Genomic DNA, 48,366 nt, shown 5'->3' with positions numbered 1-48,366 from the left:
TAGTACGGTCTGGGGGGCTCGGAGATGGGTATAAGAGACAACGGTCAACCGGTGCCGGGTGGCGCCGATCGGGGCGCAGATGCCGGCGTCGTACTCGCCGCTCGCCGCACCCGCCGCGGCGGCGCCGTTGGAGAGCACGTCGACCACTGTGGCGTCGGGCAGGTGGTCGCGGAGCCAACCCCGGCACTGGGTGGACGCCTGCGGGTGGGCCGCGACGCTGCGCACCTCGGCCAGCGCGACACCGGTGCGGGCCGCGAGCACGAACTCGACCGGCAGGATCACCTCGCGGGTGATCACCAGCGGTTCCCCCTCGGCCAGCTCGTCCAGGGTCACCCCGACGGCGCCGCCGATGGAGTTCTCGAGCGGCACCAGCGCCGCGTCCGCCTCCCCGGCCCGTACGGCGTCGAGCGCCTCGCCCACGCTGCGCGCCGGCGTCCGGTCACCCCGCTCGGCGGCGGGGACGGTGCGCAGCGCCTGCTCGGCGAAGGTGCCCTCGGGACCCAGGTAGACGAAGCGGGTCGGCGGTGTTCCCGGCATGTCGACCAGACTACGCACCGGGGGCGCCGTCGCAGGCCAGGGTCCGGATGCCGGACGGGCCGGCGGCGCGTACCTCCACCCCGCACACGTCCGTGCCGGCGGTGACCAGCTCCAGCGCGGTGGGCCGGCCACGGGTGACCACCTGGAGCTCCTCGTGCCCGCTCACCGCCAGCACGGTGTACTGCCAGCCCTCCGCGCAGAGCGGCCCGGTCCGCACCGTGACCCGGACGTCCCGGGGCAGCACCCGGGCCGGGCCGCGCAGCAGGGCGACCACCCGGTCGCCGGACGGGCCGGACCGGCAGGGTGTGGCGGTCGGGTCCGGGCTGGGCATCGTGCCGGCCGGCACGGGCGGGGTCGCCGGCGCGGTGGGCGTCGCGCTCGGGGTGGGGGTGGCGGAGGCGGTCGGCACGGTGGTCGCGGACGCGGCCGGGTCGCGCAGTTCGGGCGGCGCGCCGCAGCCGGCGAGGGCGAGCAGGGCAGCCAGCGCCAGCGGGAGGCGTCGGCGGGCGGGGCGGAGCGGGGTGCAGGGCACGGTGCGATCCTCGGCATCGAGGGACGTCGTCACGGCCGGTCGGCCGAGCCCATCGTAGGAGGATCACCCGGTCGGGTGAAGGTCACCTGAGGACCCGGTGCCCGGCCCGCTCCAGCGCGCTCGTCGCCTCGGCCAGCCGCACGGCGGGCACCAGCACGTGGTCGGTGTCGTACGTCGAGAAGGCCACCACGTCGACCCGGGCCCGGGCGAGCGGGTCGACCAGTGCGGCGAGGGTGCCGGTGACCGCCGCGTCCAGCGGGCCGACCAGCCGCAGGCAGCGCCACTCGGTCTCCACGTCCGCCCCGGCGGGCACCCGCTCGGCGGGGCAGATCACCGAGATGCCGTCGGCGGTCCAGCTCACCGTCACCACGTCGCGGCCGGCCAGCGCACCCCAGACCTGCGGGGGCAGCACGGTGCCGGCCGGCAGGCGGCACATGGCGTACCCGCCCGGCAACAGAGCGACATCGAGCATGAGGGCACCCTACGGCCTCGACGTGGCGGTGCCCCAGCACCGCCCGGTGCGGCAATCGCCACACGTCGTCGCAGGTCAGACCGCGGAGAAGAAGGTGAGCGAGCCGGCCACCCCGCCGTCGGTGAGCACCGGCGTGGAGATGGCGTCGACAGTCGTGCCGGCGTCGGCGCCGGGCCCCTGGACCCGGAGCAGCCCCCGGGCCAGCCGGCCGGAGTGCAGCGCCAGCAGCGGCGGGATCTTGTCGGTCTCCTGCTCGGTCAGCTCGCTGGGGCTGGCGGTGAAGTCGACCAGGCGCAGGCCGCCCTCCAGCAGCGGCCGGCCGATCACGTCCTCCGGCGCGCCGAGGCACAGCAGGTCGCAGCCGGACGAGGAGATCGCCACCACGGTGGTGTCGGCGTCGATCAGCAGGCACGGCTCGGCGGCCCGGGAGACCGTGCCGGACCACTGCCCGAAGTTGTCGGACTCCTGCTCGGTCGGTGTCCCCGCGCCGGGCACGAACACTTCCGAGAGCGAGAGTTCGACGTGGGCCACCGCGCCTCCTATGTACACCGACGGACTGTCCACGCTAGCCGGTCGTCGCGGCGACCGCCCGACCGCGCTGCGTCTCCGGTCGCCGGAGCCGCTCGGGGTTCCGGGGCTCGGCGGGGACCGGGGACAGGTGTCGGTGCGACGGGTGCCCGGTGGCGGGCGGCCGGCGACGGCGCGGGCCGACGGAACCGCCGGGGCGGAGCCGTGGACCGCGTGGCGTCGCCGGTGACGTTACCGGCGGGCGGCCCGCTTGTCAGCGGCCGTTCGGCCCTCGTCGTACCACCGGTAGTCGGCCGCTGGACGGTACGTGCCGTTGAGCCACGTCGACGGGGCCTGGGCGATCCGGGAGAGCTTCTCGGCGGTGGCCGGGCTGATCCGGTTGCCGCCCGCCACGAGCAGGCGGTCCAGCTCCCGGTGGGTGGCCATGAGGCAGTCCTTGGGCAGGCCGTAGACGCTGATGACCCCGGAGCCGACGAAGGTCAGCACCGGGGTGACCGGGATGGGCAGGCCGACGGCGTCGGAGAGCGCCTTGCTGGCCCGCTTGGCGTCGCGGCGCGCCTCGGCCACATAGGGCGGACGCTTGCCGTTGATCTGCACGACGTCGCCGGCGACGAGCACCCGGGCCCGGCCGTGGTCGGCGATGGTGACCGCGAAGAGCCCGCTCGGCCCGATGGCGAGGAACCCGGCCCGCTCGTCCTGCGTGCGGTCGAGCAGGACGTCCGCGGCGTCGGTGCGGGGCCACTCGATGACGTGCCAGGCGGGGCCGAGGTGGTCGAGCTGGCCGAGGGCGCGGGCCCCGGCCGCCTCCAACCGGCGGGCCCCCCGCTCGGCCCGCCGGCGGCGGGCCCACTCCAGCGGAGTCGGTCGGGCCGGCTCGAGCACCGAGGTGGCCTCAACCCGGGGGTGCGGCACCGAGACGGGCGGCAGTGCCCGGCTCGGTACGGCTCGGCGAGCGGGAAAGACAGTCATCGCGACCTCCGGCAAAAGGTCTCTCGAAGTTATGTCTCCACTACCCTACGTTGAACACCCCGGGGCTCGGCAAGTTGGAGCGCCGGAATGAGTGCGGATGAATGCCATATTCATTCACACTTCTTTTCCCGGATGGTGCGGAAGCCTGCCCTACGCTGCGAAGGTGACCCACTACGTGGACAGCGAGGTCGGTCGGCTCGGCACGGTGCTGCTGCACCGCCCGGGGCCGGAACTCGCTCGCCTCACCCCACGCAACAACGACTCCTTGCTCTTCGACGCTATCCCATGGGTGGGCCGGGCGCAGGAGGAGCATGACGGCTTCGCGGCGGCCCTGCGGTCCCGCGGCGTGGAGGTGCTCTACCTGGCCAACCTGCTGGCCGAGACGCTCGCCGTGCCGGACGCGCGGGCCGAGCTGACCGAGCTGGTGCTGCGCTCGCCCCGGCTGGGCGACACCCTGCGCCGCCGGGTCGCCGACCACCTCGCGTACCTCGACCCGGCCGCCCTGGCCGACGTCTTCATCGCCGGGCTCGCCCACGAGGAGGTGCGCATCGGCCCGGACCGCCCCGGCGGTCTGGTCTGGACGCTGATGGACCGGCACGACTTCGTCATCGACCCGCTGCCCAACCTGCTCTTCACCCGCGACTCGTCGGTCTGGATCGGGGACCGGGTCGGTGTGACCAGCCTGGCCATGCCCGCCCGCCGCCGGGAGACCACGCTGACCGACGCCATCTACCGCTACCACCCGCGCTTCGTCGGCACCGAGTTCGTCTACCACCCGGAGCTGGAGCACCTGGAGGGCGGCGACGTGCTGCTGCTCGCGCCGGGTGTACTCGCCGTCGGCGTGGGCGAGCGGACCACCCCGGCCGGGGCGGAGCGGCTGGGCCGCCAGGTCTTCGCCGCCGGGCTCGCGCACACCATCCTGGTGGTGCCGATCGCCCAGGAGCGGGCCACCATGCACCTGGACACGGTCTGCACGATGGTCGACGTCGACGCCGTGCTGATGTACCCGAACATCGCCAGCGAGCTGTCCGCGTACACGGTCATCGCCGGCGCGGACGGCGAGGACCCGCGGGTCGACGGCCCGGCGCCGTTCCTGCGGGCCGCCGCCGACGCCATGGACCTCGACCAGCTCCGGGTGATCGACACCGGCCTGGACCCGGTCACCGCCGAACGGGAGCAGTGGGACGACGGCAACAACACCCTCGCCCTCGCCCCCCGGCTCTGCGTCGGCTACGAGCGGAACGTGGAGACCAACGCGCAACTGGAACGGGCCGGCATCGAGGTGATCGCCATCGCCGGGTCGGAGCTGGGCTCCGGCCGGGGCGGCCCCCGCTGCATGTCCTGCCCGCTGGTCCGCGAACCGCTGCGCTACTGAACGACGACGGGCCCCGGTCGGCGACCGGGGCCCGCGGCGAGGATCGGCTCAGCGCAGGGTGAGCTGGCGGCCGAGCAGGCCCTGGCGGGCGCGGCGCCCGGCGGCGTCCAGCGGCTCCCGCTCCTCCAGCGCCTCGGCGTACCGCTTGGCGAACTCGGTCACCGGCTCCTCCCAGTCGGCGGCCGGGACGTCCTCGGGCAGGTCCCAGACCGGCACCAGGCGGCCGTGCGCCCGGAACATGCCGGCGAACCGGGTGTCGTCGCCCAGGGTCAGCGTGCCGGCCGCGCCCAGCCGGGACAGCGCGTCCAGCGCCACGTCCTCGTCCTCCGGAAGCACCCAGCGCACGTGCGCCTTCTCCGGCACCTGGCACCAGTACGCGGCCCGCGCCGCGGCCAGCTTCACCGTCGGGTAGATCGCCGCGTTGGCCCGCTCCAGGGACGCCTGCACGCCCGGGTCGTCGGCGGCGCCCGGGTCGAGCCAGAACTCGAACCCGTCGTGCATGCTGATCTCCAGCGGGCCGTCCACCAGGACGTCCTGGAGGCGGGGACCCGGCCCGGGCAGCGGCGGCACGCTCACCTGGCCGCCCGGCTCGGCCCGCAGCGCGCAGAGCAGCGCGTCGGCCAGGTCCCGGGAGACGTCGCCGGACTGCTGGTGCCGCTGGAGGCCGATGAAGACCCGCCCGTCCGGCTTGGTCATCGCCGGGGCGGCCATCGGCAGCACGGTGGCCAGGGTGACCGGCCGGTCGCCGTGCTCCTCGACCAGCTCGGGGGCGAGCCGCAGCGGCGCGGAGGCGGCCGGCACCAGCTCGCGCAGGGCGATCCACTCCGGCTCGTCGACCAGCCCCTCGAACGGTCGGGGCACGAAGATGTCGCGCACCTTCTCCCGCTTCGGGGTGGCTTCGGCGGCCCGCTGGCTCTTTCGACGCTTGCTCACGGCGAGACAGCCTAGATGCCGGACCCGACGGGCGTGGGCGCAACCCGCCTCCCCGGTCGGCTCAACCGGCCGCGACCAGGTCCGACCGGATCGACCCGGTCGGGTCGAACTCCGCCCAGACGCTCTGGCCCAGGCCGTCCCGCTCGACCCCCCAGCGGCTCGCCAGCCCGGAGACGATGTGCAGGCCGCGGCCGTCCACGGCGTCGGGGGCGGCGACCCGCATCAGCGGGCCGGAGGCGGAGCCGCCGTCGGTCACCCGGAGCTGGACGGTCTGCCCGCCGGCGGCCGCGCGCAGCCGCCAGGCCACCCGCACGACGCCACCGGGCAGCGGATCGGCGTGCCGCACGGCGTTCCCGACCAGCTCGGCGAGGACCGCGACCAGGTCGGCCAGCAGGGCCGGGGGTACGACGTCGGCCAGCTCGTCGGCGAGCCGGTGCCGGGCCAGGCGCGCACCGGTGGCGTGGTGGGGCACCACCACGCACCATGATCGTTCGGCCGAACCCGTCGACACCGCCGTTCCTTCCCCACCCCCGTGCGGGCCGGGTTCATCCCCGTGGCAGCCGCACCTCTGCGACCGTACCCCCACCGGCTCTCGGTCGGAGGGATACCCATCCATTCTGCTGTTCAACGATCTGCCGGACGAGATAGAGGCCCAGGCCGGCCCCCGGATAGCGACGCCGGTCGCCCGACTCCCCCTGCCAGAACCGGTCGAACGCCCGTTCCACGTGCTCCGGCCGGATGCCGATGCCCCGGTCGGCGACCCGGAAGGAGACCGTCCGCCCGTTCGCCTCGGCGGAGATCTCGATGGGGGTGTCCGGCAGCGAGTACTTGCCGGCGTTGGTGCCCAGCTCGGTGAGCACGGTGGCCAGGCTGTGCCGGTCGCCGAGCGCCTTGGGCAGGTCGGCCGGCAGGTCGAGGACCACCCGGTGCCGGACGTCCGCCGGCAGGTCGGGCACCGCCGCCCGCAGCGCGTCGGCCAGGTCGAACGGCGCGGCCGGCTCGCCGCCGGGGCGGTTCTCGGTGGCGGCCGTGAGCAGCCGGTCGACCAGCCGGGCCAGCTCGTTGGCGCGCTGCCCGATGATCCGGGCGGCCTGCCGCCGGTCGTCGTCGCTGAGCGACTCCCAGTGGTCGGTGAGGGTGTCCGCGTACCCCTTGATCACGGTGACCGGGGTGCGCAGCTCGTGGCTGGTCACCGCGACGAAGAGGTCCCGGTCGTGGTCGCGCCGCTGCTGGTCGGTGATGTCGCGGAAGGTGACCACCCGCAGCGTGCCCGGCCCGGGCAGCTCGCCGGAGGTGATCCGCAGCCAGCGGCCGTCCGGGAGCCGGTGGTCGAGCACCTGCCCGGACGGGGGGAGCGGGAACGGCAGCGGTCGGTTCAGCGCCTCGTCGGCCGGCCGGCCGGTCACCTGGGCGGCGGCCGGGTTCCAGAGCCGGACGTGATGGTCGCGGTCCACCACGGCCAGGCCGTCGGCGAGCGCCGCCACCACCGGGCCGTCGCCGTGCACCGGCAGGCCGGTCTGGTCGCCGTACATGTGGGCGATGCAGGCGGCCACGTAGCCGACCACGGCGCGCTGGGAGGCGTCCAGCGGCTCGTCATCCGGATAGAAGGCGTGCAGGCTGCCCACCGTCAGGCCGCCGATCTCAGCGCGGGCCACGATCATCCGGCGCAGCCCGCGCGCGGCCAGCTCGTCGGCGGCCGCGCCGGGGATCGCGTCGACCCGGACCTCCCACACCGGCGGGCCGGAGAGCAGACAGACCGTGGCCGGGTCGGTGGCCGGCAGCGGGTGGCCGGTGGCGAACTCGGCGCTGCCGGTCGCCGCGATCACCCGGCCGCCGGCGGGGGCGAACTCCACGAACACGAGGCCGGCCGCGCCGATGGCCGGCTCGACCGCGCGAAGCAGCCGGGTGAGCACGGGCAGGCCCGACTCGCCCGAGTTGATCATTTTGATCACGCCGGTGTGGCCGGCGATGAGGGCGGTGTAGTCGGTTCGCTCCGGCATGTCCCGAGTGTGCCGCGCCGCCCGTCCCGAAGACACCCCCGGCCGGGCGACCGCCCACCGGTCGGACCGGCCGGCCTCACCGGCCCAACCGGGCCAGCGTCCGCGCGGGCCGGTCGGTGATCACCCCGTCCACCCCGGCGGCCAGCACCAGCTCCAGGTCGGCCGGCTCGTTCACCGTCCAGACGTAGACCTGGTTGCCGGCGGCCCGCAGCGCCGGGACGAGCTGCGGGCGGGCCCGGACCAGGCCGATCCCCGGCCCGGCGATCCGGGTGCCGAACGGCAGCCGGCCCAGCCGGAGCCAGCGCGGCAGCACCTCCAGCAGCAGCACCGTCGGCAGCGCCGGGGCCAGGTCGCGGATCCGGCGTACGGCCAGCGGGGAGAAGGACATCACGGTGACCCGGACCGGGTCGTCCGGACCGGGCTCCACCAGCCCGTACCGGCGCAGCAGGGTGACCAGGCGGCGCTCGACGTCCCCGCCGTAGCGGGAGGGGTGCTTGGTCTCGATCAGCAGCCGGACCGGCCGGCCGGCGGCCAGCACCACGTCGAGCAGGCGTTCCAGCGTGAGCAGCCGGGTGTGCGACTCGTCGAGCGGTTCGTCCCCGTCGGCCGCCGCCCCGCCGGGGTGCCACGACCCGAAGTCGAGCGCCTCCAGCTCGTCGAGGGTGCGCGCGCTGACCAGCCCGTGACCGTTGCTGGTCCGGTCCAGCCGGCGGTCGTGGACGCAGACCAGGTGCCCGTCCCGGGTCAGCCGGACGTCGCACTCCAGCCCGTCCGCGCCCTCGTCGAGGGCGCGCAGGTAGGCGGCGAGCGTGTGCTCCGGCAGGTCGTACGAGGCGCCGCGGTGCGCGAAGACCAGGGGGGTGGTCATGGCCCCGCCGCGCCTCAGGCGACCCGGCCCGGCTGCCCGTCGTCGGTGACCACCGGGCGGCCGGCGGCGGCCCAGTCGCCCATCCCGCCCTCGACGTTGCGCACCCGGTCCCAGCCGTTGCGCATCAGGTACGCGACCACCTGCGCGGACCGTCCGCCCGACCGGCAGATCACGGCCACCTCGCGATCGTCCGGTACCTCCGCGATCCGGGCGGGCAGCTCGGTCATCGGCAGGTGGTGGGCGGCCGGCGCGTGGCCGGCGGCCCACTCGTCGTCCTCCCGGACGTCGAGCAGGTAGCTGTCGTCGGGCACGGCCGACGCGGGCACGCTGGGAACCTGGGGTCCGAACACGGCTACCAAGCCTAGCGGGCCGGTGCGGTCAGAGCCGGTTGACCCAGCGGGGGTTGGCCCCGGCCCACTCCGGCACCCGGGTGCCCCGCAGCGCGTCGAAGAGCCCGCTGCCGCCGTTGTCCAGCACCACGTAGGAGATCTGGTCGATGGTCTGCGGGTAGGAGGGCACCTGGACGCCGTGCAGGGCGTCCGCGGGCAGCCCGCGGAGCGCGAAGAGCAGGTCCTCCAGGGGTACGCCGTTGGTGTCCACGGTCAGCGCGCCGCCGGCCGCCCGGAGCACCCGGTCCAGCCGCACCGGGTCGCTGCGCAGATGGGTTTGGCTCGCCCGGTCGAGCACCGCCCGGAGCATCTGCTGCTGGTGCCGCTGCCGGTCGTAGTCGCCGCCGGGCAGGTCGTAGCGCTGCCGCACGTAGTCCAGCGTCCGGGCGCCGTCCATCTGCTGACAGCCGGGGTCGAACCGGGTCTTCGTGTGGATCGACCGGACCGGGGTGTCGACGCACATCCGGATGCCGCCGAGCAGGTCGATGACCTGCTTGAAGCCGGAGAAGTCGACAAGCGCGGCGCCGTCGAAGCGGACCCCGGTGAGCCGGGCCAGGGTGGTGCTGAGCAGGCGGGCCCCGGCCTCGCCCCCGCCGCCGTGCTCGTACGCCGCGTTGACCTTGTCCTGGCCGCCGCCGAAGCCGGGCGCCGCCGGGATGGCGACCAGCAGGTCCCGCGGGACGGAGATCAGGTACGCCTGCCGCAGCCCGGCCGGCACGTGCACGATCAGGATGCTGTCGGCGCGCTGGTCCTCGGGGTTCGCGCCGGACCGGTGGTCGGAGCCGATCAGCAGGTAGTTGAGGGGCCCGGAGAGGTCGGTACGCGACTGCCGCGCCGCCGGGTCGAGCAGCTGTTCCTTGCTGACCGTGCGGTCGTAGCGGTTGGTGAGCCAGTGCAGCCCGGCCACGGAGAGCGTGGCGAGCAGGAGCAGGGCGAGACCGGCACCCAGCAGGAACCGGGACCAGCGGGCGGATCGGGTCCGCCCGCGTGCGTTCCGTGCTGGCCTGGACGTGACGTTCCCCCCGTAGCCGCGACATGAGACCCGCTCACGTCAGGCTACGGGGGGAACCGCCGGGCGGTGCCGCTTTCGCGTCGGCTACCGGCCGGTCACCAGGTCATTTGCGGGTGGACAGGACGGTCGGGTTCGCCACCACGAAGTCGGCGAGCTTGTCCTTCTTCACCGCCTGGAACATCTCCATGGTCGTCTCGTTGAACTTCTCCCGGCCGTTGCCGGCGGTGCTGTACGTGCCGCCGTTGGTCCGGAGGGTGATCAGGTCGTTCCCGCTGACGCCCTTGAGCGTGAAGATGAAGTTCGCGATCGGCACGCCGCCGGTGTCCAGGATGAAGGCCTTGCCGGCCGCCTTGATCAGCGAGTTCAGCTTGAGCGGGTTGGTGAGCATGCCCTTGTCGGTGGCCTTCTTGGCCATCGCCTTGATCAGCTGCTGCTGGTTCTGCTGCCGGTCGTAGTCGCTGTTCGGCAGGCCGTAGCGCTGGCGGGCGTAGTCGAGCGCCTCCCAGCCCTCCATCTCCTTGCAGCCCTTCTTGTGCACCACCGGGGTCATCGACTTGCCGGTCTTCTTGGCGTCGGCGTTCCACATCGGCTTGCCGTCGACCATCATCATGTGGTGCGACTTGACCTCGTGGCTGACGCAGATCCGCACCGTGCCGAGCGCGTCGATCACGCTCTTGAAGCCGCCGAAGTTGATGATCGCGGCGCCGTCGAAGCTGATCCCGGTCATGTTCTTGATGGTCTTGGCCATCAGCTGGGCGCCGCCCTCCCAACCGCCGCCGTTCTGCGCCCCGAAGAAGAACGCGGAGTTGATCTTGTCGGTGCCGCCCCGGTAGCCACTCTTCTCGAAGGCCGGGATCTGCGCCTCGGTGTCGCGCGGGATGGAGATCAGGTAGGCCTGGTCGTGGGTGGCCGGGATGTGCAGGATGATGATCGTGTCCGACCGGACGTTGTCGGCGGCCCAACGCGCCCGGGCGTCAACGCCGAGCAGCAGCATGTCGATCGGGCCGTCCAGGCTGTTGCCGCCCTCGGCGTCGCTCTTGCCCGCCTCACCGAGCAGGTTGCCCTGGTCGATGCTGCTGGTGGCCTGGCCGATCACCGCCTTGCTGCCGACGATCGCGACGCCGCTGGTCATCATCAGGATGGCACCGAAGATCACGGTCAGCTTGGCCCAGAGCGGGTCCTTGCGCTTGGCGCGCTTCTTCCCGCCGTCGCCGGGGCCGCCGGGGCCGGGCTGGCTCGGGATGATCGGGGGAACCCGCCCGGGTGTTCCGGGCTCCAGTGACGGAGGGCGACGGCTGGTCTGGACCGGCATGCGTGCTCCAGCTCGGTGATCGGGGGCGGGACCACTGTACGTATCCGTTCCCGTTCTCGCGACCTCGTGCGAGGGCTATTCCCGTCAATCTCGGCCAATGGCTCAGGGTTGTGACCGAACGGCCAATTGAAAAGATCCGGACGGCGGTTGGCTCCCCGTGGGACGAGCCTTGACCGCCGACCGGATGGACCGCCTCGCGGGGTGGCGTCAGCCGCCGCTCCCGTCGCCGTCGGTCTTCTGGTTGGCCTTCACCCAGTCGGCCATCGTGTCCGCGGCGATCGCCTTGTACATGGCCAGTGCCTTCTCCCGGTCGGAGACCACCACCGACTGGCCGTCGACGGTCTGGCCGCCCAGGTTCGGGCTGGTGATGAAGGTCAGGTTCTCCCCGCGCAGGCTCCGGAACTGCAGCGCCATGTCGGTCAACGAGAATCCCTGGTCGACCGTGACGGCGGCGGTGACCGCCTTGAGGAAATCGTTGAGCTTCTTGGGGTTCGTCAATGTCCCGGTGCTGGCCGCCTTGTCCATCAGCGCCTTGAGGAACTCCTGCTGGTGGCGCATCCGGGCGAAGTCGCCGTCGGGGAACTGCTTGCGCTGCCGGACCCAGTCCAGGGCCTCGGCGCCGTTCATGTGGTTCACACCCTTGGTGAAGGTCCGGTACGGCTTGTGGATCGAGGTGATGGTGCGCTCCACCTTGAGGTCCACCCCGCCCAGCGCGTCGGTGACCTCCTTGAACCCGGCGAAGTCGATGGCCATCACGTGGTCGATCCGGACGTCGCTGAAGCACTCCACGGTCTTGACCGCGAGCGGCAGGCCGCCGAACGCGAAGGCGGCGTTGATCTTGTTGCGCGAGCCCGAGTCGCAGGACGCGCCGGCGCTCTCCGGGATCGGCACGTACAGGTCACGCGGGATGGAGACCAGATAGGCCTGCTTGTGGTCGGTCGGGATGTGCATGACGATCAGCGTGTCCGCCCGCCACTTGCCGGCGGCGTCCACCTCGGCGTCCGGGTCCCGCGAGTCGCTGCCGACCAGCAGGATGTTCAACGCGCCGTCGACCTGCTTGGCCGGCCGCCCACCGGTGATCTGGGAGAAGGGGTCGGTCCGGGCCAGGTCGTTGTCGAGGTTGCGGGCGTAGAGCCAGGCGCCCACGCCGCCGAGCAGCGCCAGCACCAGCACCGCGACGCCGGCCACCAGGCCGATCCGTCCCCAGCGCGGGCGGGGGCCACGCCGGCCGGGGCCGCCGGAGCCGCCGCCCGGACCCGACGGGCCGGTCGGTCCGCCCGGACCGCCGGGCCCCCCGGAGCGCGGCTCGTCGGGCGAGGGGTACCAGCGGGCGTCGGTCGCGCGGGCGCGTCCGGTGGTGCCCTGACCGGAGCCGGGAACCTGGGCGCGGCCCGAACTCCGACTCAGGCGGGCGGGGAACGGGACGCCGGCAGACGAGGTCGCTGACATGTAACCGAGGGTAGGTCGGGCGAGCCACCATCGCCCTCAGGCGCAGCCGGGTGTCAGCCTCCTCCCAGCGGGCGTCAGTACCCTAGCCGGCCGCGGAAGTACTCGATCGTGCGCCGGAGGCCGTCTTCGGGCGCCACGGTGGGCTCGTATCCCAGCAGCTCACGGGCGAGGGTCAGATCGGGGCGGCGCATCTCCGGATCGTCGGCGGAGCGGGTGATGTAGCTCACCTCGGAGCTGCTCCCGGTGAGTGACACGATCGTCTCGGCCAGTTGCCGCATCGACATCTCGTGCTCGGTGCCGCAGTTGATGGGCCCGGTCTCGGTCGAGTCGAGCAGCAGCAGGATGCCCCGCACCAGGTCGTCGACGTAGCAGATCGACCGGGTCTGGTTGCCGGTGCCGTGCACGGTGATCGGCTCGCCGCGCAGCGCCTGGGAGATGAAGGTCGGGATGGCCCGGCCGTCGTCCGGCCGCATCCGCGGGCCGTACGTGTTGAAGATCCGGACGATCGCGGTGTCGGTGCCCCGGCTGCGGTGGTAGGCCATGGTGGCCGCCTCCGAGAAGCGCTTCGCCTCGTCGTAGACGCTCCGGATGCCGATCGGGTTGACGTTGCCCCAGTAGGTCTCGCGCTGCGGGTGCTCCTTCGGATCCCCGTACGCCTCGGAGGTGGAGGCCATCAGGAACCGGGCGCCGTCGGCGGTGGCCCGCTCCAGCAGGTGGAGGGTGGCCACCGAGCCGACCCGGAGGATCTCCACCGGCAGCTTCTCGAAGTCGGTGGGGCTGGCCGGCGAGGCCATGTGCAGGATCGCGTCGAACCGCTCGGCCAGCGCCGGATGGTCGGTCGGCAGCCCCTCGGAGATGTCGGCCTCGACCAGCGTGAAGGTCGGCTTCTCGAGCAGGTGGGCGATGTTGTCCTTGGAGCCGGTGACGAAGTTGTCCAGCACCACGACCGTGCAGTCGCGCTCGACGAGCCGGTCGACCAGGTGCGACGGGACGAAGCCGGCGCCACCGGTGACGAGGATGCGATGTCCGGAGCCGAAGCGGGGAGCGACCTTCATGCCGGTCAGCCTACTCAAGCCGGTGGGGGGTGTGGTCAGTGCGCGCCCGCGCCGGTGAGCGAGCGCACCTCCAGCTCGGCGTACTTCTCCTCGTCGTGCTCCTTGGACAGCACCGTGCCGATCCAGCCGCAGAGGAAGCCGAACGGGATCGAGATGATGCCCGGGTTCGACAGCGGGAACCAGTGCCAGTCGTGGTCGGGGAACATGGCCGTCGGCGCCCCGGAGACCACCGGGGAGAAGAAGACCAGCACCACGGCGGCGAGCAGGCCGCCGTAGATCGCCCAGACCGCGCCGGAGGTGTTGAACCGCTTCCAGAACAGGCTGTAGAGGATCGCCGGCAGGTTGCCCGAGGCGGCGACCGCGAAGGCCAGCGCCACCAGGAACGCCACGTTCAGGCTCTGCGCGAAGATCGACAGCACGATGGAGACCAGGCCGATCACCAGGGCGGAGATCCGGGCGACGTTCACCTCCTGCCGCTCGGACGCCTGGCCGTTCTTCACCACGTTGGCGTAGAAGTCGTGCGCCAGGCTCGACGACGAGGCCAGGGTCAACCCGGCGACCACGGCGAGGATGGTGGCGAAGGCGACCGCCGCGATGATCGCGAGCAGCGTCGCACCGCCCAGGTTTCCGCCGAGGAAGTCCAGGCCCAGCTTCTCCGCGAGCTGCGGCGCCGCCGTGTTGCCGGCCTTGTCCTGGGCGGTGATCGCCTCGCCGCCGACCAGCGCCGCCGCGCCGAAGCCGAGGGCGAGGGTCAGCAGGTAGAAGGTGCCGATGATGCCGATCGCCCAGAGCACGCTCTTCCGGGCCGCCTTCGCGGTGGGCACGGTGTAGAAGCGGATCAGGATGTGCGGCAGGCCGGCGGTGCCGAGCACCAGCGCGATGCCCAGCGAGAGCAGGTCCATCTTGCTGTAGAAGGTCTTCAGCGCGTCGCCGGGTGTCTCCACGCCGTAGCGCAACCCGGGTTCGAGGAACGCCGCTCCCTTGCCGGAGGCGTCGGCGGCATCGCCGAGCAGCGAGGACAGGTTGAACTTGTACTTCGCCAGCACCAGCAGGGTCATCACCAGCGCGCCGCTCATCAGCAGGAACGCCTTGACGATCTGGACGTACGTGGTGCCCTTCATGCCGCCCACGGTGACGTAGATGATCATCAGGGCGCCGACCAGGAAGATGGTGGCGGCCTTCGCGGTGCCCGCGTCCATGCCCAGGAAGGTCGTGCCGGGCTTGATGCCGAGCAGCAGCGCGACCAGCGCGCCCGCGCCGACCATCTGGGCCAGCAGGTAGAAGATCGACACCGTGATGGTGGAGACCGCGGCCGCGGTCCGGACCGGGCGCTGGCGCATCCGGAACGCCAGCACGTCGGCCATCGTGTACCGGCCGGAGTTGCGCAGCAGTTCGGCGACGAGCAGCAGCGCCACCAGCCAGGCGACCAGGAAGCCGATCGAGTAGAGGAAGCCGTCGTAGCCGTAGAGGGCGATGATGCCGGCGATGCCCAGGAAGGAAGCGGCGGACATGTAGTCGCCGCCGATCGCCATGCCGTTCTGGAAGCCGGAGAAGGAGCGGCCGCCGGCGTAGAAGTCGGTGGCCGTCTTGGTCTGCCGGCTGGCCCACACCGTGATGGCCAGCGTGATCGCCACGAAGACCAGGAAGAGCGTGATGGTCAGGTTGCGGGCGGTGGTGCTGCCCGCCTCAGCCGCGAGGACCGTGCTCATGGGTCACCTCCCCCATCTCGGCGCGGATCCGGTCGGCGACCGGGTCGATCTTCCGGTCGGCGAACCGGGCGTAGAGCCAGGCGATGACGAACGTGGAGACGAACTGGAGCAGGCCGAAGACCAGGGCCACGTTGATGTTGCCGACCAGCTTCGTCCCCATGAAGCCCCGCGCGTACGCGGAGAGGATGACGTAGAGCGCGTACCACAGGAAGAACGCGACGGTCATCGGGAAGACGAAGCCGCGCAGCGCGCGCCGCAACCCGGCGAACTCGTCCGACCGCTGGACGGCGAGGTACCGTTCCGCCGCCGACTCGGCGGGTGCGGACGCGGGTGTGTCCGTGGACATCTGTGGATCACCACCTTCGCAGGCGTGGGGGAGTTTTCGCGCACGGTAGAGAGCGCGCTCCCCGCCGGGGAAGGCTCGGATCGGCCATGGTCGACGCCTGCGCCGAACGGCACTCCGGCTGCGCCGAGTGACCCAGGTCACTCCGGTCAGCGGTCGGTGATCAGTCGGTGAGTCCCCGGTAGCGGCCGCGGTAGTGCAGCAGCGGCAGGGTCTCCTCGGCCAGGTCGACAGCCTCGATCGTGGCCTCGACCAGCAGGCCCCAGCCGTACTCCCGGGCGGTGTCGAGCCGGCACCCGGCCCACCCGCCGGCGTCCGCGGGCACCGGACCGTAGGGCGTGTCGGTCCAGGGGTCGAGGGCGAAGAGGCCACCCGGGGACGGGAAGAGGCCGGCGAACCGGTCGGCGAGTTGCCGGTGCTGCGGGCCGAGCGGCGCGACCGCGAACCGCCCCGCCTCCTCGACGGCCGCCCACAGGTCCGACTCCGGGTCGACCAGCCCGAGCAGCCGGTCCGGCTCCCCCTCGGCCACCAGGGTGGACGAGACGGTCAGCCCGGCCGGCCCCGGCGCGGTCCAGAGCGTCACCGGCGCGGCCAGCCGACCGCGCAGCCGGCGGACCGGCGAGCGCTGCCCGGCCGGCACGGCGAACGGATCGGTGTGGTGGATCTCGGCGCCCGGCTCATGATTCACGTGAAACATTGTGCCGCCCCGCGCCCGGGCCCAACCCAGGAAGCGCTGGTGCAGGTCCCGGGCGCCGGGAAGCTGCTCGCCGGCCTCCGCCATGAGGCGACCCAGGTAGAGCAGCAGCGCGGTCCGGTCGTGGCGGTACTCCGCCAGCAGCGCGAGCCGGGCCGGCTGGCAGGGCCAGTGCGCCCCGCAGCCCCGACACCGCCACGCCGGCCGCATCGCCACGTGCGCCCTCGTCGGGCCCGGCCTCTTCCAGATCTTGGAAGAATTCGGCCCCTCGGGGGGCCGTTTCCGTCCAGGGTCTCGGCGGTCGTCTCTCATCAGCGCCTCCCCGGGAAGGGGTCGCCCCGGCCGGGGGATGGCCGGGGCGACCTGCCGCAGGACCGGCCGCCGGGTCGTCGCCTCCACCAGCCGGGCCGCGCCCCTCCACCCTGGACTCGGCGGCGCGGGCAGGGGAGGATGCCAGGGCTTACTACACAGCGCGATCACGTACTTACCGGAGAGGTAAGGATGGACATCGAGATGTGGATCCGGGCGTTGAAGGCCGCCCGGGCCGGTGCGGACGTCTCGCAGGAGGGACTGGCCGCGCTGATCAGGTGGAGCCCGTCCACGGTCGCCGCCATCGAGACCGGGCGGCGCCGCCCGACCATGGAGTTCGCCGTCGCCGCCGACCAGGCCCTCGGCACCGGCGGCCTCCTCGCGAGCCTGATCAAAAAGGACGAGGAAAGGAGCGGGCCGACCTCGTTCGAGCCCTGGCCCGGCTACGAGCAGCGCGCCAGCCGGCTGTGCAACTTCGAGCCATGCTTGATCCCCGGCCTCCTGCAGACCGAGGAGTATGCGCGAGCGGTCTTCTCGGCGGGCGGCCTGTACAACAGCGATCGGGTCGAGGAGCTTGTGAGCCTCCGGGTGAGCCGGCAGAAGTTGTTCTACCGGGATGATCCACCCGAGTGTGTCTTTGTCATCGATGAAAGTGCATTGCAGCGCAGAGTCGGCGGGCCGGCCGTGATGGATCGTCAGCTCGGCCACCTGCTGGAATCAGCCGAGCTACCGCAGGTGCGGCTGCACATTCTTCCGTTGGAGGTCGGCGCCCATCCCTCGATGGGAGGCGGGTTCGCGGTCGCGCAGTTGCCCGGCAACGACCGTCTGCTCTGCCTCGACAACGCTGCGCGCGGCCAGATCGCCGACTATCCGGAGTGGATAAGCTGGGTGCAGCGAAAGTGGGAGCGTCTCCTCGCTGAGGCGCTCGGTGCGAGCGCCTCCATCGAGATGATCAACAAGTTGAGGGTGACGTCATGACGAGTGCCCTGCCCCGCTGGCGCAAATCGACCCGTTCCGACAATGACGGCAACTGCGTCGAGGTGGCGGGCAACCTGTCCGGGGTGGTGCTGGTCCGGGACAGCAAGGACCCGTCCGGCCCGACCCTCGCGTTCACTCCCGACGCCTGGCGGAGCTTCGTAAGCGCGGATCTCCCGATCTTGGAGACTTCCCGTTCGAGGTGAACGGCAGGTCGCCAGGATCTACCGCTGGCGCTCCGGAGGCAGCGCGCGGCGGGCGGCGGCCAGCACCTCCGGGTCGGCGCAGCCGGCAGCGTAGCCGGCGATCCGGCGGCGGATGTCCCGGCCGAGCAGCCAGACCCCGATCCGCTCGGTGACCGGGCGTAGGAAGGCCGGCCGGCACCGGAAGTTGTACCGCCAGGTGGCCAGCGTCGTGCCCGGCTCGGCACCCGGCGCGAACCGCCAGCCGCCGCCGAACCGCTCGAAGAACCATGGCCCCCGGACCATCTTCATGCCCACGTTGGTGGGCGGGGCCCAGGACACGTACTCGCTGACCATGACCAGGCCGTGCCGGGACCGGGTGAAGGTGCGCACGCCCTTGCCGGGCCGGGTCGCTCCGTCGACGAAGTGCTGCTCCCGGACGAACGGGTCCCAGCGGTAGCGGACCGGCGCCACGGTCTGCGACACCGCGAAGGCCAACTCCGGGGGGATTGGAACGGTGGTCACCGCCTCGACGACCGGCATCAGCGCCTCGGGGTGACCGCGGCCAGCAGCTCGGGCTGTCGCCGGTCCAGCGCGTCCCCGACCAGGTACGCGCCGAGCAGCGCGGCGCCCAGCCCGTACGCCAGGCCGACCGGCAGGGCCAGCCAGAGCCACACGTCGCCGAGCAGCGCGGCGGCCACCACCAGCGGCACCGCGGCCGCCACCGAGGCCACCATGGACAGCAGGGCGTACAGGCTCTTCGCCATCCCGGCGCCGGTGTTCATGGCGAACGGGTTGCTGGTCTCCGGCAGCGCGTAGCCGCCGAGCACCGAGACGGCGGCGTTGATCGCCAGCCCGCAGCCGTACGCGGCGATCAGCCCGCCGGCCATCAGGCCGAGCCAGCCGGGCCGCCCGAGCACGACGGCCAGCACCACGGCGACCCCGCCGAGGATCGGCACCACGTAGAGGGAGAACGCGGCCATCCGGGCCTGCAGCTCCACCCGCCCCGGCACGCCCGCCACCACGTTGGCCGCGTACGCGCTGCCGTCGAAGCCGAACTGGTTGGCCAGCGTGACCGCGGCGAGCACCCCGACGAAGATCATCGAGAGGCTGACCAGCACCGGGGACGAGTTGGCGGTGGCCTCGCCGAACGCGGCCCCGCCGTCGGTGGCCAACCGGGAGCCGCCCAGGTTGACCATCACCGGCACGAAGATGCCGACCACCGCCACGGTGATCAGGTTGGCCCGCCGCCGGGCGTCCCGCCACCAGTAGCGGCACTCCCGGGCGACCAGGGCGCCGAACCGGTCCCGCCGGGCCCAGCCGACGGCCCGGGGGAAGAGCTGCCCGACCGGCCCGCCGACCGCCCCGCCGCGCCGGTCCCCGGACGGCCCGGCGCTGGCCGCGCCCACCATCGCCGACTCCAGCGACCGTGACCACCAGAGCAGGAGCACGCCGATCGCCGCCACGGTGATCAGCAGCTTCAGCCCGGCCGCGCCGGCCCGGCCCTCGGCGACGTCGACGCCGGCCGTCCAGGGCGCACCGAACGGGGTCCAGCCGACCACCCGGGCCACCCCGGTCAACCGGTCCCAGTCGGCCTGCTGGACCGCGCCGAGCACCAGCAACTGCAGCGGGCCGAGCAGGGCGGCGAGCACCGCGAGCAGCACGGCGGCCAGGTCGCGTACCCGCCGGGAGCGGAGCATGGTGGCGAAGGCGCTGGTCACCGCGCGGGCGGCGGCCACGCAGAGCAGCAGGCCGAGGAGCACCCCGAGCACCCCGACCAGCGCGGCGGACCAGCCGCCCAGCGCGCCGGCGGTGACCACCAGCCCGGCGGCCGTGACCAGGGTCGCCAGCACCGGGACGCTGACCAGGGCGGCCGCGAAGAGGCCGGCGACCAGGGTGCGGCGGGAGAGCGGGAGCAGCGCGAACCGGGCCGGGTCCAGGGTCTCGTCCACGCCGAAGAAGACCAGCGGCAGCAGCAGCCAGCCGAGGGTGAGCAGGCCGCCGCCGAAGGCGGCGGTCATCAGCGCGTACCGGGACTCGCCGGCCAGGCCGGGCGCGGCGAGCAGGAAGAAGCCGCCGGCGGCGAACCAGAGCCCGAACAGCACAGCCCCCACGAACATCGCGATCCGCCAGGCCTGGCCGCGGAAGTTGTTGCGCAGCACCCGCAGCTTGAGCCGGACGAAGTGCCGGGGCGAGACGGGCCGGGCCGGCCGCTCGGCGGCGGTCACCGGGACAGCCACGACAGCTCCTCGCCCGTCGCGGTCCGCCCGCCGACGACCTCGACGAAGACCTCCTCCAGCGACCGCTCGCCGCGCACCTCGGCGAGCGTGCCGACCCGCTTGATCCGGCCGTCGGCCAGGATGGCCACGTGCGAGCAGAGCCGCTCGACGACCTCCATGACGTGGCTGGAGAAGACCACCGTGCCGCCGCCCACGACGTAACGCTGCAGGATGTCCCGGATCAGTGCCGCGGAGACCGGGTCGACCGCCTCGAACGGCTCGTCCAGCACCAGCAGCCGGGGGCCGTGCAGCAGCGCGCAGGCCAGGCCGATCTTCTTCTTCATGCCGGCCGAGTAGTCGACCACCAGGGTGCGGCCGGCGTCGGTGAGCGCCAGCACGTCGAGCAGTTCCGCCGCCCGCTGGTCGACCACCGCCGGGTCCATGCCGCGCAGCAGACCGTGGTACGCCAGCAGCTCCGCCCCGCTGAGCCGGTCGAAGAGGCGTACGCCGTCGGGCATGACGCCGAGCAGCCCCTTGGCGCGCACCGGGTCGGCCCAGACGTCGTGGCCGAGCACCCGGGCCTGGCCGGCGTCGGGCCGCAGCAGGCCGACGGCCATGGAGAGGGTGGTGGTCTTGCCGGCCCCGTTCGGGCCGAGCAGCCCGTAGAACGAGCCGGTCGGCACGTCGAGGTCGACGCCGGCGACCGCCACCTTGGTGTCGAACCGCTTGGCCAGGCCACGGAGGGACAGCGCCGGGTGCTGATCGGTCATGCCCCCGACCGTAGTCCGCCGCGGCCAGCGGTCGATCCCGCCGAAGGATGATCTTCTCGTCCTCCCTGAGCCGTAGGGGCGGCCGCTAGAGGCGCAGCGTCTCCGGGGTGTGCAGGCGGAGCATGGTGACGCCGACGTCCCGGGGCAGCCGCCGCCGGGTGGCCATGGAGACCGCCACCATCACGGTGAACGCCAGCGGCACCGTCCACGCCGCCGGCTGGGTGGTGAGCGTGGCCGGCCAGCCGGTCAGCGGCGGGCCGAGCACGGTGAGCAGCACCGCGCCGATCGCGGCGCCGCCGCCGACCAGCACCCCGGCGGCGGCGCCCAGATCGGTCAGGCCGCGCCACCAGATGCCCAGCACCAGCAGCGGGCAGAAGCTCGACGCGGCCACCGCGAAGGCCAGCCCGACCACCTGGGAGACGTCCAGCCCGGAGACGTTGAGGGCGAGCACCGCCGGCACCCCACCGGCGATCACCGTGGCCAGCCGGAAGCCCCGGACCGAGCCGCGGCCCAGGACATCCGTGGAGATCACGCCGGCCACGCTGGTGAGCAGGCCGGACGAGGTGGAGAGGAAGGCCGCGAACGCCCCGGCGGCGACCAGCGCGGCGAGCAGCCGGCCGGTGGTGCCGTCGCCCAGCACCGCCCCGGGCAGCAGCACCACCACGGCGTCGGTCTGCCCGGTGACCAGCAACTGGGGGGTGTAGATCCGGCCCAGCACGCCGTAGATCGTGGGCAGCAGGTAGAAGACGCCGACCAGGGCCAGCACCACCAGCGTGGTGCGCCGGGCGGCGGCGCCGTCGGGGTTGGTGTAGAAGCGCACGAGGACGTGCGGCAGGCCCATGGTGCCGAGGAAGGTGGCCAGGATCAGCGAGTATGTCCCGAACAGCCCGCGGTCGTCGTCGCCGGCGGTGTCCGGCAGCAGCCAGTCGGTGGCGGTGGTGGCCGCGCCGGAGACCTCGGGTACCGGGTCACCCGCGGCGAAGTCCAGCCGGTCGCCGGGGCGTACCTCCCGGGTGTCGCCGTCGGGCAGGGTGAGCGTCGCGCGGTGCTCGACCACGACGGTGGTCGCGGTCCGGAACGTCGGCCCGTCGGGCGGGGTCACCGCCGGGCGGGCGTCGGCCTGCCACTGCAACGCCAGGAAGATCGCGGGTACGGCGAGCGCGGTGAGCTTCAGCCAGTATTGGAAGGCCTGGACGAAGGTGATCGCGCGCATCCCGCCGAGCGCCACGTTCGCGGTCACCACCACGGCGACCAGCAGCGCTCCCACCGGGTAGGGCGAGCCGGCCACCGTGGCCAGGGTCAGCCCGGCGCCCTGGAGCTGCGGCACCAGGTAGAGCCAGCCGATGAAGATGACGAAGACGGTGGCCAGCTTCCGCAGCCGCCGCGAGCCGAGCCGGACCTCGCAGAAGTCGGGCAGGGTGAACGCGCCGGAGCGGCGCAGCGGGGCGGCCACGAAGAGCAGCAGCGCCAGGTAGCCGGCGGCGAAACCGACCGGGTACCAGAGCACGTCGACGCCGTACTTGAGGATCAGCCCGGCCACGCCGAGGAAGCTCGCCGCCGACAGGTACTCCCCGCCGATCGCGGCGGCGTTCCAGGTCGGGCTGACCGCCCGGGAGGCGACCAGGAAGTCGGAGGTGGTCCGGGCCAGCCGCAGCCCGTAGAAGCCGATCCCGACGGTGACCAGGGTGACCGCCACGATCGCGGGGACCACGTAGCCGTTGCCCATCAGCGCTCCGGCCGCTGGACCAGGTCGGTGAAGTCCTGCTCGTTGCGTTCCGCCAGCCGCACGTACGCCCAGCCGACCCCGATCAGGAACGGGAAGGCGGCCACACCCAGCAGCAGCCAGGGCAGGTTGACGCCGAGCAGGGTGACCCGGCCGACCGAGGGCGCGATGGCGAAGAGCCAGGGCAGGCCGCCCAGCCCGATCAGCACGAGCAGGCTCAGCCGCAGGGCCAGCGAGAGCTGGGCCCGCATGAGGCCCTGCACCAGCGTCTCGCCGACCCGGGTCTGCTGGGTCAGCTCGGAGCGGGTGCGGTCGGCGCGGCTGCCCGGCCGGGAGACCTCGGCCAGCACGACCCGGGTCCGCCGGGGTGGCTGCGGGGCGCGCGGGCCGGGGACCGGAGCCGCCGCCGTGGGCCGCCCCGGAACGTCCCGCTCCTCCGCTCCGGTCATCCCCGGCAGTCTCGCCTGATCAGCGGGAATGTCAAGGGCACCGGGGACGGCCCTGTGCACAACCTGTGGATAACGCCTCACTCCTGTGGACAACCCGGTGGATGACGCCCGCCTCGTTGTGGACGACGGAGGGGGATGTCAGGGTGAGCCGGTAGAGAGGAGGTGTGACGGTGACCAGCCCAGCTCGTCCCGGCGGCGGCGTCTGGACCGTGGACGACCTCCACGATCTGCCGGAGGACGGCCAGGACTACGAGATCTTCGACGGGAGCCTGCTCGTGTCCCCCCACGCGGACGTCTTCCACGGTGCGATCGCCAACCGCCTCCGCCGCCTCCTCGACCGGCAGGCGCCGACCGGCCTGCTCGTCGGGCAGGACATCGGGGTCAGCGCGAAGCGCTCGTCATACTTCGTCCCGGATCTCTTCGTGGCCCGGGAGGACGCCCTCGACCGGGGCGGGCCCGCACTGGCCCCGGCCGACGTGCTCCTCGTGGTCGAGGTGGTCTCACCCGGCAACGCCGGCCGCGACCTGGTCCTCAAGCGGCACGAGTACGGGGTGGCCGGCATCCCCCGCTACTGGCTGGTCGAGCCCCGGAAGCAGACCCTGACCGTGCTGGAGCAGGTCGGCGGGGCCTACCGCGAGGCCGCCGTGCTCACCGCGACCGACGTCCTCCGGAGCGACCAGCCGTTCCCGCTGGTGCTGCCCGTCGTCGACATCTTCTGAGCGTTCCGCGGAACCTTCCGCCCGCCTGGTGAGTGGAACAGGTGGAGAGGGGAGGTGACGGTGTCCGACGGCGAGCTGATCTCCGAGCTGTACGCCGGCTGTTTCCGCCGGCTGGTCGTCCAGTTGTACGCGGTGACCGGTGACCTGAGCGAGGCGCAGGAGGCGGTTCAGGAGGCGTTCACCCGCGCGCTGGCCGCGCCCCGGCGCATCGCCGGCCTGGAGAACCCGGAGGCGTGGCTGCGCCGGGTGGCGGTGAACGTCGCCCGCAGCCGGCACCGGCGGCGGCGCTTGTTCGACGCCCTGTTGCGGCGGCTCGGCCCGCCACCTGCGGTCGCGGACCGGTCGCCCGAGCATCTGGCGCTGCTCGCCGCGCTGCGCCGGCTGCCCGAGGGGCAGCGGCAGGCCCTTGCCCTGCACTACCTGGTCGACCTGCCGGTGGACGAGGTGGCGCTGACCCTCGGCGTCTCCCCCGGCACGGTCAAGTCCCGCCTCTCCCGCGGTCGGCAGGCGCTGGCCACGTTGCTCGCCGATTCCGACACCGCCGAGACCAGTACCGGGAGGATCGATGTCCGATCGTGAGTTCACCGGCTTCGACGTGGAGACCGTGGCGGAAGTCGTGCGCCAGCCGCCGCTGGACGATCTGCGCGCGGCGGCCCGGTCCCGCCGCCGGCAGCGGTCGGCGTTCCTGGCGGCGGCCGTCGTGGTGGCCATGGCCGGCATGGCCGCGGTACCGCTGGCCGCCCGACCGAGCGGAACCGGCTGGGCCGGACCGGACCAGCCGCCGCCCCGCCCCGCCCGGGCCGGCGAGTTCGTGTCGACCGGCCCGGACTCCGGGGTCGCGGTCGCCCGGTTGGACTGCGCGGTGCTCTTCGCGCACAGTGACGACGGGGGCCGGAACTGGTCGGACTGGAACGAAGCCCGCTACCAGGCCGCCAGTTGCCAGACCGACAGCGCGGGCAACCGGGACGCCGACCTGGAGTACGCCGTGCTCGGCGAGGGGGTCTACCTGGTTCGCGAGGCCGAGGGGATGCACCTCTCGACCGACCACGGTCGTACCTGGCGAGACGCGGAACGGGCCATGGTGCCGGTGGCGGCCTTCCCGGCGAAGGCCCGCCCGGTCTTCTGCCAGCAGGGCTGCGGCGCGGTACGGGAACCGCTGGCCGTGGACGGGTCCACGGTCTACCGGCTCGCCGGGAATCCGCCGTCGCCGTACCCGCCGTTCAGCATCTACCCGGCGGCGGACGGGACGGTCTGGGTGACCTACTGGCCGGGGGAGATCGACCGGCCGATGGTCGTCGCGCGTAGCGCCGACCGGGGTGCGACCTGGACCACCTGGCGGCCGGAGGCCCGGACGAACGTGGTGGCGGCGGTCGGTGTCGACGATCGGGAGGGCTACCTGCTGATCGAGCCGGCTCCGCCGGCCGGGTCGACGGTGCCGGTCGGCCCGGCCCGGCTGCTGCGGACCGGGGACGGTGGACGGACCTGGACGGACACGGGGACCGACCTGCCGGCGACCCAGCAGCTCCCGAACATCACGGTCGGCTCGGACGGATCCCTGCTGGTGCCGATGTGGGGGACCGACGCGCCCGAGCTCTCGGCGAAACTCCTGGTCAGCCGCGACGGTGGTCGGCACTTCACCGTCGCACGCGAGTACCGCAGCCTGGAGGGGACCGCCGGGGCCGGCCCGGGCAAGGTCTGGCTGTACGGCCGGGACGACCGGTCGGACGCGGGGCCGGATCATGTCATCGTCAGCGCCGACGGCGCCCAGTGGACCCGGTTCGCGCTGCCGCACTGAGCCGGGGTGGCGGCGCGGCCACCGGTCGCCGCGCCGCCACCTCACGCTCACTCCAGGCCGATCCGGACCGGGTGGGCGGTCGCGGAGCCGAGCCAGGTGTGCGGGTTGCCGAACCAGCACCAGCCCAGCTTCGGCGCGCCCTGGCTGATCCAGAGCGCCGGCACCCGCTTGTCGCCGCAGCGGGAGCCGACCAGCGAGAAGCACCGGTTGCTGGCCAGTGCCGGCGGGTGCAGCGTGACGAAGGCGAGGCCCTCGTCGATGGTGATGGGCAGCCGCTCCCGGGCCGTCATGTCCGCCAGCGCGGTGGACGGCGGCAGGTTCCGGTACTCCTCGCCCCGGTCCACGTCGAAGAGCAGGTACGCCGGCCCGGCCGGCACCTCCAGCTCCTTGATCGGGTCGAACTTCGGCAGGTCGTCGGCCGGGAAGTTCCGGTCGAGGATGCCGGGCTTCCGCTTGCCGGCGAGCGTGGTCAGCGCGATCCGCTCCGGGACGGGCGCCAGTTCGCGGGTGGTCACCAGCAGGAAGGGCACCCGCCCGTCGGTGGGCGCGGCCAGGTCGGCCGCCCCGGCGACGGCGGCCTCGCGCAGCGGGGTGAGCAGGTCGCGGAAGGCGTCCTCGGTCAGCCCGGCCAGGGCGGGGTAGCCGAGCCCCACCAGGCGGTCGAGCTGGCGGTCGAATTCGGTCGCGGCGTCGTAGCGGCTGTCGGACATGCGGCCTCCTCTGTCGTACGGCGTGCCGTACAGCGTACGACAACGGTCGCGTATTCCCGACCGCGGAAAAATTCTCGAATCAGCGGTTCCAGTCCTGCTTGGCCGCGCGGACCAGCTTGTCCTTCAGCTCCCGGGTGTGCCGGCGGCTCACCGGCAGCTCGGTGCCGTCGATCACCACCACGTAGCCGGAGTTGACCAGCCGCAGCTCGGCGATCAGCTTGAGCTGCACCAGGTAGGACCGGTGGATCCGCACGAACCCCGCGTCCGCCCAGCGCTCGGCGAGGGTGGCCAGCGAGACCCGGACCAGGTGCGAGCCGTCCGCGGTGTGCAGCCGGGCGTAGTCGCCCTGCGCCTCCACCCAGCGCACCGCCGAGCGGGGCAGCATCCGGGTGGTGCCGGCCAGCTCGATCGGGATGGTCGGGTCCTCCTCGGCCCGGGCCAGCGCGGCCGGGTGCGAGGGGACCACCCGCGAGCCGATCACCCGGCGCAGCGACTCGGCCAGCCGCTCGGCGCGGACCGGCTTGCGCACGTAGTCCGTCGCCCCCAGGTCGAAGGCGTCCACCGCACCGTCGTCGTACGCGGTGACGAAGACGATCGCCGGCGGCCGGGCGAACCGGCGCAGCACCCGGGCCAGCTCCATGCCGTCCAGCCCCGGCATCCGGATGTCGAGGAAGACCACGTCCACGTCGCCGTCGCGGAGCACCCGCAGCGCCTCGGTCGCGTCGCCGGCCGTGTGCAGCCGGGCCACCCGGGGGTCGGCCCGCAGGTGGTAGGCCAGCTCGTCCAGCGCCGGCGGCTCGTCGTCGACCGCCAGCACGCGGAGGAAACCCGTGGCGCTCATGAGGTCGCCCGGACCCCGGGGTGGAACTTCGGCACCCGCATGCTGACCTTCGTACCCGAGCCCAGGCCGGTCTCGACGACCAGGCCGAACCGGTCCCCGAAGGCCGACCGGAGCCGCTCGTCGACGTTCGAGAGGCCGACATGCTGGCCCGGGTCGTCGGCCGGGTCGCTCCCGGCGCCGGAGAGCTCGGCGATGCCGGCGGTCAGCGTCGTCGGATCCATCCCCACCCCGTCGTCCTCCACCGTGATGTGGCACTCGGCGCCCGCGTCCCGGGCCTCGATGCTCACCATGCCGGTGCCCGGCTTGCGGGACAACCCGTGCCGGACGGCGTTCTCCACCAGCGGCTGGAGGCAGAGGAACGGCAGGGTCACCGGCAGCACCTCCGGGGCGATCTGGAGGCGCACCTGGAGCCGCTCGCCGAAGCGGGCCCGCTCGATGGTCAGGTAGCGGTCGATCGAGCGCAGCTCCTCGGCGAGCGTGGTGAACTCGCCGTGCGCCCGGAACGAGTAGCGGGTGAACTCGGCGAACTCCAGGATCAGCTCGCGGGCCCGCTCCGGGTCGGTCCGGACGAACGAACCGATCGCGGTCAGCGCGTTGTAGATGAAGTGCGGGCTGATCTGGGCGCGCAGCGCGCGTACCTCGGCCCGGGCCAGGCGTTCCCGGGAGGAGTCCAGCTCGGCCAGCGCGAGCTGGTCGCCGGCCCAGTGGGCGGTCTCCAGGGTGGCCTGCACCAGACCCGGGGCCGGCGGCGCGTCGGCCACCGCCACCAGCGCACCGACCACCCGGCCGTCGGCGCTCAGCGGGGCCACCACCGCGCCCCGGACCGGGCAGTCCACCAGGTCGCAGTGCAGCTCCGACTCGCGCAGCACGGTCGAGCGCCCGGCGCCGACCGCCTTCCGGGCCGCCGCGAGCACCTGGTCGCCGTGGTGCGCGCCGTGCCCGTCGAGGGCGAGCAGGGCGTCCCGGTCCGTCAGGGCCAGCCCGGCCGCGCCCACCAGGGCCCGCAGATGGCGTACGGCCTTCGCCGCGCCCGCCGCGCTCAGGCCGCCCCGGAGCGGCTCGGCGGCCAGCCCGGCGGTGTGCAGCACCTCGTACGTGGCCCGCTGGGTGGCCGTCGCGATGCCCCGCCGGGCGCGCAGCCGCAGCACCGCCCAGAGCGCCGCGGCCAGCGCGGTCACCAGGGAGACGACGCCGAACACGGTCGAGAGGTTGCCACTCACGCCCGCGATCCTGACGCGCGGCGGCCCGGAGCGCTAGTACGCGCCCTTGCGGGCCAGCACCACCCCGACGGTCCGCCACAGGATGCTCAGGTCGTACGTCAGCGACCAGTTGTCGACGTAGTAGAGGTCGAGCCGGACCGCCTCGTCCCAGGAGAGGTCGGAGCGGCCGGAGACCTGCCAGAGCCCGGTCATGCCCGGGCGCACCAGCAGCCGGCGCCGGACGTCACCGAGGAAGTCACCGTCGTCGGCGGGGAGCGGGCGCGGGCCGACCAGCGACATCTCGCCCCAGAGCACGTTGATCAGCTGGGGCAGCTCGTCCAGCGAGGAGGCGCGCAGGAAGCGGCCCACCGGGAAGACCCGCGGGTCCTGCTTCATCTTGAACAGCATGCCGTCGGTCTCGTTCTGGTCGACCAGGCCGGCCAGCCGCTCCTCGGCGTCGACGTACATGGTGCGGAACTTCCAGACCCGGAAGGTCCGCCCCTCGTGCCCGACCCGGGGCTGCCGGAAGAAGACCGGCCCGGGGTCGGAGATCCGGATGGCGATCGCGATGGCCACGAAGAGCGGGGCCAGCAGCAGCAGCCCCAGGCCGGCGGCGACCCGGTCCATCAGGTTCTTGGCCAGCAGCGCCGGCCCGGACAGGGTCGGCTCCTCGACGTGCAGCAGCGGCAGGCCCTCGATCGGGCGGATGTGCACCCGCGGGCCGGCGATGTCGGTGAGCTGGGGCGCGACCACCAGGTCGACGCCGGAGCCCTCCAGCTGCCAGGCCATCCGGCGCAGCTCGCCCGGCTCGGCGCTGGCCGAGCCGCAGACCGCGATGGTGTCGCCACCGACCTCCCGGACCAGGGCGAGCACGTCCCGGCCGGCGTAGACCGGCACCGGGGTCTCGATGCCGCGGGCGGCGGCGTAGCCGTCGGTGAGGTGGATGGCCACCGGGACCAGGCCGGCGCCCAGGTTGCGGGTGACCGCGGTGTAGACCTCCAGGCACTCCGGCAGGGTGCCCACCAGCACCATCCGGTGCCCCGCCTGGCCCGCCCGACGGCGGAGCGCGTGCAGCGCGGCCCGGGCGATCATCCGGCCGAGCAGGATCAGCAGCATCGCCCCGAGCAGCGCGAAGCCGACCGTCCACCGGGAGAGGGAGTAGGTCTTCGTGGCGAAGGCGATGAAGGAGACGGCGGCGGCGACCGCCACGCCGGCCCGGATCACCCGCTTGAACTCGTCCGGCCCGAGGCCCAGGTGGCGGCGGTCGTAGGCCCGGTTGCCCCACAGGAAGAGCAGCCAGCCGAGCGGCAGCAGCACGAAGGCGACGGTGTAGAACCACGACTGGGGGGCGTCCTTGAAGCCGGAGGCCGCCTGTTCGAAGATCTGGATGGCCAGGAAGCTGGCCAGGGCCGCCGCGCCGAAGTCCAGCAGCAGCAGGACCGCGATGTAGGGACGGTGCCAGCGGGACACCCGGCGCCGGGCGCGGGCCCACGCCGACCGGGGTACGCCGTTGTGCGACGGCGGAGTCGGCGGCTGGATCTCGAAGCTGTCGACGTGCCGCACGCTCTTGCTCCGGCCTGTGTTGGTTACCGGGCGCTGGAGGCTTGTCGTCACCTCAATCAGTGTCCTCCCGCATGACACGCGCCCTCACTCGCCGTGAGGGCCCGGGTCGCCCACCGTCCCAGTCTCCCACGCGGGCCCGGCCCGGACCGCCCCCGAAGGAGAAGCCGTCCGATGGTGCTCGTGGGGATCTGGCCGGCTTCGAGTCGGTTGTGAAGCCGGGGACCGAGCCACTATACCGATGGATGGCGGCCCCGGTAGAGGGCCGGAGTGGGACCTTCGGCGATCCCGGGGCCATTCCTCTCCGTAATCGTGGAGTGCGATTACTCACCGTACGAGACGGGACAACCGTCGGTCAGCCAGCGGCTTGCCGCCGGTCTGACAGGTGGGGCAGTACTGGAGGCTCGAATCGGCGAACGAGACCTCCCGCACGAGGTCGCCACAGACCGGGCAGGGCAGCCCCTTCCGGGCGTGCACCTTGAGCCCGGAGCGCTTCTCGCCCTTCAGCTCGGCGGCCCGCTGCCCCATCGAGCGCCGGACCGCGTCCCCGAGCACCGCGCGGGTCGCCGCGTGCAGCTCGGCGAGCTGGTCGTCGGTCAGCCGGTCGGTGATCGCGAACGGGGAGAGCTTCGCCGCGTGCAGGATCTCGTCCGAGTACGCGTTGCCGATCCCGGCCAGCACCGACTGGTCGGTCAGCACCCCCTTGACCTGCCCCCGGCGGCTGCGCAGCCGGGCGCCGAAGGTGGCCAGGTCGGCATCGAGGGCGTCCGGGCCCAGTTTGCCCACGCCGGGCACCAGGGCCGGGTCGGTCACCAGGTAGGCGGCCAGCTTCTTCTGCGTGCCCGCCTCGGTCAGGTCGAAGCCCGAGCCGTCGTCGAGGCGTACCCGCAGGGCGATCGGGCCCTTGCCGGGGCGCAGCGGGGCGGCCGACGGGAACGCCTCCCGGTAGTGCAGCCAGCCCGCCCGGGCCAGGTGGACCACCAGGTGCAGGCCCTCGTCGAACCGGACATCCAGGAACTTGCCGTACCGGCCCGCTCCGGTGACAGTCCGGCCGGCGACCGCGCTCGGCGGCGGGTCGTACGTCTTCAGCGCGCTGATCGCGGCGACCTCGACCCGGTCGACCCGCCGGCCGACCGCCCGCTCGCGCAGGTAGCCGGCGAGCGCTTCCACCTCCGGTAGTTCAGGCACGCCACAACGGTAGCCTTCTTTCCCGTGAGCGCGAGGAATGAGCTTGCGAGTCCCGCAGTCGCGAACGAAAGGCAAGCTCCGTGAGAATCGTGGTGGCGCACAACCGGTACCGGGAAGCACAGCCCTCCGGCGAGAACACCATCGTCGACGCGGAGATCGCCCAGCTCACCGCGGCCGGGGTGGAGGTGCTGCCGTTCCTGCGCAGCTCCGACGAGATCCCCGCCATGTCGAAGCCGGCCAAGGCGCTGCTGCCGATCTCGCCGATCTGGGCCCCGAAGGCCCAGCACGACCTGGACCGCCTGCTCGCCGAGCACCGGCCGGACGTGCTGCACCTGCACAACCCGTACCCGTTGCTCTCGCCCTGGGTGGTGCGGACCGCGCACCGGCGGGGCGTGCCGGTGGTGCAGACGGTGCACAACTACCGCCAGGTCTGCTCCTCCGGGCTCTACTTCCGGGACGGCGTGATCTGCCAGGACTGCCGGGGCCGGGCGCTGGGTGTGCCGGCGATCGTGCACCGCTGCTACCGGGGCTCGCGGGCGCAGAGCGCGCTGATGGCCACCACCCTCGCCGTGCACCGCCCCACCTGGAAGTCGGTGGACCGGTACATCGCGCTCACCACGGCGGTCGCCGACCACCTGCGCGACTACGGCATCCCGGACGAGCGGATCGTGGTCAAGCCCAACGCGGTGCCCGACCCGGGGACCCCGGCGCCGCCCGGGGACGGGTTCCTCTTCATGGGCCGGCTCAGCCCGGAGAAGGGGCTCGACCTGCTGCTGACCGCGTGGCGGCGGCACCCGGTGGGATCGCTGGGCCCGCTGCGCATCGCCGGCGACGGCGAGCTGCGCGCGCTGGCGGAGGCGGCCGCCGCCGAGCGGCCCGACGTGGTCTACCTGGGCCAGCTCGACCGGACCGGGGTACGCGCCGCGCTGGCCGACAGCGCCGTGGTGCTGGCCACCTCCACCTGGCACGACGTGCTGCCCACCGTGATCATCGAGGCGCTGGCCAGCGGCCGGGCGGTGCTCGGCACGGCGCTGGGCGGCATCCCCTACCTGGTCGGCGCGGACGCCCCCCGGGAGCCGGCCGGCACCGGCCCGGCCGAGGTGGCCACCGCGGCGCCCGGCGACGGGCACGTCTCGCTGCCGAGGGGGGTGCAGCGCGGCGAGGCCGGCTGGGTGGTCGCGCCCGATCCCGAGGCGCTGGCCGCCGCCCTCCCGGTGGCCCGGGCCGGCGCGGCGACGCTCGCCCCGGCCGCCCGCACCCGCTACGAGCGCACCTTCCACCCGGACGTGGTGACAAAGCGCCTCATCGACATCTACACCGACCTCTCCTCCACCCGGACCCGCCCCCCGGCGCGTTGATCATGAGGTTGGCTGCGTGGAACACGCTTTCCACCGCCGCCAACCTCATGATCAACGAGGTGAGGGCGGGGTCAGCGGAGGGAGGCGCGGGCGGAGAAGGCGATGCTGGCCAGGAGGAAGCCGCCGTTGACCACGGTGAAGGCGACGATCACCCAGAGGGTCAGCGCGGGTGCGAGGGTCAGGACCAGGCCGGCCAGGAAGATCACGGCGCCGTAGTCCCGGACCAGCTTCGCCAGGCGGACCGGGAGCGAGGTCGAGGTGACCATGCTGGCCGCGTTCGGGCCGGCCTGCATCACCGAGGTGACCAGGTTGACCATCCAGGTGCCGGCGAAGACCGCCACCAGCCAGGTGGGCGTCGACGGGCGCTGCGCCACGGCGGTCGCGCCGAGCGCGGTGACCAGGGCGATCTGGGCGGCCACGTCGCAGAGCACGTCGACCCGGGCGCCGGCCGCGCTGCCCTGCCCGGTCACCCGGGCGAGCTGACCGTCCGCGCAGTCCAGGGCGTACGCGATCTGCCAGCCGACCAGCGCGACCAGCCCGACGGCCCAGGCCGGGACGGACCCCGCCGCGACCTCGTCGGCGAGGGCGACCACGGTGACCGAGGCGGCCAGGCCGAGCACCAGGTTGGTGACGGTCAGCGCGGTCGGTCGCAGCCCCAGCCGCTGGGCCACCAGCGCGAACGCGGCACCGATCCACTGGCTGATCGACTCGCTGAACAGGCCGCCGCCCCGGTTGACCCGGTGGAAGTCGGCGACGGAGGGGCGGAACGGCTCAGCCGAGGTGGTCGCGGAGTGCACCGGCGTAGTCTGCCAGCCGCTCCCGAGTCTCGGTAGGCGACATCGCCAGGTGTTCGAGGATGGTGTAGCGGTCCGGCCGGGTGGCCGGCGCGAACTGCACCGCCTCGACGAACTGCTCGTCGGTCAGGCCCACGTCGGCGGGGAGCCGGGGCAGGCCGTGCCGGGCCAGGCAGGCCGACATCTCGGTGAGCCGGCGCTCGTCGCCGCGCAGGAAGGTGCAGAACAGCGCGCCCAGCCCGGCCAGCTCACCGTGCGAGGCGGTGCCCGGGTAGAGCGCGTCGATCGCGTGCATGATCTCGTGGCAGCCGCCGCTGGCCGGCCGGCTCGTGCCCTCGATCGCCATCGCCAGGCCGCTGGAGATCAACGCCTCGGCCAGCACCGTGACGAAGACCTCGTCGCTCATGTCGCCCGGATGGTTGAGCACCGCCTCCGCGCCCGCCCGGGAGAGCGAGGCGGCCAGTCCGTCGAACGGCTCGCCCCGCACCTCGCGGGCCAGTTCCCAGTCGGCCAGTGCGCTGATGTTGCTCACCACGTCGCCGACGCCGGCGCGGTTGTGCCGCTCCGGGCCGGCCGCCACGAAGTCCAGGTCCACGATCACGGCGATCGGGATGTGCACCCCGTAGGAGCCCTTGATGCCCTCGGTGACCAGGCTGGCCACCGGCGACGCGATGCCGTCGTTGGCCAGTGCGGTCGCCACGGTGACCATGGGCAGGCCGCGGCGGGTGGCGGCGTACTTCGCCACGTCGATGGTCTTGCCGCCGCCGATGCCCACCACCGCGTCGTAGGACCGGCTGCGCAGCTTGGCGCCCAGGTCGTCGGCGGCGTCCAGGGTGCCGCCGGCCACCGTGAACACATCCGCCGACCGCAGCGAGGGGCGGATCAGCTCGGCGATCTGCTCGCCCTGCCCGGGCCCGACCACCACCGCCACGTCGCCCCCGGCGGAGATCCGCCCGTCGGCCAGGATCGCGGCGAGGTCGGCCACCGCACCGCGCCGCACGTCGATGTGGAGCGGGGTGAGGACCGTCCGGGCTAGTAGCGGCACGCGATCTCCCGCGCCCGGGCCAGGTCGGCGTGGTTGTCGACCTCGACCCAGGAGACGTCGCCGATCGGCGCGGCCCGCACCTCGCCGCCCCGGTCGGCGAACTCCTGGTAGCCGTCCTCGTAGTAGAGGTTCGGGTCACGCCGCCAGGTCGCCTCCAGGGCGTCGGCGAGCGCCTCGGCCACCTGCGGCTCGATCAGCGTCGCGCCGATGTACTCCCCGTACGCCTCGCCCGGGTCCATCAGCTTGGTGATCCGGGTGAGCTGGCCGGCGGCGTCGAAGGTGGTCTTCATCTCCTCCTCGGCCAGCGCCTTGATGTTGTCGATGGCCAGCAGGATGCCCGGGCCGCGCTCGGCCAGCAGGGTCTTCTCCACGCTCACCGGGTGCACGGTGTCGCCGTTGACCAGCAGCACGCCCCGGGAGAAGTGCTCGCGGGCCAGCCAGAGCGAGTACGCGTTGTTCCACTCCTCGGCCTTGTCGTTGTGCACGAGGGTGATCGTGACGCCGTACTTCTCCTCCAGCGCGGACTGCCGCTGCCGGACCGCGTCCGCCGCGTAGCCGACCACGATCACGACCTCGGTCAGCCCGACCTCGGCGAGGTTGCGCAGCGCGATGTCGAGGATGGTGGTCTCCCCGTCGACCGGCACCAGGGCCTTGGGCAGGGTGTCGGTGTACGGGCGCAGTCGCCGCCCCGCACCGGCCGCGAGCACCATCCCGATCATGCCGGCACCATCCTCTTCTCGACTCCGGTCCACTCGGTGGAGGATAGCCGCGGGCCCCGGCCGGCCGTGGTTCAGCCCGGCAGGGCGGCCAGGTCGGCGAGCAGCTCCAGCCGTTCCTCGGCGGCGAGCACCGCCCACGGGCCGGCCGCCCGGCGGTCGGTCTCCTGCTCGATCGCCAGCCGTTCCGGCCCCTCGGTCAGCTCGGCGACGCTCGCCGCGGTGTGCGCCGCCGCGGTCCACGCCGCCGCGTGCGCGTCCGCGCGGTGGTAGCGCAGGGTGCCCAGGCGGTTGAGCAGCAGCACGCCGGGCGGGGTGCCGTCCGGCTCGTGCGGCGGGGCCATGGTCGCGAAGGCGCCGGCCCCGGCAGATCCGACCGCGTGCGCCAGCACCCGGCCCAGCGCCCGGACCAGCCGCTCCACCCGCTCGTCGTGCCCCGCCCACAGTTCCTCGGTCACCTCGGCGTGCACGCCGAACAGCTCGGCCAGGAAGGCGAGCCCCCGCTCGGTGGCGCAGAAGCCGCCGTCCGGGAAGCGCTGGATCATCCCGTACGCGACCTGCTTGTCCAGCGCCCGCTGGCAGGCGGCCGGATCCCGGTAGCGGGTCACCGCCGCGAAGCCCGGAGCGTCCACCGTGCCGCCCGGTACGGCCAGCCGGGTGCGGAACTCCACCAGGAAGCCGGTGGCGGCCGGCCCGCCGTACCGGGAACTCAGCTCCGCGCCGCCGCCGTCGCGGCCGGCCAGCATGCCGGCGACGAAGGCCCGGTCGACCGCCGGGGCGACCAGCCCCGCGAACCGGTGCGCCGGCAGCTCGACGCGGTCGGCGGCCGGGTGCGTCGGGGCCGCGGCGCGACCGGCAGCCGTCGCCGTCACAGCCCGATCGAACGGAGGGCGGCGAAGGCGTTCTCGGCGATCCGCCGGATCAGCCCGTCGTTGACGTCGCGGTGCTCGTCGAGCAGGTCGACGTCCTGCTCCGCCAGCCAGCGGAACTCGGTGTGCTTGCCCGCCTCCAGCCGGGGCCGGCTCAGGTCGCCGTCCACCCGGACCAGGAAGTCGGTCTCCACCCGGGCCAGCCCGTCGTCGCCGGTGTACCGGTACTCGCCGACCTGGCCGAGCACGTGCGAGACGCTCCACCCGGTCTCCTCGGTGACCTCCCGGCGCAGCGCGTCCTGCACCTCCTCGCCCGGTTCGAGGTGGCCGCCGACGATGTCCCAGCAGTTGGGGAAGAGGCGCCGCTCGGGGGACCGGCGCTGGATGAAGATGCGGCCGTCGTCGTCCACGATCAGCGCGCCGGCGCAGCGGAGGGGCTCGGTGGGCACCTCACGACAGTAGCGATCCCGCGCCGCTCGTGGCGATGCCCGGTCTTGTCCCGTTCCGCATCAGTGGCCCACCATGTCCGTACCGAGGCCACCGTCCCACAGGGGTGATGCGTGATGCAGGTACGGGAAGCGATGTCCAGCGAGGTTCTCGTGGTCGGCCCGGAGCACACGCTCCGCCAGGCGGCCCGGATGATGTCGGCCCGACGGATCGGGTCGGCGGTCGTGATCGACCCGGACTCCGAAGGGGTCGGGATCATGACCGAACGCGACGTGCTCAACGCGATCGGGGCCGGGCTCGACCCCGACGTCGAACGCACCGGAGCGCACCTGACCTGGGACGTGGTCTACGCGGGCCCGGACTGGACGGTGGAGGAGGCGGCCGCGGCGATGGCCCGGGGCGGCTTCCGGCACCTGGTGGTGCTCGACGGCCGGGAGGTGGCCGGGGTGATCTCGGTACGCGACCTGATGCGGGTCTGGGCCCGGGAGCACACGGCGCCCGCGGTCTGAACCGACGACGAAAAGGGCGATGGCCCGGCCGATACCGGCCGGGCCATCGTCGTTCGGTACCTCAGGTCACGGGCCGACGAAGACGGTGGTGGCCCGCCAGTCCACGTTGTCCACGGTCGGTCCGCTGACCAGCGTGGCGGTCTTGGCCGGCGCGCCCCCCGCCCAGTCACGGGCGTAGAGGTGGCCGTGGTTGCGGGCCACGGTGTAGAGCTTGCCGTCGCTGAGGAACATGCCACCCACGCCGCCGTAGCCGGTGGTGTCGGCGACGGTGTTCCGCTCGGCGCCGACGGTGCCGGTGTCGGGCGAGAACCCACGCCAGAACAACGCCTCCTGGCCGGCCAGCGTGTAGTAGACGCGGCCGGCGGTGTAGAACATGCCGGTCACGTTCGGCAGTTCGGCGGAGAAGTTGACCGTCATGCCCGCGTAGGTCTGCCCCTCCGGCGCGGAGCCGGTGACGACCAGGTCCCACTTGGGGTCGTGGTACGGGTCCAGCTTCTTCGGGGTGCCGAAGGTCGTGCCGTCGAACGAGCGCTTGTAGAGGTCGCCGTTGACGCCGTAGAACAGGTCACCACCGACCCAGAAGGCACCCTTCACCGTCGACCACCGGGTGTTGTCCGGGTTGGCCACCGAGCTCGCGTTGCCCACCGCGCTCGCGCCGTCGTACGACCGCTTGGTGATGCTGTCCACCGTGGTGGCCGGCGGCACCGGCGGGAGCTTGACGATCTCGATGCCCTGGACCAGCGGGTTCTCCAGCACCCGACCGAAGTCGATGTCGACGTTGCCGTCGCTGGTGACCGCGAAGGCCCGCATGGTGCCCTTGTTGGTGGCGCCGATCGAGGCGATCGGGTCGAAGTCGTTCAGCTTGAGCACGCCGTCGATGCTCACGTCGAACGTGCGCTTGCCGGCGGTGGCGGTGCCGGCGTACCGATTGGCCAGGTAGAGCCGGACCTGGACCGGGGTGCCCGCCGGGACCGGGAAGTCCCACTGCATGTCCGGCGTGGTCGACTGGTCCCAGCGCTCGCTGTTGAACAGCGCGACCGGGGTGCCGGACGGCACGGTGGCGTCGACCGTCGCGTCGGTGGTGTAGGTCGAGACGCTGCTGCCGGTGTTGTGGTAGGCGCTCGGCGCCGCCAGGCTGTCGGTGGCCCAGGCCGGGCCGCTCGGAGCGGCCAGCTGGTCGCCACCGGCGTTGACCCGGTAGAGGACGTCCGCCGCGTCCGGCGTCGGGGCGGTCTTCACGATCTCGATGCCCTGGACGAGCGGGTTCTCCACCACCCGGCCGAAGTCGATGTCGACCACGCCGTCACTGACCACGGAGAAGGACCGCATGGTGCCGCGGTCCGTGCCGCCGGCGGCGGCCACCGGGTCGAAGTCGTTCAGCTTGAGCACGCCGTCGATGCTGACGTCGAACTTGCGCTTACCGACGGTGCCGGTGCCGGGGTACCGGTTGGCCAGGTAGAGCCGCACGTCGATCCGGGTGCCCGCCGCGACCGGGATGTCCCACTGCATGTCCGGGGTGGTCGACTGGTCCCAGCGCTCGCTGTTGAACAGCGTCGCCGGGGTGCTCGCCGGCACCGTGGCGTCGAACGTCGCGTTCGTGGTGTACGTCGAGACGCTGTTGCCGCTGTTGTGGTAGGGGCTCGGCGCGGTGGCGCTGTCGCCGGCCCACTCCGGGCCGCCGTCGGTCGCCGGGATGGCCGGACCACCGGCGTTGACCCGGTAGAGGACCTCGCTCTGCGCCGCGCGGCCGGCCTGGTAGACGTCGCCGGGCAGGCTCTTCGTGCTGGTCGAGTGCGGAGCGGCGCCGCCGGTCAGCGGGAAGAAGGCGAGCCGCTTCCGCTGGTATTCGAAGTCGCCGATGTACTCCTGGTCGCTGCCCAGCCAGAGGCCCTCCGGGGTCACCATCATCTCGGTGACGCCGTAGCCGCGCGGGTGCCGGCCCGGGTTCCAGGACAGCGGCAGGCCGCTGGCCGGGTCGAGGGCCGCGATGCTGGCCCGCGGCACCGCGCCGGGGCCCGCCTTGTCGCGGGCGAGCGGGTTGTTCGACCAGCGGAAGTGACCGCCGACGTAGACGGCCTCCTCGCTGATGCCGGTGGAGAGGAAGGTGTCGCCGCCGCTGAAGTTGGTCCAGGTCGGCTCCTGGCCGTCGCCGCTCGCGGCGGTCTCCCAGCGGGCCGCCGAGTCGCAGAGCGTCCCCGGGTACGACGCGCCGGTGGTCACCACGACGAAGTACTTGCCGCTCGGGGCGAACTGCACGTCGCGCACCCACGAGTCGAACGCGGTGTACTTGCAGGCCCCCGAGTAGCCGTCGGTGTTCCAGTCGGCGACGGTCGCCGCGGTGTCGCCCAGGTTGATCCGGACGATCTGGTCGTGGACGACGTCGTTGGCCTTCTTGAAGTTGCCGATGACCACGAGGTGCTTGCCGTCCGGCGACACGGCCAGCTTCTCCACGCCGACGCCGGCCGAGGCCCCGCCGTTGGTGCTGGTCCAGTTGTGGTGCTCGGTCAGCGCCACGGTCAGGTAGTCGGTCACCGCGCCGGTGGTCGGGTTCAGCGAGGCCAGCCCGTTGCGGGGAGTCGTCGCGGTCACTGTGGAGAAGATGCCGCCCACCAGGAGCCGCCCGTCGACCAGGGCGATGTCGTTCACCGTGCCGTTGAACGCCGGGCCCTTGAAGCCGGCGACCGGCGTGCCGTCCGCCACGTTGAGCAGGGCGAGCTTCCGGAAGTTGGTGCCGTTCACCTGGTTGAAGGTGCCGGCCAGGTAGACGGTGCCCGGCGTCGGCCCGGCGATGATCGCCGTCACCTCGCCGTCGAGGACCGGGGCGAAGGCCTCGTCGAGCTTGCCGGTCGCCTTGTCGAAGGCGAGCACGCCCTTCCGGGTGACCTCGGTGGTCGCCGAGCCGCGGTTCTGCGCCTTGGTGAACGAGCCACCCACGATCACCTTGGTGCCGGCGTCGTAGATGGCCACGACGTTGCCGTCGTTGATGTTCGGCGTCTTGTCCGTCGGCACCTCGCTGACCAGCGTGGTGTGGTCCGGGGCGGGCGCGGCGAGCGCGGGCACGGGGGTGAAGAGGGTGGCGATGCCGAGCACGGCGGCGCCGAGGGCGGACACCGAGCGGTGTCTCAGGATCGAGGAAGCCACAGGCTACTCCGGGGGAAACGTCGGAGGCGCTGCGGTCATGACCGGTGCCGGCACGAGGTGGGGCGCCGCACGGCCGACCGCAGACGTGAGAGCCATACCTTCTCGCATCCGCCCGCCGCCCGTCCACCCGGGATCGGCCTTTTTGACCGAGCAAACGCCCCAGCTCACACGAAAAGACGAGGGAAGATCATCGACCCGGTACGGAGGGTGGCGCCGAGGAGACGCTGAGGTCCGGCAGCGGGGGGTTGAAGTACGGGTCGGTGGCCATCTCGCGGAACACCGCCTCGCTCTCCGGGTCGTTGCCGAACGTGCTGTCGTACAGGGGTTTGGTGGTCTGCCGGGCGGCGAAGTAGACGGCCGCCTTGATCTGCGGGTGCTTCTTCAGGTACGGCCCGACCTCGCGCATCCAGTCGGCCCGCTGGCCGGGCCGGCCGTCCTGGGTGAGCCCGAACTCGCCGATCACCACCGGCCGCGGGTGCTTCTGCGCGAAGGCCATGAAGTGGTCCATCCGGTCGGTGAAGCTGTTCCACTCCGGGCCGGGGTAGACGTCGGCGCAGAGCCAGTCGACCTGGTCGTCGCCGGGGTAGTAGGCGGCGGCGTCCCGGTCGGGCTCGGCGAAGCCGTCCGCGTGCGGGCACCACACCCAGGCCGCGTTGGTGACGCCGACCTCGGTGAAGATGGCCCGGACGTGCTTCCAGGCGGCGACGTAGTCCTCCGGCGAGTGCATGCTCGCGGCCAGGTTCGGCCGGTCCATCTCCCACCGGTAGCGCAGCAGCACCGGCACCCCGAACTCCTTGACGTCCGCGGCCCGCTGCCGGATGAGCGAGTCGTAGACGCCGCTGACCGTCGACCGGGTGTCGGTGCCCTGCCAGGAGATCATCTGGAGCTTCCCCTGGGCCTGGAAGGCCCGCTCCGTCGCGCCCGGGAAGGCCTCGTTCCACTCGTGGAACATGTGCGCGATGGTCAGCTCGCCGCCGGCCGCGCGATTGAACTCGTCGAACGCGGCCGCCCGCCCGGTGGCGTTGTGGAACTGCGGCTTCACCCAGGCGCCCACCCAGGCGCCCTTCTCCGGCAGTTCCGGCCCGCGCCCGGTGGTCCGGACCGGGGCGGTCCGGGGCGTCACCGTGGGCGGGGGCGGCGCCGCCGCCGTCGCCCCGCCTCCCGGCCGGTCGGTCGAGCCGAAGTCACAGGCCGCCACCGTCGGAACGAGACAGGCCAGGGCGAACACGGCCGCCATCGTCCGTCGTAACCGTCGTACCACCGCAACCTCTCCCCAGGATGGTCGCCGGCCCGACGGTCGTCGGCCCCGGCAGGCCCCTCGTTCAGCGGGGCGGGACGCCGGGACGGGCGGGCGACCCCTGGCACTCTACCGGCGCGACGGCCCTCACGAGGTGTAGCCGAGCTCCCTGAGCAGCGGCCCAGCCTCGGCGAGCACGTCGGCGAGGTCCTGTTCGGCCAGTCGCTGCCGCCACCGGCCGACCGAGTTCGGCCGGGCCTTGGCGAACCGGGCGTGCAGCGCCTGCCGGCCCGCCGGGTCGCCGACCTCCAGGAAGTCGGCGACGACCTCGGCCGCCTCGGCCGGGCGGCTGACGATGTCCTCGTAACGCAGGTGCCGGACCCGCTCGGCCGGCAGGTCGGCGAGCTGGGCCAGCGCACTGCTGGTGAAGCGGCGCCACATCCACGCCGATCGGCCCAGGTCGGAGACCCGGCTGAACTCCTCGCGCCGCTCCGGCTCCACCCAGAACCGGGGCGCGGCGCCCCACGGCGTGCCGCCCCGGCCGCTCCTGCCGGTGCCTGTCGAGGCCGCGTTCAACCACGGCTGCTCGGCGTGCGACACCGCCACGTCCCGGCCGTCCCGGTAGACGTGCAGGAAGACCGCGTCCGGGAAGACCTCGGTCAGGAACGGCACGATGAAGCAGTTCTCCGGGTCCTTCTCGGCGAACCGCAGCCCGCCGTGACCGGAGGCGGCGAGCAGCGCCCCGTAGTAGCCGCGGAAGTAGCGGGCCGCCCGCTGCGGGGTCCAGCTCCCCTCGTACACGCAGCGGGCCACCGCCTTGGTGAGCCGGGGCTCGAAGTGGTAGGAGACCTCCGGCAGCGCGCCCACGCAGCTGCCCAGGAACGTGGTGCCGGAGCGGGGCGCGCCGAGGATGAAGATCGGCCGTTCGACCTTCAGGGTGAGCCTGCGGTTGGCGGCCTCCACCGGCCGCTCCAGCTCCCGGCGTTCCTTCCGGTCCGCGAGCAGGCCGACGGCGGCCAGCTTCGCGGCCTTCACGGTCGACAGGCCGGCGTGCGGGGCGAGGGGCGTGCTGCTGGTCATCGGGGTCCCATCGGTGCGCAGGAACGGGTCAGGACTGGGCGGCCGGGTTCGGGCCGGTGCGGTTCCGGCCCCGCCGCAGCGCGCGCAGGGCGTCGAGGTGCAGGGTGGCCCGCCAGCGCCAGGCGCCGGCCAGGTACGCCGCCGCGCCGCCGGCCGCCACCAGGGCGAGCACCGGCACCGGGGCGTCGAGCAGGCTGGCCGCCCCGAGCGGCAGGCCGAACGCCGCGACGGCCAGCGCCATCGCGGCCCGGGTGCCGGCCCCGAACGGGTGCAGCCGCATCGACCACCAGAGCTGGGCCAGCGGCACCAGGTTGGTGACCAGGATGGAGACGGTCCAGGCCAGGGCCGCGCCGAGGATGCCGTAGCGCGGGATGAGCAGGAGGTTGGCGCCCACGTTGAGCACCGTGCCGGCCATCGCGTTGTAGAAGGTCCAGGCGGTCCGGCCGGCCATGTTCAGGACCATGTCGACCATGCCGCAGCCGGTGGCCACCAGCATGGTCAGCGCGAGCAGCACCACCACGCGGTGACCGCCGCCGTAGCCCGAGCCGAACAGCGCCAGCATCGGCGTGGCGAACGCCGCGAAGACCAGGTAGGCAGGCCAGGAGAGCAGCACCAGCCACCCGGTGGCGGCCTGGTAGAGCTGCCGCGCCTCGGCGCGGTCGTCGCGGGCGAACGCGGCGGCCAGCCGGTGCTGCACCGAGCTGGAGAGCGCGACGCTGGAGAGCTGGCCGAGCGCCAGGAACCGGGTCGCCGCCGTGTAGATCGCCGCGTCGGCCGGCCCGCGCAAGGCGCTGAGCAGCACGATGTCCAGCCGCTGCACCACGATCGCGGCCAGGCTGCTCACCGCGCGCGGGCCGGTGAACCGCCAGAACGGCCCGACCAGCTCGCCCGCGGGCACCGGCCGGGTCACGTGCCGGCCGGCCCGGCCGACCAGCCGGCCCAGCCAGGCCAGCGCGACCACCGCGGCGAGCAGGTAGGGCACCACCCAGGCCAGCGGCAGCGCGACGGTGGCGGAGAGCCCGAGCCAGGCGGCCACCGCCACGGCCAGGAACTGCACCAGGGTGCGGCCGAGCCGTTCCACGGTGAGCAGCGGCCGCATCTGGCCGAAGCCCCGGCAGGCGGCGAGCGCGTAGTCGTTCAGCGCGGCCAGCGGCACGAAGGCCAGCAGGATGCGCAGCGCCGTCACCCCGCCCGGGCCCGCCTCCGGCATGGTGGCCTCGGCCAGCGCCGGCGCGGCCAGCCAGCCGGCCACGCCGAGCAGCGCGCCGACGGCCAGCACCGGCAACAGGCCGGCCAGGATCGTGCCGCGGATCCGGTCCCGCTGGTCGAGGGTCCGGTGCCGGCTGACGAAGTAGACGGTCCCCACGTCGGTGCCGAGCCGGGCCGCCGACGCGGCGATCATGAACGCGCTGGTGGCGGCGAAGAACATGCCGGCCTCGCGGACCGACCAGCCCCGGGCGATGACGATGTTCAGCCCGAAGCCGGCCACCGCCGCCAGGCCCACCCCGACCAGGTTCGCGAAGCCCTGCCGGGCCGCGCCGCCCAGGCCGGCGCCCGCGCCCGGCCCGCCGGGCGGTGCGGTGAGCGTCGGGGTGCCGCCGGCGTCCGCCCGGGTCACCGCCGCCACGACGGCACGCGTCCCCACCAGGTGGCCAGCCGCTCGTCGTACGGGGCGAAGTGGTTCTCCAGCCGGGCCCGCAGCTCGGCCGACATGGGCGAGCGGGACCGCGAGTTGTGCTTGCCGAAGGCGATGTCCGCCCACCGGGGCAGGCCGAGGAAGTCGCAGACCGCGTCGAACGAGGGCCGCGGGTCGGCGAAGAAGTCGTCGCTGTCGATCACGTGCAGCCGCTCCCGGCCGACCAGCGCCTCCAGCCGCTCCACCTGCTCGATGTACCGCCCCCGGGCCAGGTACGCGTTGTGCTGGAGGTGGTGGCTGTCGTACGTCGGGTCGGCGGTCATCCGCTCCCGCTCGCCGGCCGTCCGCTCCTCCTCCAGCGCCAGCGCCCGCTCGAAGTCCGGCTCGGTCTCGTAGCCCCGGGCCAGCTCGTGCGAGTGCGCCGAGTAGGCCCGCTCCACCGGGTCGCGGAGCAGCACCAGCAGCTTCACCGAGGGCAGGTCCTTGGCGATCCGCTGCCCGGCCAGCGGGTGGAACATGTAGTAGGGGCTCGACTCGCCGGTGATCCCGCGTACGCCGACCTGCGCCTTCACCGCCTCCGCCCGGGCCGTGGTGGGGAAGTGCCCGAGGTACCAGTTCATCCCCCGGCGGTAGTCCATGTCGAAGTAGTGCACGCCCTTGTGGTAGGCGGGCGGCAGCACCCCGGGGTGCTGGGAGAGCGTCTTGAACAGCGAGGTGGTGCCGCAGCGCTGCGCCCCCACGATCAGGAATCCCGGCACCATCCGCGACCCGGCGGTCAACCGACCGACCGTCCGGCTCACCGACTTCACCGCGCGGAGCGCCTGTTCCTTGGCCAGCGTCACGTCCCCACTCCTCACTCTCACCCGGCCCGGCGGGCCAGGTGCTCCTCCACGGCGGGCAGCAGCCAGGTGTCGACGTGCCCCAGTCGCGCACCCGCCTCCGCCTGCCGGTCCCGCAGATAGCGTGCCGCCAGCTCCACCAGGTAGAGCACGGCGACCAGGTCGGCGCCCCGACCGTCGGGGTCGAACGGCGCGAGCGTGCGGTCCGCCCCGGCGATCAGCTCCTGTGCGGCCTCGGTCGGCTCCACCCCGTCGTTGCCGATGGCGGTCTGCACCGCGCGGTGCAGCGCGTCGTAGCCGACCGGTACGTCCGCCTCGAACCGCTCCCAGTCCCAGACCAGCACCCGGCCGTCGGCCAGCACCGCGGCGTTGCCGCCGTTCCAGTCGCCGTGCCAGGCGCCGAACGCCACCGTCGGGTCCAGGTCCGCGACCGTCTTGAGCACCGCGCGCAGCCGCCCGGCCTCCGGGCGCGCGCCGAGCGCGTCCACCGCGTCGGCCAGCCGGGCCGCGTGGTCACTCCCCGCCCAGGACCGCCGGCGTACGCCGAGACAGCCGGCGACCGCCACCATGGCCGCCCGCTCGGCCGCCTCGGCGGCGGCCGGGGTGGCCCGGGGCAGCCGCACCGGCAGCGCCTCCTGCACCAGCAGCGCGTGCCCGTGCCAGTCGCCGTGGTGGCGAACCCCGGCCACGGTGACCGGGCCGAGCGGCAGGTCGGCCAGCCGGCGCAGCGCGGCGGCCTCCACGTCGACCAGGGTGCGGGTCAGCGGGTCGACGCCGAGCTTGGCGTAGCCGAGGGCCCGGCCGTCCGGGGCGAGCAGTTGCAGCACCGGCTTGCGGTTCGCCCGGGCCGGCCCGATGTGCAGGCTGACCAGCGCCCGCTCACCCAGCACGTCGGCCAGGTGGGCGTCCAGGCCACCGCCGGTCACCACCAGCCGGTCGCGGAACACCAGCGGCCCCAGGCCGAGCCGGAACGCTGTGGCCAGCCCCTGCCGGACCAGCTTGGCCTTGCGGCCGACCGCCTCGGTGGAGTGCCGGACCGCACTCGACGCCGCCCGGCCGGAGCCGGTGGGCACCAGCAGCCGGGGGCGGGACGCCGAGGGCACCACCACCCAGCCGGCGCCACCCCTGCGCAGGGCGGGTTCGGCCGGCTCGGGCCAGATCAGCCCGGCCAGCTCGGCGAGGTAGGCGGAGCGGCCGTCGCCGTCCGGGGGTACGCGGAACACCATCAGTGGTCACCGGCTGCTTCCAGTCGGGCCCGCAGCCCGGCCACGGTGCCCCGGGGCGGCGCCGGCGCGAGCGCCCGGCGGAGCCGGTCGTTGCGGGCGAGCAGGGCGACCGAGATCAGGCCGTAGGCGAGGGTGGCTTCCAGCGCCCCGTAGGTGAACTGGAAGAAGAGCATGAGGATGAGCACGAGACTGCCGGCGATACCGATCGCGCTGTGGTCGCGGCGGTAGCGCCAGAGGCAGTAGAGGAAGAAGCCGTTGTAGGCGATCGCGCCGACGTAGCCCTGGCCGACCAGCAGCGCCCAGAGCTGGCCGTTGCTGCCCAGCTCCCGGTTGCCGCACTGCTTGCAGTCGTCGGACTTGCCGATGGCGATCGACCGGTTGCTGCCGATCAGGGCCCGGTTGCCGCCGTAGCCGAGGATCGGCGAGTGGTTGGCCGCGGTGACCGCGCCCTCGGAGAGGGTGGTGCGGATGTCGTCGCTGTGCCCGTTCTGCAGTCGCTCGTCGAAGGTGCGGCCCAGTGGTGTGGCGACGATCAGCACCCCGATGAGCCCGACCGCCAGGGCGAGTCCGCCCAGCACCACCATCCGCCCGCGCAGGGCGAGCCGGATCGCCACGTAGACCGCGGAGATGCCGAGGCCGATCCAGAGGCCGCGGTTGAGCGAGTAGATGATCGGGAAGATCGCGGCCAGCGCGATCGCCACGCCGGCCACCCGGCGCAGCGGCTTGCCCAGCACCACCCAGCCGACGATCAGCCAGATCAGCAGGATCGCCGTGTTCTCGCCCCACGAGTTCGTGTAGGTGAACGGCGCGGACGGCCGCGGCGAGCTCGCCTCGCCCTCGAGCACCTGCTGGACCTGGGCGAACTTGACGTCCATGAGCGAGGCGACGAAGGGCTGGCTGGCGATCGAGTGGGGCAGGATGAACCGCAGCGGCGCGACGAAGCCGAGAGTCGGGAAGAGCGAGCCGAGCCAGCCGCCGATGACCACGACCACGCCCATGAACCCGAAGAGCCGGACGACCCGGCGCCGCGACAGCTCCCGCTCGCCCAGGTTGTAGACGTAGAGCATGACCACGGTCATGCTGACGAAGTTGGCCAGCCGGATGGCCCAGCCGATGTACCGGCCGCCGCCACCCGGCGGCAGCGTGTTCGGCGCCGTGAGGCCGAGCATCGCGGCGGAGAGCACCAGCCAGAGCAGCAGGATCAGCCAGATCCCGAAGCCCGGCGGCACCCGGACCGGGCCCCGGCGGACCATCTGCACGACCATCGGCACCGCGAAGATGACGAAGACGAAGCTGGACACCCCGAGCGCCCACCAGAGCGGGTAGAGCACGAAGAGCGCGATCAGCGGCCACGCCGTGGGCAACCGCAACGACCAGCCCTTCGGCCGCGCCACGACCGGCGTGAGCCGGGTCCCGGGGGGCGGCACCGCCGCGCCGACCGGGGCCGACCCGCGCGCCGGGCGGGGCGGGGGGACGGTGCTCCTTTCACGGTGACCTTGGCGGTGGTCGGCGCGTAGATCACCCAGGCGTTGCCGGGCTGCGGGTGCATGAGGTCACCGCCGGTGTCGGCGAGGGTGCAGACCATCCCCAGGCCCGGCTTGCGCCACCGGCCCTTCGCGCTTGCCGGCCCGGAGACCGCGACCACCGCGCCCTCGCCGAAGACGTTCGCGGACGGCAGCGACCGCGGCGACGGGTTCCGGACGTCGAGCGTCCGGTATTCCATGGTCAGCACGATCACCGAGGCGGCGGTCACCGTCGCGGTGCCCGCCTTGCCCACCCAGAGCGACTTCTGCTGGTCGTACCGCCAGACCATGGGCGGGCCGCCGGAGACGCTGACCGACAGTTCGGTGGCCGGGACGAGGTCCCGCCCGGCCAGCGCGGCGCCGTCGGTGGCGTGGTCGAGGGCCGCCGTGGGCGGCTGGCCGCCCTTCGGCGCGGCCTTGAGCAGCGCGGCCGTGGAGGTGTAGCCGTCGTCGATGGCGTCGCCGTCGTCCGGGGTGACCCCGGCCAGCCCGGACTTCTCGAACTGGGTGAGGAAACCGGTCGGGCCGCCGGCGTAGCCGACGAACGGCCGCAGCACGGCGACCGACCGGATGTCGACCGGCCGGATCTCGGTGACCGGCCCGACCTTCGCGGCGTCGCGGGAATGGAACACCGCGGTCAGGTGCAGCGTGTCGGACTCGGCGAACTCGGCGTAGACCAGGTCGGCCGCGTCCAGCCCGGCCGGGGTGGTCGACGGGCCGACCCGCAGCGGCACGGCGACCGCCTGCCGGTTGGCCAGCGGTGCCGCGCTCACCGGCGCACCGGTCAGCGGGCCGGCCGGCAGGCTAGGGGTCGGGCTCGGCGGGGGCGTCGCCGGGGCGCTGCCCGGGTCGACCACGTCGACGCTGCCCGCCTCGGGCTCGGGCTCGCTGCACGCCGTGCCGAGGCCGACCAGGAGCGCCGGGGCGAGGGCGGCGCGGAGCATCTGCCGACGGTTCACCCCAGGTCCTCGCCGGAGTCGAGGGCGTAGTTGCGGCCGTCGCCGTCGCCCCGGGACCGGTAGGTGCCACCGCTGCCGTTGACCGGCAGCGGCTTGCCCGGCGCCGGCGGCGTGACCTTGGCCGACGCCTTGCCCGGAGCGGGCGGGTTCGCCGTGCCGGCGGAGGCGCCC

The 48,366-nt window shown here is 73.3% G+C and carries 48 protein-coding genes; 8 read left to right on the top strand and 40 right to left on the bottom strand.

Annotated elements, in window-relative coordinates; genetic code table 11:
- From ACW0Q9_RS06360 to ACW0Q9_RS06340, 5 genes are all read right to left on the bottom strand, one after another.
- A partial coding sequence (locus tag ACW0Q9_RS06360) for a prephenate dehydratase domain-containing protein (RefSeq protein ID WP_456178996.1) occupies window positions 1–537 on the bottom strand: 537 nt, incomplete at its 3' end.
- A gap of 10 nt (window positions 538–547) precedes the next feature.
- Entirely contained in the window at window positions 548–1,069 is a 522-nt protein-coding gene (locus ACW0Q9_RS06355) for a hypothetical protein (RefSeq protein ID WP_456178995.1), read from the bottom strand.
- 82 nt (window positions 1,070–1,151) lie between these two features.
- On the bottom strand, window positions 1,152–1,541 hold the full coding sequence (locus tag ACW0Q9_RS06350) for an ACT domain-containing protein (protein ID WP_456178994.1): 390 nt from the start codon (window positions 1,539–1,541) through the stop codon (window positions 1,152–1,154).
- Between the two features lie 75 nt (window positions 1,542–1,616).
- Window positions 1,617–2,072, bottom strand: a complete 456-nt coding sequence (locus ACW0Q9_RS06345) for a hypothetical protein (protein WP_456178993.1) — start codon at window positions 2,070–2,072, stop codon at window positions 1,617–1,619.
- 228 nt (window positions 2,073–2,300) lie between these two features.
- The gene (locus tag ACW0Q9_RS06340; RefSeq protein WP_456178992.1) at window positions 2,301–3,038 is read right to left on the bottom strand and encodes a hypothetical protein; all 738 of its coding nucleotides are present in this window, start codon (window positions 3,036–3,038) and stop codon (window positions 2,301–2,303) included.
- A gap of 163 nt (window positions 3,039–3,201) precedes the next feature.
- On the opposite strand from ACW0Q9_RS06340, the gene ACW0Q9_RS06335 reads away from it, so the two are divergent.
- On the top strand, window positions 3,202–4,413 hold the full coding sequence (locus ACW0Q9_RS06335) for an arginine deiminase (RefSeq protein ID WP_456178991.1): 1,212 nt from the start codon (window positions 3,202–3,204) through the stop codon (window positions 4,411–4,413).
- 48 nt (window positions 4,414–4,461) lie between these two features.
- Here the strand turns inward: ACW0Q9_RS06335 and ACW0Q9_RS06330 are convergent, their stop codons facing one another.
- The 12 genes from ACW0Q9_RS06330 to ACW0Q9_RS06275 all read right to left on the bottom strand — a co-directional run bounded on the left by ACW0Q9_RS06330 (window position 4,462) and on the right by ACW0Q9_RS06275 (window position 16,264).
- Window positions 4,462–5,346 carry a DUF5926 family protein gene (locus ACW0Q9_RS06330; RefSeq protein ID WP_456178990.1) on the bottom strand — a complete coding sequence of 295 codons (885 nt, stop codon included), beginning with the start codon at window positions 5,344–5,346 and terminating at the stop codon, window positions 4,462–4,464.
- A gap of 61 nt (window positions 5,347–5,407) precedes the next feature.
- Window positions 5,408–5,824: an ATP-binding protein gene (locus ACW0Q9_RS06325; RefSeq protein WP_456178998.1), complete on the bottom strand. Its 417-nt coding sequence runs from the start codon at window positions 5,822–5,824 to the stop codon at window positions 5,408–5,410.
- A 67-nt stretch (window positions 5,825–5,891) separates the two neighbouring features.
- Entirely contained in the window at window positions 5,892–7,346 is a 1,455-nt protein-coding gene (locus ACW0Q9_RS06320) for an ATP-binding protein (protein WP_456178989.1), read from the bottom strand.
- Between the two features lie 76 nt (window positions 7,347–7,422).
- Window positions 7,423–8,214, bottom strand: coding sequence for a glycerophosphodiester phosphodiesterase (locus ACW0Q9_RS06315; protein WP_456178988.1), 792 nt, complete (start codon window positions 8,212–8,214; stop codon window positions 7,423–7,425).
- A 14-nt stretch (window positions 8,215–8,228) separates the two neighbouring features.
- The gene (locus ACW0Q9_RS06310; protein ID WP_456178987.1) at window positions 8,229–8,564 is read right to left on the bottom strand and encodes a rhodanese-like domain-containing protein; all 336 of its coding nucleotides are present in this window, start codon (window positions 8,562–8,564) and stop codon (window positions 8,229–8,231) included.
- 28 nt (window positions 8,565–8,592) lie between these two features.
- Window positions 8,593–9,510: an LCP family protein gene (locus ACW0Q9_RS06305; protein ID WP_456178986.1), complete on the bottom strand. Its 918-nt coding sequence runs from the start codon at window positions 9,508–9,510 to the stop codon at window positions 8,593–8,595.
- Between the two features lie 208 nt (window positions 9,511–9,718).
- Entirely contained in the window at window positions 9,719–10,927 is a 1,209-nt protein-coding gene (locus ACW0Q9_RS06300; protein WP_456178985.1) for an LCP family protein, read from the bottom strand.
- A 207-nt stretch (window positions 10,928–11,134) separates the two neighbouring features.
- Window positions 11,135–12,376: an LCP family protein gene (locus ACW0Q9_RS06295; RefSeq protein ID WP_456178984.1), complete on the bottom strand. Its 1,242-nt coding sequence runs from the start codon at window positions 12,374–12,376 to the stop codon at window positions 11,135–11,137.
- A gap of 74 nt (window positions 12,377–12,450) precedes the next feature.
- Window positions 12,451–13,431: an NAD-dependent epimerase/dehydratase family protein gene (locus tag ACW0Q9_RS06290; RefSeq protein WP_456178983.1), complete on the bottom strand. Its 981-nt coding sequence runs from the start codon at window positions 13,429–13,431 to the stop codon at window positions 12,451–12,453.
- A 35-nt stretch (window positions 13,432–13,466) separates the two neighbouring features.
- Window positions 13,467–15,140, bottom strand: a complete 1,674-nt coding sequence (locus ACW0Q9_RS06285) for a solute symporter family protein (protein ID WP_456178982.1) — start codon at window positions 15,138–15,140, stop codon at window positions 13,467–13,469.
- On the bottom strand, window positions 15,118–15,486 hold the full coding sequence (locus tag ACW0Q9_RS06280; protein ID WP_456178981.1) for a DUF485 domain-containing protein: 369 nt from the start codon (window positions 15,484–15,486) through the stop codon (window positions 15,118–15,120). Before ACW0Q9_RS06280 ends, ACW0Q9_RS06285 begins: the two co-directional genes overlap by 23 nt.
- 160 nt (window positions 15,487–15,646) lie before the next feature.
- A complete protein-coding gene (locus tag ACW0Q9_RS06275) occupies window positions 15,647–16,264 on the bottom strand; it encodes a flavin reductase family protein (RefSeq protein ID WP_456178997.1) in 618 nt (205 codons plus the stop codon).
- A gap of 414 nt (window positions 16,265–16,678) precedes the next feature.
- On the opposite strand from ACW0Q9_RS06275, the gene ACW0Q9_RS06270 reads away from it, so the two are divergent.
- Window positions 16,679–17,464 carry a helix-turn-helix domain-containing protein gene (locus tag ACW0Q9_RS06270; RefSeq protein WP_456178980.1) on the top strand — a complete coding sequence of 262 codons (786 nt, stop codon included), beginning with the start codon at window positions 16,679–16,681 and terminating at the stop codon, window positions 17,462–17,464.
- Complete coding sequence (locus tag ACW0Q9_RS06265; RefSeq protein ID WP_456178979.1) at window positions 17,461–17,667, top strand: DUF397 domain-containing protein; 207 nt, start codon at window positions 17,461–17,463, stop codon at window positions 17,665–17,667. The genes ACW0Q9_RS06270 and ACW0Q9_RS06265 overlap by 4 nt, the downstream gene beginning before the upstream one ends.
- 18 nt (window positions 17,668–17,685) lie before the next feature.
- Here ACW0Q9_RS06265 and ACW0Q9_RS06260 read toward each other — a convergent pair whose 3' ends face one another.
- From ACW0Q9_RS06260 to ACW0Q9_RS06240, 5 genes are all read right to left on the bottom strand, one after another.
- Complete coding sequence (locus ACW0Q9_RS06260; RefSeq protein ID WP_456178978.1) at window positions 17,686–18,186, bottom strand: SRPBCC family protein; 501 nt, start codon at window positions 18,184–18,186, stop codon at window positions 17,686–17,688.
- Window positions 18,186–19,883, bottom strand: a complete 1,698-nt coding sequence (locus ACW0Q9_RS06255; RefSeq protein WP_456178977.1) for an ABC transporter permease — start codon at window positions 19,881–19,883, stop codon at window positions 18,186–18,188. Before ACW0Q9_RS06255 ends, ACW0Q9_RS06260 begins: the two co-directional genes overlap by 1 nt.
- Window positions 19,868–20,632, bottom strand: a complete 765-nt coding sequence (locus tag ACW0Q9_RS06250; RefSeq protein ID WP_456178976.1) for an ABC transporter ATP-binding protein — start codon at window positions 20,630–20,632, stop codon at window positions 19,868–19,870. The genes ACW0Q9_RS06255 and ACW0Q9_RS06250 overlap by 16 nt, the downstream gene beginning before the upstream one ends.
- 85 nt (window positions 20,633–20,717) lie before the next feature.
- The gene (locus tag ACW0Q9_RS06245; protein WP_456178975.1) at window positions 20,718–22,358 is read right to left on the bottom strand and encodes a sodium/solute symporter; all 1,641 of its coding nucleotides are present in this window, start codon (window positions 22,356–22,358) and stop codon (window positions 20,718–20,720) included.
- On the bottom strand, window positions 22,358–22,804 hold the full coding sequence (locus ACW0Q9_RS06240) for a hypothetical protein (protein WP_456178974.1): 447 nt from the start codon (window positions 22,802–22,804) through the stop codon (window positions 22,358–22,360). The genes ACW0Q9_RS06245 and ACW0Q9_RS06240 overlap by 1 nt, the downstream gene beginning before the upstream one ends.
- A 170-nt stretch (window positions 22,805–22,974) precedes the next feature.
- Between ACW0Q9_RS06240 and ACW0Q9_RS06235 the strand changes: the two genes are divergently transcribed.
- Genes ACW0Q9_RS06235 through ACW0Q9_RS06225 form a run of 3 tightly spaced genes read left to right on the top strand, consistent with a single transcriptional unit; the run spans window position 22,975 to window position 25,318 of the window.
- Window positions 22,975–23,523 (top strand): Uma2 family endonuclease, encoded by a 549-nt coding sequence (locus tag ACW0Q9_RS06235; RefSeq protein WP_456178973.1) that lies wholly within the window; start codon window positions 22,975–22,977, stop codon window positions 23,521–23,523.
- 54 nt (window positions 23,524–23,577) lie between these two features.
- Window positions 23,578–24,102, top strand: coding sequence for an RNA polymerase sigma factor (locus ACW0Q9_RS06230; protein WP_456178972.1), 525 nt, complete (start codon window positions 23,578–23,580; stop codon window positions 24,100–24,102).
- Window positions 24,089–25,318 (top strand): WD40/YVTN/BNR-like repeat-containing protein, encoded by a 1,230-nt coding sequence (locus tag ACW0Q9_RS06225; RefSeq protein WP_456178971.1) that lies wholly within the window; start codon window positions 24,089–24,091, stop codon window positions 25,316–25,318. Before ACW0Q9_RS06230 ends, ACW0Q9_RS06225 begins: the two co-directional genes overlap by 14 nt.
- 47 nt (window positions 25,319–25,365) lie before the next feature.
- On the opposite strand, the gene ACW0Q9_RS06220 is transcribed toward ACW0Q9_RS06225, so the two are convergent.
- The 5 genes from ACW0Q9_RS06220 to ACW0Q9_RS06200 all read right to left on the bottom strand — a co-directional run bounded on the left by ACW0Q9_RS06220 (window position 25,366) and on the right by ACW0Q9_RS06200 (window position 30,816).
- Entirely contained in the window at window positions 25,366–26,028 is a 663-nt protein-coding gene (locus tag ACW0Q9_RS06220; RefSeq protein WP_456178970.1) for a DUF5701 family protein, read from the bottom strand.
- A gap of 79 nt (window positions 26,029–26,107) precedes the next feature.
- Window positions 26,108–26,869: a LytR/AlgR family response regulator transcription factor gene (locus ACW0Q9_RS06215; RefSeq protein ID WP_456178969.1), complete on the bottom strand. Its 762-nt coding sequence runs from the start codon at window positions 26,867–26,869 to the stop codon at window positions 26,108–26,110.
- Window positions 26,866–28,089, bottom strand: a complete 1,224-nt coding sequence (locus ACW0Q9_RS06210) for a sensor histidine kinase (RefSeq protein WP_456178968.1) — start codon at window positions 28,087–28,089, stop codon at window positions 26,866–26,868. The genes ACW0Q9_RS06215 and ACW0Q9_RS06210 overlap by 4 nt, the downstream gene beginning before the upstream one ends.
- A 33-nt stretch (window positions 28,090–28,122) precedes the next feature.
- A complete protein-coding gene (locus tag ACW0Q9_RS06205) occupies window positions 28,123–29,631 on the bottom strand; it encodes a sugar transferase (protein WP_456178967.1) in 1,509 nt (502 codons plus the stop codon).
- A 324-nt stretch (window positions 29,632–29,955) separates the two neighbouring features.
- A complete protein-coding gene (locus ACW0Q9_RS06200) occupies window positions 29,956–30,816 on the bottom strand; it encodes an Fpg/Nei family DNA glycosylase (protein ID WP_456178966.1) in 861 nt (286 codons plus the stop codon).
- An 80-nt stretch (window positions 30,817–30,896) separates the two neighbouring features.
- Between ACW0Q9_RS06200 and ACW0Q9_RS06195 the strand changes: the two genes are divergently transcribed.
- Entirely contained in the window at window positions 30,897–32,174 is a 1,278-nt protein-coding gene (locus ACW0Q9_RS06195) for a glycosyltransferase family 4 protein (protein ID WP_456178965.1), read from the top strand.
- Window positions 32,175–32,245: 71 nt separating this feature from the next.
- Here the strand turns inward: ACW0Q9_RS06195 and ACW0Q9_RS06190 are convergent, their stop codons facing one another.
- The 5 genes from ACW0Q9_RS06190 to ACW0Q9_RS06170 all read right to left on the bottom strand — a co-directional run bounded on the left by ACW0Q9_RS06190 (window position 32,246) and on the right by ACW0Q9_RS06170 (window position 36,047).
- Entirely contained in the window at window positions 32,246–32,971 is a 726-nt protein-coding gene (locus tag ACW0Q9_RS06190) for a CDP-alcohol phosphatidyltransferase family protein (protein WP_456178964.1), read from the bottom strand.
- Window positions 32,946–34,013: an iron-containing alcohol dehydrogenase family protein gene (locus tag ACW0Q9_RS06185; RefSeq protein ID WP_456178963.1), complete on the bottom strand. Its 1,068-nt coding sequence runs from the start codon at window positions 34,011–34,013 to the stop codon at window positions 32,946–32,948. The genes ACW0Q9_RS06190 and ACW0Q9_RS06185 overlap by 26 nt, the downstream gene beginning before the upstream one ends.
- Window positions 34,001–34,732, bottom strand: coding sequence for a phosphocholine cytidylyltransferase family protein (locus ACW0Q9_RS06180; protein WP_456178962.1), 732 nt, complete (start codon window positions 34,730–34,732; stop codon window positions 34,001–34,003). Before ACW0Q9_RS06180 ends, ACW0Q9_RS06185 begins: the two co-directional genes overlap by 13 nt.
- A 71-nt stretch (window positions 34,733–34,803) precedes the next feature.
- Window positions 34,804–35,601: a hypothetical protein gene (locus tag ACW0Q9_RS06175; RefSeq protein ID WP_456178961.1), complete on the bottom strand. Its 798-nt coding sequence runs from the start codon at window positions 35,599–35,601 to the stop codon at window positions 34,804–34,806.
- The gene (locus tag ACW0Q9_RS06170) at window positions 35,598–36,047 is read right to left on the bottom strand and encodes an NUDIX hydrolase (RefSeq protein WP_456178960.1); all 450 of its coding nucleotides are present in this window, start codon (window positions 36,045–36,047) and stop codon (window positions 35,598–35,600) included. The genes ACW0Q9_RS06175 and ACW0Q9_RS06170 overlap by 4 nt, the downstream gene beginning before the upstream one ends.
- A gap of 114 nt (window positions 36,048–36,161) precedes the next feature.
- Here ACW0Q9_RS06170 and ACW0Q9_RS06165 point away from each other — a divergent pair, with 114 nt between their 5' ends.
- A complete protein-coding gene (locus ACW0Q9_RS06165) occupies window positions 36,162–36,554 on the top strand; it encodes a CBS domain-containing protein (protein WP_456178959.1) in 393 nt (130 codons plus the stop codon).
- Between the two features lie 66 nt (window positions 36,555–36,620).
- Here the strand turns inward: ACW0Q9_RS06165 and ACW0Q9_RS06160 are convergent, their stop codons facing one another.
- The 8 genes from ACW0Q9_RS06160 to ACW0Q9_RS06125 form a co-directional block, all read right to left on the bottom strand.
- Entirely contained in the window at window positions 36,621–39,695 is a 3,075-nt protein-coding gene (locus ACW0Q9_RS06160; RefSeq protein ID WP_456178958.1) for a malectin domain-containing carbohydrate-binding protein, read from the bottom strand.
- Window positions 39,696–39,882: 187 nt separating this feature from the next.
- Window positions 39,883–40,932, bottom strand: coding sequence for a glycoside hydrolase family 26 protein (locus ACW0Q9_RS06155; RefSeq protein WP_456178957.1), 1,050 nt, complete (start codon window positions 40,930–40,932; stop codon window positions 39,883–39,885).
- A gap of 147 nt (window positions 40,933–41,079) precedes the next feature.
- Window positions 41,080–42,012: a sulfotransferase family protein gene (locus ACW0Q9_RS06150; protein WP_456178956.1), complete on the bottom strand. Its 933-nt coding sequence runs from the start codon at window positions 42,010–42,012 to the stop codon at window positions 41,080–41,082.
- 28 nt (window positions 42,013–42,040) lie between these two features.
- The gene (locus ACW0Q9_RS06145; protein ID WP_456178955.1) at window positions 42,041–43,657 is read right to left on the bottom strand and encodes an oligosaccharide flippase family protein; all 1,617 of its coding nucleotides are present in this window, start codon (window positions 43,655–43,657) and stop codon (window positions 42,041–42,043) included.
- Window positions 43,627–44,490 carry a sulfotransferase family protein gene (locus tag ACW0Q9_RS06140; protein ID WP_456178954.1) on the bottom strand — a complete coding sequence of 288 codons (864 nt, stop codon included), beginning with the start codon at window positions 44,488–44,490 and terminating at the stop codon, window positions 43,627–43,629. The genes ACW0Q9_RS06145 and ACW0Q9_RS06140 overlap by 31 nt, the downstream gene beginning before the upstream one ends.
- A 17-nt stretch (window positions 44,491–44,507) precedes the next feature.
- The gene (locus ACW0Q9_RS06135) at window positions 44,508–45,713 is read right to left on the bottom strand and encodes a hypothetical protein (RefSeq protein WP_456178953.1); all 1,206 of its coding nucleotides are present in this window, start codon (window positions 45,711–45,713) and stop codon (window positions 44,508–44,510) included.
- Window positions 45,713–47,083 carry an O-antigen ligase family protein gene (locus tag ACW0Q9_RS06130; RefSeq protein ID WP_456178952.1) on the bottom strand — a complete coding sequence of 457 codons (1,371 nt, stop codon included), beginning with the start codon at window positions 47,081–47,083 and terminating at the stop codon, window positions 45,713–45,715. Before ACW0Q9_RS06130 ends, ACW0Q9_RS06135 begins: the two co-directional genes overlap by 1 nt.
- Window positions 47,056–48,195, bottom strand: a complete 1,140-nt coding sequence (locus ACW0Q9_RS06125; RefSeq protein ID WP_456178951.1) for a DUF3048 domain-containing protein — start codon at window positions 48,193–48,195, stop codon at window positions 47,056–47,058. Before ACW0Q9_RS06125 ends, ACW0Q9_RS06130 begins: the two co-directional genes overlap by 28 nt.
- Window positions 48,196–48,366: the final 171 nt, after the last annotated feature.

The organism is Micromonospora sp. I033, assembly GCF_053890995.1.
This window is presented reverse-complemented; position numbering and strand designations above follow the sequence as displayed.

Bases quoted from the DNA above. Each gene is read 5' to 3' on its own strand.
- ACW0Q9_RS06150 (WP_456178956.1), bottom strand. From the start codon at position 42,012: ATGACCAGCAGCACGCCCCTCGCCCCGCACGCCGGCCTGTCGACCGTG.
- ACW0Q9_RS06260 (WP_456178978.1), bottom strand. From the start codon at position 18,186: ATGCCGGTCGTCGAGGCGGTGACCACCGTTCCAATCCCCCCGGAGTTG.
- ACW0Q9_RS06270 (WP_456178980.1), top strand. From the start codon at position 16,679: ATGGACATCGAGATGTGGATCCGGGCGTTGAAGGCCGCCCGGGCCGGT.
- ACW0Q9_RS06165 (WP_456178959.1), top strand. From the start codon at position 36,162: ATGCAGGTACGGGAAGCGATGTCCAGCGAGGTTCTCGTGGTCGGCCCG.
- ACW0Q9_RS06315 (WP_456178988.1), bottom strand. From the start codon at position 8,214: ATGACCACCCCCCTGGTCTTCGCGCACCGCGGCGCCTCGTACGACCTG.
- ACW0Q9_RS06265 (WP_456178979.1), top strand. From the start codon at position 17,461: ATGACGAGTGCCCTGCCCCGCTGGCGCAAATCGACCCGTTCCGACAAT.
- ACW0Q9_RS06320 (WP_456178989.1), bottom strand. From the start codon at position 7,346: ATGCCGGAGCGAACCGACTACACCGCCCTCATCGCCGGCCACACCGGC.
- ACW0Q9_RS06290 (WP_456178983.1), bottom strand. From the start codon at position 13,431: ATGAAGGTCGCTCCCCGCTTCGGCTCCGGACATCGCATCCTCGTCACC.
- ACW0Q9_RS06350 (WP_456178994.1), bottom strand. From the start codon at position 1,541: ATGCTCGATGTCGCTCTGTTGCCGGGCGGGTACGCCATGTGCCGCCTG.
- ACW0Q9_RS06225 (WP_456178971.1), top strand. From the start codon at position 24,089: ATGTCCGATCGTGAGTTCACCGGCTTCGACGTGGAGACCGTGGCGGAA.
- ACW0Q9_RS06180 (WP_456178962.1), bottom strand. From the start codon at position 34,732: ATGATCGGGATGGTGCTCGCGGCCGGTGCGGGGCGGCGACTGCGCCCG.
- ACW0Q9_RS06220 (WP_456178970.1), bottom strand. From the start codon at position 26,028: ATGTCCGACAGCCGCTACGACGCCGCGACCGAATTCGACCGCCAGCTC.
- ACW0Q9_RS06135 (WP_456178953.1), bottom strand. From the start codon at position 45,713: ATGGTGTTCCGCGTACCCCCGGACGGCGACGGCCGCTCCGCCTACCTC.
- ACW0Q9_RS06300 (WP_456178985.1), bottom strand. From the start codon at position 10,927: ATGCCGGTCCAGACCAGCCGTCGCCCTCCGTCACTGGAGCCCGGAACA.
- ACW0Q9_RS06280 (WP_456178981.1), bottom strand. From the start codon at position 15,486: ATGTCCACGGACACACCCGCGTCCGCACCCGCCGAGTCGGCGGCGGAA.
- ACW0Q9_RS06340 (WP_456178992.1), bottom strand. From the start codon at position 3,038: ATGACTGTCTTTCCCGCTCGCCGAGCCGTACCGAGCCGGGCACTGCCG.
- ACW0Q9_RS06275 (WP_456178997.1), bottom strand. From the start codon at position 16,264: ATGGCGGAGGCCGGCGAGCAGCTTCCCGGCGCCCGGGACCTGCACCAG.
- ACW0Q9_RS06250 (WP_456178976.1), bottom strand. From the start codon at position 20,632: ATGACCGATCAGCACCCGGCGCTGTCCCTCCGTGGCCTGGCCAAGCGG.
- ACW0Q9_RS06295 (WP_456178984.1), bottom strand. From the start codon at position 12,376: ATGTCAGCGACCTCGTCTGCCGGCGTCCCGTTCCCCGCCCGCCTGAGT.
- ACW0Q9_RS06285 (WP_456178982.1), bottom strand. From the start codon at position 15,140: ATGAGCACGGTCCTCGCGGCTGAGGCGGGCAGCACCACCGCCCGCAAC.
- ACW0Q9_RS06245 (WP_456178975.1), bottom strand. From the start codon at position 22,358: ATGGGCAACGGCTACGTGGTCCCCGCGATCGTGGCGGTCACCCTGGTC.
- ACW0Q9_RS06215 (WP_456178969.1), bottom strand. From the start codon at position 26,869: ATGAGCGCCACGGGTTTCCTCCGCGTGCTGGCGGTCGACGACGAGCCG.
- ACW0Q9_RS06240 (WP_456178974.1), bottom strand. From the start codon at position 22,804: ATGACCGGAGCGGAGGAGCGGGACGTTCCGGGGCGGCCCACGGCGGCG.
- ACW0Q9_RS06155 (WP_456178957.1), bottom strand. From the start codon at position 40,932: ATGGCGGCCGTGTTCGCCCTGGCCTGTCTCGTTCCGACGGTGGCGGCC.